Origin of the sequence: Myxococcus sp. XM-1-1-1, assembly GCF_020037095.1 — a bacterium.
Lineage (GTDB): Bacteria > Myxococcota > Myxococcia > Myxococcales > Myxococcaceae > Myxococcus > Myxococcus fulvus.
In genome coordinates this window covers 1-55941 of record NZ_JAIQDH010000038.1, presented here as the reverse complement: position 1 = coordinate 55941, position 55941 = coordinate 1, and the positions used below count along the sequence as shown (strand labels likewise).

Below are 55941 nucleotides of genomic sequence, written 5' to 3'. Positions count from 1 at the left end.
CACGGGGTGCTCGGGCACGCGCAGCTCGAAGGTGACGCCGCCCTCGCCGCGCAGCTCGAAGCGCTCCATCACCTCGCGCAGCACGGGCAGCAGGTCCACGCGCTGGCGCTCCAGCTCGAAGCGTCCGCCCTGGATGCGCGCGGTGTCGAGCAGGTCATCCACCAGCCGGGCCAGCCGCTCCGTCTGCCGCGCCATGGAGCGCAGCGCCTTGAGCAGCCGCTCGCGCTCCGGGAAGTCGCCGCTCTTCTCCAGCCGCTGGAGCGTCAGGGCCGCGAAGCCCTTGAGTGGCGTGAGGGGCGTGCGCAGCTCGTGGCTCGCCACGCTGAGGAACTCCTCGCGCGCGCGCACCGCTTCCTTCAGCTCCGCCTGCGTGGCGCCGGTGCGGTCCGCCATCTCGTTGAAGCCGCGCGCCAGCTCTCCCAGCTCGTCGTCCTCCTCCACCTCCACGCGGCGGGTGAGGTCGCCGGCGGCCAGGGCGGCGGTGGCCTCGCGCAGCGTGCCCAGCCGGCGGATGACGTCGCGCGCGACGAGCTGCGAGAGCGCCAGGGCCAGCAACACGCCCATCAGCACCAGCCCCACCACGGCCGCGCTCATGCGCGTAATCGCCGCGTACGCCACGCCCAGCTCCTGCGTCACCACGACGCTCCAGGGCGAGCCCTCCACGGGCGCCTCGGCCGCGAGCACGCGCCGGTCCGCCGCGTCGAACGCCTCCAGCACGCCGCCACCGGGCCGCGCCAGCTCCTCCTGCAGCGCCTCCGGCAGGTGCGCGGAGCCCAAGAGCTGGGCGCCCGGCGCGGTGTCCCGGAGGATCTTCTGTCCGCGCCGGTCCAGCACCTGCACGCGGAAGCGGCGCGACGCGGGCGTGGCGGCCTCGCTCAGCCGCTCCAGCGAGAGCAGCCCCACGAGCAGGCCCCGGCGCGCGCCGTGGAGGTCGAGCTGGAAGGGCAGGGCCACGGCCACGAGCGGCTTGTCGGGCGGGCGGGTGAAGGGCAGCGACAGCGGCAGCTCCCCGGGCGCGGGGGCCTCCGGGAACAGCCCCCGCATCTGGAAGCCCCAGCCCTCCAGGCCCTCGGAGGTGGCCAGCACCGTCGCGCGCTCGTCGAGCACCAGCGCGGCGTGGAAGGTGCGCTCGCGCGCGGCGAGGTTGGAGAGGTACGGCCGCAGGGACTCGCGCTCCCCGCTCATGAGCGCGGCGCGGAAACCCGGTGACTCCAGCAACAGGTACAGCGATTCGCGCGAGTCATCCAGGTAGCGCCGGGTGAAGTCCGCCTCGCCCGCCGCCGCGTAGCGCGTGTCGTCGCGCACCTGCTTCTCGATGGCCTTCTGCGCCAGGTACGCGGCCAGGCCCCCCAGCGCGAGCAGCGGCACCAGGCCCGCGAAGGCCAGCCCGCGCAAGAGCTTCCAGCCCACCGTGCGCGGCGCGCGCGGCCGCCAGCTCACCGCCTGCGCGACACACGCGAGCGCCAGCACGGTGTAGACGCTGGCGCCCAGCCACGACGCGCCCCGCGCCAGCGCGTACGCCAGCAGCGAGAAGGGCACCGCGAGCACGCCCATCAGCAGCGCGGGCACGCGCGGGTGCAGCCAGCGCGCGGGCAGGAGCAGCCCCACGCCGCCCGCCGCGAAGAGCAGGCCCACCAGCGGCCGCAGCGGGGCCAGGTGCGCGTAGACGGACAGCGGGAAGCGCTCCGGCACGGACAGCAGCGCCACGCCGAACGCGGTGCCGGTGAGGGCGGCGAGCCCCCGCAGCATGGCGCGCTGGCGCAGGGCGGGAATCCCCTCCAGGAGCAGCCCGACGAACAGCAGCGGGTACAGCACGATGCCCGTGAGGCTGCCGGGCAGCACGTTGAGCACCCACCAGTACAGCGCGATGGCCACGCCTAGGAGCAGGCGTCCGCCCACGTCCAGCCAGCGCGGCGCGCGCGGATACAGCAGGGCGCCCATCAGGGCGATGCTGCCGGTGAGGTACACGACGCCCAGCAGCCGCACGTACGGGTACAGGGGCCGGAACGCGGCCACCCGGAACTCGTAGGGCACGTACGTCATCAGCACGCCGAACAGCAGGCCGATGAGCGCCGCGGGCCAGGTCAGCGGCAGCAGGGTGGCGGAGGCGGGCGCCTGGGGCGTGCGCGCTGGGGGAGGTGGAGACATCTTCTTCCCGGATTCAGGCGTGGCCGGGCCCATGGTTCTAGTGCTCCCTCGCCGAGCGTCGGGGGCCTGACACCCCGGACGACCAGGGCGGGACACCCGGCGTCAGGCGACCTCGAGCACCGTCCACTCGCGCACCTCGCCCGCCAGCGTCACTTCGATGGTGTCTCCCGCCTTGCGGCCCATGAGCGCGCGGCCCACCGGGGATGCGGGGGTGATGACGGACAGGAAGCCGTCGCCGCCGGGGCCCGTCAGCTCCGTGCCCGCGCCCACGGGCAGCACGAAGAAGGTCCGCTCCGCGAAGCCCTCCTCGTCCTCGGTGCTGACGTCCACCAGCGCGCCCAGTCCCACCGGGCCCTGGCGCGAGAAGCGCGGCATGGGGGCCTGGCCGAAGTGCGTCAGCGCCTGGAGCTCCTCCTGCACCCGGCGGGCGCGGTTGGCCTGCCCCGTGGCCAGGCTGCCGAACTCCAACGCCGCGCGGCCGTCCTCCTTCTTCTCCGACTCGGTGGCCAGGCTGCGGGCCGCCTCGCGAGCCTCGGCCTCGGCCCTGTGGGCCAGCCGGTCGCTCTGCTGGAGGCGCTCGGCGAGCTGGAGGAGCAGTGCCTGCTTGTCGAGTGACATGATGGCACAGAACTGTAGCGCGCCTGGGCACCGGCTCCAGTTTTCCGTCGCCACCGGGTACCTGCTCGCGGCCTCGCGCCGTGTGGGCCGATGCGACATCCCGTGCACCTGGGCGTTCTTCCTCGTGGCAAGCCCGTACACGGCCCGTGCCCACACCCACCGGGAAGGACGCGACAGATGGAGAACGAGGAGCTGCGGGGGCACATCCGCGAAGTCGCCCGGGAGGTGCTGGGCGAGGCGCTCTCGCTGGGCGTCACCACCTGGCACGCGCCGCCTCGGGGCTACGTCAACGTCGACGAAGTCGACCCGGACACGGGACAGGTCGCCTTCCGCACCCTGACGTCGACGCTGGGCGAGGTGCACCTGCGGCTGTGGGCGAAGCGGCAAGGCCTGCTCGAGGAGGTCGAGACGCTGGCGAAGCGGCTCAGGGCGCTCGCCCCGCGTCCTCCGTCGGAGCAGGAGCAGTGGGAGCTGCGGGTGCTCGCGCTGGCGCAGGAGGTCCTGGAGCCCGCGGGGCACGACGCCGTGGTCGAGTGGCGGGGGGACGGCCATCTGGAGGTGGGCGTGCACACCTTCGACAGGCGCGAGTGGCGCTTCCAGCTCGAGACGCTGGCGACCACGCGCGGGGATGTCCCGGAGCCGGGATGCGCGCGGCGATTGGGGCTGGAGGCCCAGGCCCTGGCGCTGGCGGCGAAGCTGGGGGCGCTGGGATTCCAGGCGATGAGGGACCCGGAGCCCGAGGACGAGGCCGCGCGGGTGCCGGGCGTGGTGGAGGCGGTGCTCGAGCAGTTCGAGTACGGCCACCACCCGTTGAACAGCCTCTTCGACTACCTGGGCATGCCGGACTGGGATGAAATTGACGACGACCGGCTGCGGCGTCGGGTGCTGGAGCAGGTCTGCGCGCACGTGCGGGCGCGCGCCGAGGAGGAGAAGACCTGGCCGGACGTCATCCCCGCGGACCGGCTGGAGGCGGCGTTCGACGTGCTGCGCGCGCGGGGCTTCGTGGCGGAGATGTCCGCGTCCACCACGATGAGCGGCGGGTGGGAGGTGTCGCGCGAGCTGGCGGACCTGCGCCGGGAGCAGGGCGAGACGATTGTCGGCACGGTGTTCTTCGACCAGCAGGACGCGGCCTCCGCGATGGAGGGCCACCCGCTGCACCTGGCCTATGGGCTCGTCAACGACGCGGAGGACGACGCGCGCGAGGACGAGCGCACCGAGGCGGAGGACGCGAAGGTGAGCGAGGACGCGGCGGCGGTGGGGCGCACCATCGTCGAGGTGCTGCGCGAGCACGGCTTCACGCCGGAGTGGAGCGGCGACGCCAGCAGCCGAATCACCCTGAAGCCGGCCTTCGTCTGGCGGCGTCGGCGCGCGCGGGTGGACACCACCGAGACGTGGTCCTTGGGTGAAGGCAACCGAATCCTGGCGCTGCTGGTGGAGTTCCTGCCCAGGCTGCGCGCGTTCGAGTTCTTCCCCGGGGACGGCGTGGGGGTGCACGAGCTGCGCTCGGACAGCCTGCGCGAGCTCACCCTTTGCTACGACCGGGAGGAGGCCGCGAAGGACGCGCTCGCCACGGTGGTGGCCCAGGCGCGCGAGCGCTTCCCCGCGCTCCAGTCGCTCACGGTGAGGGCGGGCGGCTTCGAGGAGACGGTGGAGCTCTGAGCCGGGGGATGTGCCTTGAAGGGAACAGGACCCGCGCGACGAGCGAGCCCTGCCCCGGGCAAGTAGGGCATGCTGTCGCCCATGACGCCCCAGGAACTGTCACAGAAGGCCCGGCAGCTCGTCGCCGATGGCGCGGTGCTGCTGGACGTGCGCACCCCTCAGGAGTTCCAGCAGGGACACCCCGAGGCCGCTCGCAACATCCCCGTGCAGGAGCTGCCCCAGCGCGTCAAGGAGGTCGGCCCGCCCGGCACCCCCGTGGTGGTGTACTGCGCCGCCGGAGGCCGCAGCGCGGTGGCCACACAAATTTTGCGCGCCAATGGTTTCCCGGACGTCTTCGACCTGCGCTCGGTGAACAACTGGTGACCGCGGGGCCGTGCGAGGCCTGGGCCCCGCGCGACGCGTGACAAGGCGGGCGGCATGGAGCAGCGTGCCGTCGCTCCCGTCATGAACCGCACCGCTGGTTTCCTCATCGTGGCCCTGTCCGGTGCGTGCTTCGGCGCGCTCGGGCTCTTCGGGCGCCTGGCCTACGCGGCCGGCGCGGACGTCTCCACGCTGCTGTTCCTGCGCTTCACGCTGGCGGGCTCGGTGCTCGGCGCGGTGATGGTGGCGATGCGCCAACCGCTGCCCAAGGGGCGCCTGCTGGTGTCGCTCATCCTGCTGGGCGCGGTGGGCTACGTGAGCGAGGCGGGCGTGTACTTCGCCGCGCTCCAGCACGCGCCCGCGGGGCTGGTGGCGCTGCTCTTGTACTCGTTCCCGGCGCTGGTGGCCCTGCTCCAGGTGTTCGTCTTCCGCGAGAAGCTGGGGCGCATCAAGTGGGTGGCGGTGGTGCTGGCCCTGTGTGGCACGGGGCTCACGGCGGACCTGAGCCAGGGTGGGGTGACGCCGCTGGGGGTGACGCTGGGGCTGTTGTCCGCGCTGCTGTACGCCGTGTACGTCGTCACCAGCGCGCGCGTGGCGGGCCGCGCGGGGCCGCTGGTCTCCAGCACCGTCATCCTGATGTCCGCGGGGCTCACCTTCGGACTGGCGACGCTGGTGAAGGGGCCGTCCTTCCCCACGACGACGCTGGGCTGGGCCGCGGTGGTGGGCCTGTCGCTCATCTCCACCGTGGCCGCCGTGTTCCTCTTCTTCCTGGGCATGGCGCGCATCGGCCCGGTGAACACGTCGCTGGTGTCCAACATGGAGCCGCTGACGGCGGTGGTGCTGAGCGCGCTCTTCCTGAACGAGCGGCTCAGCCTGCGCCAGGGCCTGGGCGGGGTGCTCATCCTCACGGCCGCCGTGCTGCTCGCGCGCTCGGATGTCCCGGGGCAGAGCCTGAAGCCCGAGGGCGCGGATACCACCGCGTGAGGCACACCCGCCGGGAGTGCCTCACGCGGGCCGTCGAGGGACTACCGCGTCACGCGCTTGATGAACTGACTCACGTCGCGCACGAAGGTCCGCGGCAGCTCCGCGTGGGGCGCGTGGCCGGTGTCGGGGTAGAGGATGAAGCGCGCGTCGGGCAGCGCATTGACGAGCGCCTGCTGCTGCGCGACGGGGAAGAAGCCGTCCTGGTCTCCGCCCACCACGAGCACGGGCACGCGGATGGAGCCAAGGCGCTGGGAGTGGTCCTCCGCGATGAGCCCGTCGAGCGAGTCCTGCCACACGCGCGCGGGGACCTTCAGGCTCTCCGACACGAGCGTGTCCAGGTAGGAGGCGGGCACGGGGCGCACGAAGGTGCTCGACTGGAACTCGCGCACGAAGTCGGGGTCGACGGTGCCCACCTGCTCGTCGACGACGGACTTCAGGCCCAGGGCCACCTCGTTGCCCGCGACGGTGGGGGCCGAGCCCACCAGCACCAGCGCCTCCACGCGGCGCGGGTGGTCCAGCGCCACCTGCTGCGCGATGAAGCTGCCCATCGAGTGGCCGACGAGGATGGCGCGAGGCTCACCCACGGCGTCGAGGAAGGCCGCCACATCCGCCGCGAAGTGCTGCTGCGTGTAGCAGCACGCGGGGCGGGACGAGTCGCCGTGGCCGCGCTGGTCCAGCGCGTAGATGTGCAGGTCGCGTGAGAAGCGCGACAGGTTCAGGTCCCAGGTGTGGTGCGAGTCCGTGTAGCCGTGCAGGAAGACGACGGCGGGGCCACGCCGCGAGCCCTGCTCCACATAGCGGAGCGTCACGCCGGTGCGCAGGCGGATGGAGCGCTCGCGGGGCGCGGAGGACAGCTCGCTCGACTGCGTCAGGCTCTCGGTGTCCGCGGGAGCCGCGGCGGGCTCCGCCTCGGGCGCGGGGCCGCAGGCGAGCAGGGGAAGCGTGAGCAGGGCGGCGAGGAGCGTCTTCATGGATGCGTGCCTTGTCCAGTCCCGGCGGGGAATCCGCCGTGCACGCATCATCCTACGACTACCTCTGACATTGCCTCGGTTGTCACGACGTGTGGGGTCGTCTTCGCTCCAGGTCCGAGGTGAAACAGACCCGGTCGAGATGTCTCACGCCACTCGGAGCGGAAGGTTCTTGTCGCGGCGAAATCTGTATCAAGTCCGTGTCGCGAACCTGGCTTGACGATGCGCGAAGACGACGTCTCGAAGGGCCAGGTCCGCACGCCCATGACGTGCCGCGACGTAGGGCGGGGCCACGGTTTTCAGCGATGGGCCGCGCTGGCGCGAAGCGCTTCAGGGCTTGTCGCTGGCGGTCTTGGACTCTTCTTGCTTCGCGTCCGGAGCATCCGAGGAGCGGTCCGGTCCGTACACGGGCTCGCTGGAGGGATTCGGCGGTGGCTCCTGGAAGGTCCGGCTGCCGCCGCGGTCGCTCGGGTGGCCGACCTCGTGTCCGGGGAAGAGCGCGCGGGCGAGCCACCAGTAGTTGCTGCAGCCCGTGAAGAAGAGACTGGCGATGACGGCGACGGCGATGTTTCGCATGGCATGCTCCAGCGGCGCTGAATCCCGCACCGTAACCGGGTTCGTCGCAACCGGCGCGGGATGGAATCGCCGGTGGGAAGGGCTCACGAGGGCCTGACACCCGAGCGGCGGAAGCTGCGCAACCCGCCCCTGTCGTCGGGCCGCGACGCGTCGCGTCCCAGGGCTCAGGCGGGCACCGTCGCTTCGTCGAGGCGACCGACCGGACGTTCAGGAGGCGTCGTTGGAGGTCCGGGCGTCGGAGCCCGACGGCGAAGGGGCGGGGCCGTAGACGGGCTCATCGCTCGGGTTGGGGTCCGGCAGCTTGAACGGCTTCGCGCGCTTCGCGGCGGTGCGATTGCCGCCGTTGACCACGTCGAGGGGCGGCGCGGCCCGCTGTAACCTTTCGCCGCCCATTTTCGTGGAGTCGTCGAACGCCGGGATTTCCCCCGGCGGTGCGACGGAGGACGGACATGGAGGCGAAGAAGGTGGCGGTGGTGGGAGGAGGGCTGGGCGGCCTGGCGACGGCGGCGCTGCTGGCGCGCGGCGGCTGCGCGGTGACGCTGTACGAGCGCTCCAAGCACCTGGGCGGTCGCGCGCAGACGACGGACGTGGAGGGCTTCCGCTTCAACCTGGGGCCGCATGCGCTGTACCGGGCGGGGGCCGGCATGCGGGTGCTCGGGCGCCTGGGCGTGAAGCCGCGGGGCCGCGTCGCCGGAGAGTCGGGCGGCTCCTACGCGCTGCGCGCCGGCAGACTGCACACGCTGCCGCGCGGGCCCGTGTCACTCTTGACGACGGATGTGTTGCAGTTGAGCAGCAAGCTGGAGATGGCGCGGCTGCTCGCGAGCCTGCGCCGCGTGGACACGGAGCCGCTGACGCACGTGCCGATGCGCCAGTGGCTCGACACGCGCATGTCCCGGGAGGACGGGCGCGCCCTCGTCGCCGCGCTCGTGCGCGTGGCCACCTATGCCTCGGACCTGGACACGCTGAGCGCGGAGGCCGCGGTGACGCAGGTGCAGCTCGCCATCGAGGCCGGCGTGCTCTACCTCGATGACGGCTGGGCCGCGCTGGTGGACGCGGTGGCCGCCGTGGCGAAGGCGTCCGGCGCGACGCTGGAGCTGTCCGCGCGCGTCGAGGGCGTGGTCGTCGAGCAGGGCCAGGTGCGCGGCCTCCGGCTGTCGGATGGCTCGGTGCGCGCGGCGGACGCGGTGGTGCTCGCGGGGAGCCCCAGGGACGTGGCGTCGCTGCTGCCCGGGGACGCGGTGCTCGCGAAGGAGGCGGAAGGCGCCACGCCCATCCGGGCCGCCACGCTGGAGCTGGGCCTGTCGCGGCTGCCCAGGAGCGAGTCCCTCTTCGCGCTCGGCGTCGATGGCCCATGGTACGCCTCGGTGCACTCGGCCTATGCCCGGCTGGGGCCGGAGGGCGGCGCCATGGTGCACGTGATGAAGTACCTGTCGCCGTCCGCCCCCGAGGCGACCGAGGCGGAGCTGGAGGCGGTGATGGACGCGCTGCAGCCGGGCTGGCGCGAGGTGCTCGTCGCCCGCCGCTTCCGGCCCGCGCTGGTGGTGAGCCACTGGCTCCCGACGGCGAGCACGGGCGGCCTGTCGGGGAGGCCCGCGCCCGCGGTGCCGCACGTCGCGGGCCTGTTCCGCGTGGGAGACTGGGTCGGCGGGGAGGGGATGCTCTCGGACGCGTCCTTCGCCAGCGCGGAGTCCGTGGAGCGCGCGCTGCTCCATCACGCGGAGGTGGCGCCGCGTCGCCTGGCGGTGGGAGCCTGAGGCCATGTCGGACCTGTCACGAGGGGTGTTGGAGGAGGCGGCGCGCGAGCATGAGCGCTACCTCTGGGGCCTGTGCTACCGGATGACGGGCGTGGCGGCGGACGCGGACGAGCTGGTGCAGGAGACCTTCGCCCGCGCCCTCGCCTCACCGCCCGCGCGGCACGAGGAGCTGCGCCCCTGGCTGACGCGGGTGGCGGTGAACCTGTCGCGGGACTCGCTGCGCCGTCGCCGCCGCGAGGGCTACGTCGGCACGTGGCTGCCCTCACCCCTGGAGACGGGGGACGAGGAGGTGCCGCCCGCGGTGGAGGCGAGGCTGCCCGGAGGCGGCTCCACGGAGGGGCGCTACGAGCTGCTGGAGAGCGTCTCCTTCGCCTTCCTGCTGGCGCTGGAGGCGCTGACGCCCAAGCAGCGCGCGGTGCTGCTGCTGCGCGACGTGTTCGACTCCTCCGTGCGCGAGGTGGCCCAGGCGCTGGGCATGAGCGAGGCGCACGTGAAGGTGGTGCACCACCGCGCCCGGGCGGCCATGGCCGCGTACGAGGGCGAGCGCTGCGTGCCGACCAGGGACCTCCAGCAGCGCACGCTCGCGGCGCTGGAGGGCTTCATGGCGGCGCTGCTCGAGCGGGACGTGGCCGCGGCCGAGGCGCTCCTGTCCGTCGACGTGAAGGCGCTCTCGGACGGCCGGGGCGAGGTGCGCGCCGCGCTGGTGCCCGTGGTGGGCGCGCGCCGCGTGCTGACGTTCCTGACGAAGCTGATGGAGCTGCGCGGCTCGCCGCGAGCGGTGGAGCTGCGGTGGCTCAACGGCCTGCCCGCGCTGGTGATGATTCTCGCGCCCGCGAAGGACCCGATGCTCGCGACGCGGGCGGTGGTGCGCGTGGACCTGGGCGCGGATGGCCGCATCGCCCACATCCACTCGGTGCTCGCCGAGCGCAAGCTCGCGAACCTCCGGATGCCCGAGCCCGTGTGAAGGGGCCCGGGCGTGGGGTGGCTCAGCCCGCGCGTCGGTGCGTGGGGTGGCCCGCGTGGGAGCCCTCGCCCGGCGCGGTGGCCTGGGCGCTCGGCTCGCGGCGGCGCAAGAGGCCCCACAGGCCGTAGGCCACCAGCGCGAAGCAGCCGTACTGCGCCGGCGTCATCCCGAAGTAGCGCGCGTCCACGTAGCTCATGTCCGTGGCGCGCAGGAAGTCGAAGCCGAAGCGGCACGCCGCGTACAGAATCGCCAGCAGCGGCAACAGCCGCCCCTTCATCTTCTCCACGTCCCGCAGCGCGTACAGCAGGCCGGAGATGGCGAAGAGCGCGATGGCGTCGTACATGCCCAGGTCGTGGCGGGGCCCGTTGGGGAACGCCACCGCCAGGAAGAAGTCGGTGCGCACGCCCGGGTGGTCATGCACCGCGAAGCACCCCAGCCGCGCCACCGCCCAGCCCGGCGCCACGCCCAGCGCGAACGCATCCGCGTAGTCGTTGAAGCGCAGCTTGCGGTGCCGGAAGAAGAAGATGGCCGCGATGATGCCGCCGACGAGGCCGCCGAAGGACGACAGCCCATCCCAGACCTTCAGAATCTGGAACGGACTCTTGGACAGCTCCTCCGGGTGGTAGAAGAACAGGTGCACCCAGTGTCCCACCAGCACGCCCACGCCCACGCCCCAGGGGGCGTAGTCGGCGAGCGGCGTGGGGTCCAACCCCTGCCGCTTCGCCTGGCGGCCAAGCAGGTTGGCGGCCAGCAGGATGCCCGCGGCCACGAAGATGCCGAAGGGCTCGATGGTGAGGGGCCCCAGCTTCAGCGAGGGGGCATGCCAGTAAGGAATCACGTCGATGGCTCCAGAGGACGGACCGTCCGCCCCACTTAATCCGTCGGGGGCGACGTAGGCGAACAATTGTGGGGAGGCGAACTTCCCCCTCTGCCGCCCCTGCCGCCCGGACGGCCCGGGTCGGCTGGCGGACACCCCTCCTGTGCCGCTCCGAGCAGTCAGAGGGCCTCCTTCATACTTCCCGACGCTCCAGAAAGTCCCGCCAGGACCGAAACAGGGGGGCTCAGGCGTCTACAGCTTGTAAACCCTGCTTTAATTGTCAGGCCGGCCCTGTCCAATCTCACAATGGCTTCAGGGATTCCGGGAGGTCTCATCACGCCGGGCGGGAGGTCCCGGCAGACGCGCGCCCAGCAAGCGCGCCTTCACATCCGCCGGGCTCGCGAGGCTCCGGGCATGGCGGACGCGGTCTGGATACGGGTGGCCCTTGTCCGTCGCCATCCGCGTTGCACGGTGGTTCAAGGAGTCGACAACCCATGAAGTCCTACCTGTTGGTCCCCAAGGAGTCCATCGAAACGCAGGCCCGCGTCGGGCCTCGCGGCACGCAGCAGGGTGAGCGCGTGTTGCCGCGCACCACGGCGCTTCGCTTCACCGTCGCCAACCGCGCGCCGGACACGCTGTCGCTCCTGGGCCTGCGCTCGGCGACGCTGCCCGGTCCCCGTCCTCCCGTCAGCGGGCAGGAGGCGCGCAAGCGCGTCGCGAAGGGCTCGAAGGTGAAGCGCCCCACCACCCGTGGCGCGGACGCGACCACCCCGCCCTTGCCCGGCGCTCCTGTCTCGGAGCAGACGGGGAGCGAGGCGGGCAGCTTCCGCTTCATGCCGCTCATCGGCGCCACCATGGCCCACTTCTACTCGGACGCCACGGAGGCCGAGGCGCGCGGCGAGCTCGCCGCCGACTTCGAGTTCATCCCCGACGTGGTGCCCCTGTCGTTCCCCGGACCGGTGTCCGCCGGACAGTCCGGCCCGCGCAACCGGGGCATGAGCTCCCTGGCCGAGCGCGAGTGGCCCGAGGAGAGCGGTGTCCCCCTGGCCCACGCCCAGGGCATCCGCGGCGCGGGCGTGCTGCTCGGCGTGCTCGACACCGGCGTGGACGCCGACCACCCCGAGCACGCCGCCAGGGTCATCCAGTTCCGCTACGTGTCGCTGTTCCCCAACTCGCCGCACAATCCGGCGCGGGACATCCGCGGCTTCGACCCGGACGGCCACGGCACCCACGTGTGCGGCATCGCCGCGGGCACGCACCACGGCGTCGCCCCGGAGGTGGACCTCTACGTCGCGTCCGTCATCGAATCGGAGACCATCCGCACCAGCCTGGGCCGCGTGGCCGCCGGCATGGAGTGGCTGCTGCACCAGTTCAGCAGCCCGCAGAACGTCACCCGCCCCGCGGTGGTGAACCTGTCCCTGGGCTTCCCGCTCAAGCCGCCGCCGGGCATCTCGGAGGCCGACTACCGCCTCAACCAGCGCGCGCTGCAGACCATGATCCGTCGGCTGCTCGACAGCAACGTGCTGCCTGTTGTCGCGGCAGGTAACAGTGGACCCGACACAGTTGGTTATCCAGCCGCCTTTGACGAGTCCCTGGCCGTCGGTGCAGTCGACTTCGAGCGCAACGTGGCTCATTTCTCCGCCAGCGGTGTCGTGGAGCGCCGCGTCGTACCCGACGTCATGGGTTACGGAGTCAATGTGTACTCGAGCACCGAGCGGCGTTGTAACAACCAGGCGTTCTACGAACGAATGAGTGGCACCAGCATGGCGGCGCCTTATGTAGCCGGTATCGCGGCGCTCTATCGGTGCCGCGCCCCTGACTTGACGGCGCTCGAGGTGCGGGATTTGATTTTGGCCAATGCGGTCAAGCTTCCTCGCTCTGGTGGTCACCGAACGGGCAAGGGCCTGGCTGTCTTCAGGTGACGGTGGTGGGTCGAAACCGGGGTCGGCGCCAGTCGAGCGCCGGGCCCGGGGGAGGATGAGGCCATGAGCAGAAAGAATGGCGAACCCGGAGACGGCTTCGCGGCGGGGGTTCCCCGCGTCTCCTCGGGTGTGCGAGCCTTGCCAGGCATGGCCAGCGCGCGCACGCAGCCCGAGTGGATCGACATCACCGTGATGCCCCGGGAGACGCCCGCGCCTCCCCGCGCGCGCGCGCCCGCACGGCCCCCGCCCCTGTCACGGGCGGAGGTCCAACGGGCCGGGCTGGCGGAGAGCGCTCGCTTCCACGAGAGCTTCATGCGCTGGCTCGAGGCGCACCACCTCCTGGGCTCCGTGCGTTCGGTGAGCGAGCCGGGCTCCATGCCCATGCTCCACCTGCGCTGCGCGCCTCGCGTGCTGGACCAGCTGCGGCGCGCTCCGGAGTTCGAGGCGGGCGCGATGATGCCCGTCGACCTCTACTAGCGGTGGGTGCCCCTCGCCGTGCACCCCTGGTCTGGGCTCCCCATCCGATGTCCCGGAGGGCGGCCCGTGGTGGCTCGTTCCACCTGGCGGCGCGGAGAGCGAGTCCCGGCTTCCAATCCGGGGAACTCACGGTATCTCCGCTTGTTCCTGATTAACTTAGAAACTCGCGATTCGCCTGTCATCCCGCAATCGTCCCGGGAGGCATGTGAGCGTTGGCTTCACACCGGTGACGGCGTGGGTGTGACTTTGCAGTGGCCAGAAGCGAAGGGCGCGAGGGCGGTGGATGTTCCAGTTGAGGACCGAGGCCTTCATCGACGCGTCGCCTGACGCCGTGTGGGCGGTGTTGTGTGACTTCAAGGCCTATCCCCTGTGGAACCCGTTGATGTTGGAGGCGCACGGGAGGGTGGAGGTGGGCGCGCGGGTGGCGATGAAGGCGCGCTCGCCGGATGGCTCGGGGCGGGTGTTCGGCTTTCGCGCCACGCTGACGCGGGTGGAGCCACCCATGAGGTTGGAGTGGACGGGCGGCGTGCCGGGGCTGATGTTCGGCCGGCACGGGTTCGAGCTGCGCCCCGAGGGCTCCGGGACGCGGCTGGTGCACGGCGAGGACTTCAGCGGCGTGGTGACGTGGTTCATGGGCAAGCCCCGGCGGGACGCGTTCCGGGCCGCCTATGAGGTGATGAACCGCGCGCTCGCGGAGCGGGTGAGGGCGGCCTTGCGCCCCGCGTGACGTCGTCTCCGGAGGCACCCTGGCGCAGGCGCACCCACGTGCGCGCGAGGGGCTTCCGTTGGCTTTCTGTCAGTGACGCGCGGACACGTCGCGCGCGTGTATCGCCTGGACGACGGGTGCGCGTGTGGCGTGCGCGCAGCCCGGTCCCAACTCCGCCCGGCGTGCAAATCCTCAGCGGCCCGAAACGCGACGAGGGCATGCATGGATGGACGACGTCGGCTGCGCGCGAGTGCCATGGCGGTGTGCGTGGCGTGCGCGGGCCTGGTGGGCGGCGCGGGCTCCGCGTGGGCGCAGGCTCCCGAGGAGGGAGAGCCGGGTGAGGTGCTGTCGGAGGAGCAGCTCGAACAGCTCCTCGACACTCCCGCCGAGCAGCCCTCGGGCGCGGAGCTGTCCGTGGCGTCGTTCGGCCCGGAGCAGCTCGCGCCCTACTTCGCGGAAGGGGTTCTCGCGCGGGCGCATTCGGAGGTGCGGAGGGGACGCTTCGCGAAGGCGCGCGCGCTGCTCGCGGACCAGGAGCCCACGTTGCCGGTGCGCTTCCTGCGGGCGCAGAGCGCGCTGCTCGGCCGCGACTACTCAACTGCCGCGGAAGAGCTGTCGGCGCTGGCGGTGGACTATGTGCCGTTGAAGGACCACTGCCTGCTGTGGGCGGCGCAGGCGAACGAGAAGCTGCGCAGGTTGGAGCTGGCCGCCTCGCAGTACCGCGCGGTGAGCTCGGGCTCGCCGCTGTACGCGGAGGCGCGCTTCAGCCTGTCGCGAGTGCTGCAGCGGCAGCGGGACATCCCGGGGGCGCTGCAGGCGCTGCAGGAGCTCATCGACAGCCGGCAGGCGCGGGGGCCGGATGCGCTGCGGATGAAGGCGCTGCTGGCCATCTGTGACCTGGCGCGGGCGCAGGGGCTGTACAACGTCGAGCACCGCGCGCTGCTGGAGGTGTGGGCCACGAGCCCCCTGTCTCGCGAGGCGCAGCGCGCGAAGGAGCGGCTCAAGGGGCTGCCCTTGCCGCTCAAGTGGAAGGTGCGCCGCGGGGAGGCGCTGGTGGAGCTGCACCGGCACGGGCCCGCGACGGAGCTGCTCGCGGGGGTGATGTCCCAGGTGGACCCGCCGGATGAGCTGTCGTGTCGGGCGCACCTGGCCTTCGGGCGCGCGCTGCGCAAGGAGCGCCAGCACCGCCGTGCCATCCAGATGCTGACGCCGGTGGTGGAGAAGTGCACGTCGGCGGAGTACCGGCCGCAGGCGCTCTACGTGCTGGGCTATTCGCAGTCGGTGGTGGACCCGAGGTCGGCCATCACCACGTACGCCACGCTCGCGCGCGACTATCCCGAGCATGGGTACGCGGATGACGCGCTCTTCTTCGAGGCGTGGCTGCTGCAGCGCACGGGGCAGCTGGATGAGGCGCTCGCGCGCTACCAGGAGACGGCGGAGCGCTACCCGGCGGGCAACTTCGCGTCGGAGGCGCTCTTCCGGGCCTTCTGGCTGCACACGCGGCGCGAGGCGAAGGCGGAGGCGCTGTCGGCGCTCGAGGCGGTGGAGCGGCTGCCCGCGGCGTCGCGCACGGACGAGGCGCTGTGGCGGGCGCGGTACTGGCGCGCGCGGGTGCGCGAGCCCGTGCCCCTGACGAGCGCGACCGCGCTCGATGACTACGAGCAGCTGGCCACCGAGCGGCCCGCGACCTGGTACGGGATGCTGGCGCGCTCGCGACTGGCGATGCTGGCGCCGGAGCGGCTGGGGCGGCTGTCGCCGGTGCCTGGGGCGAGCGGGGCCGCGGAGGAGCCCGCGGACGAGGTGTGGCCGCTGCCGCCGGGGCCGCTGCGTCACGACGTGCGCTTCGCGGCGGGCGTGGAGCTGTTGCGGCTGGGGCATCCGGGCGCGGCGGACGAGCTGCTCGCGGTGAACTCGCGAGGGCTGTCGGAGGCGCCGGCGCGGCTGCTCTACCAGACGATGGTGCGCACGGGGCGCAAGCGGGCCGCGCGGCAGGTGGCGCGCGAGTCGCTGCGGCGCGAGGTGCAGGGCCCGCTCAGCCCCGAGTCACGTCCGGTGTGGGAGGCGACGTGGCCGTTGGCGTTCCGCAACGTCATCCAGCGGTACTCGAAGGCGTCCAAGGTGGACCCGGATTTGATGCAGGGGCTCATCCGCGAGGAGAGCCGCTTCCGTCCCACGGCGCGCTCGTCCACGGGGGCGCTGGGGCTGGCGCAGCTGATGCCGGCGACGGCGAAGCAGGTGGCGCAGGCGCTGAAGCTGGGGGACGTGGGTGAGTCGAACCTGCTGCAGCCGGCGCAGAACGTGCGACTGGGCTCGGCGTACCTGGGGCAGCTGTTGCACCGCTTCGGTGGCAACGTCGCGTACGCGGTGGCGGCGTACAACGCGGGGCCGCACGCGGTGGACCGCTGGCGTCAGGCGCTGCCGCAGGCGGAGCTCGACGAGTGGGTGGAGCACATCGCGTTCGACGAGACACGCGAGTACGTGAAGCACGTGCTCGGCAGCTACGGCGCCTACAAGCTGCTCTACACGGGGCAGCCGGTGATGTTGCACCCGACGAAGGTCGAGGCCGCCAGCCGGCGATAGCGGCGTGTGCGGCGCGTCTCCTCGGGGTGACGGAGACGCGCCCGCACTGCGACGGCCTTAGAAGCTCAGGCCGCCGTCGACGTCGATGGTGCGGCCGTTGAAGTAGTCACACTCGAGGATGAACTTCACGGCCAGCCAGATGTCCTCGGGCAGGCCGATGCGGCCCACGGGGATGGCGGAGACCAGCGCGTCGCGGGCCTTCTGGTTCATGCCCTGCGTCATCGGTGTCTCAATCATGCCCGGCGCCACCGCGCCCACGCGCACGCCGAACGGGCCGAACTCGCGCGACCACGTCACGGTGTTCGCCGCCAGCGCCGCCTTCGCGGACACATAGTTGGACTGACCACGGTTGCCGTGCCGGGCGATGGACGACATGTTCACCACGACGCCGGGCTTCTGGTCCGTCTCCACCATCTTCGCCACCACCTCGCGCACCATCAGCGTGGCGCCCGTGAGGTTGACGCCGACGACGGCGTTCCAGTCCGCGGTGGACAGCTTCTTCACCTCGCCCGTCGTCCGGTCCTTCTTCACCAGCAGCGCGTCGCGGAGGATGCCCGCGTTGTTGATGAGGCCGTTGAGCCCGCCCATCGCCCCGTGCGCCCAGGCCACGAACGACGTGATGTCCGCCTCCGACGACACATCCAGCTTGCGCCGGTGGATGCCCGCGGGCAGCGCCGCCAGCTTGTCCTCGGCCACGTCGCCCACCGCCACCTGCGCGCCCGCCTCCATCAGCCGCTGCGCGAAGTGCGCGCCCATGCCCTGGGCGCCGCCCGTCACAATCACCTTCAGGTCCTTGAGCTGCATGTCTGTCTCTCTCCGGTGTGTTGGGGCGGCCTGTCGAAACCCACCTGTGGGCCCGTGCCGCCGGGAAACCCGCCGCCAAGGCTACGCAACCCGGCCCGCCCTGGCCAGCACCGATGGAGTTGAAACCTGAATCGACATTCAACTTGGGCGGAAACGAAAGCGCCACGTCGGGTGTCCGACGCGGCGCGGCACGACCTCGAGGTGTCAGGGGCGCGGCTTAGAGCGCGCCGGAGATGACGCCACCCAGCCGCTTCATGCCCTCGGTGATGAGCTCGGGCGGGCGGTTGGAGTAGTTGAGGCGGATGAACTCCGAGCGCGGGTCGCTGGCGAAGAACGGGCTGCCCGGCACAAAGGCCACCTTCTGGTCGATGGCGCGCGGCAGGAGCGTGTCCCCGCTCAGGCCGGGCGGCAGCCGGGCCCACAGGAACATGCCGCCCTCCGGATGCGTCCAGCTGGTGCCCTGGGGCATGTAGGCCTTGAGCGCGTCCAGCATGGCGTTGGCGCGCTGGCCGTACACGGGCGTGAGCGCGTCCAGGTGCGCGTAGTAGTCGAAGTCCTTGAGCAGCCGGGCCACCGCGCGCTGGGCGAGGGTGGCGGTGTGCAGGTCCGTGGACTGCTTGGCGATGGTGAGGCTGCGCACGAAGTCGCGCGGACCCGCCACCCAGCCGATGCGCAGGCCGGGGGCCAGCGTCTTGGAGAACGTGCCCAGCGAGACGACGACGCCCTGGTCATCGAACGCGGCCAGGGACGGCAGGTGCTCGCCGCGGAAGCGCAGCTCGCCGTACGGGTCGTCCTCGAGGATGAGGAAGCGGTGCTGCTGCGCCAGCTCCACCAGCCTCTTGCGGCGCTCCAGCGCCAGGGTGGTGCCCTTGGGGTTCTGGAAGTTGGCGACGATGTAGAGCAGCTTGGGCTTGCACGTGGCCAGCACCCGCTCCAGGTCATCCATGCGCATGCCCTGGTCGTCGCTCTCCACGGTGGCGAACTTCGCCTCGTAGCCGCCGAAGGTCTGCAGCGCGGCCAGGTAGCTGGGGTTCTCCACGATGACCAAATCGCCCGGGTCCAGCAGCACCTTGGCGACCAGGTCGATGCCCTGCTGCGAGCCGTTGGTGATGAGGACCTGGTTGGCCTCGCAGACGCGGCCCTTCCTGCCCAGGTGGCCTGCAATCCACTCACGCAGGGGGCCGAAGCCCTCGGTGGTGCTGTACTGGAGGGCGGCGGGGCCCTCGTCGGCCATGACCTGGGCGTGCGCCTGGGCGATGGCCTGGACGGGGAACAGCTCCGGGGCGGGCAGGCCGCCGGCGAAGGACAGGATGTCCGGGCGCTCGGCCACCTTGAGGATTTCGCGCACCGCGGACGTCTTGATGCGCGACATGCGTTGGGCGAGTCGCCAGACCGGCGGCGGGGGAAGGGGTGCGCTCATGGCATCGGCGCTCATCTTTCACTCTCCTTTGGCGAGCTCGGGAGGCACGCGGACGTGCGTGTCCTCCTTGATGGACGACAGGACGATGACGGTCTGCGTGCGGGTGACGCCGGCGATGGTGCGCAGCGTCTCCACGAGGAGCGAATCGAGCGTCCGCGTGTTGGCCGACTTGACCTTCAACAGATACGAGTCCTGCCCGGCGACGCGGTGGCACTCCAGCACGTCGGGCAGCGCGAGGACCTTCTTGGCGAAGCCCTCGAAGTACTTCGGATGTTCGATGCTCACCCCGATGAAGGCGGTGATGTCCTTGCCCAGCTTCGTCGCGTCCACGCGCGCCGCGTAGCCGGTGATGACGCCCCGCTCCTCCAGCTTGCGGATGCGCTCGGCCACCGCGGGCTGCGACAGCCCCACCGCGCGCGACAGCTCCAGCTGCGTCGCGCGGCCATCGCGCTGCAGCAGGTCCACCAGGCGGAAGTCGAGCTCATCCATGGGCATCGGCGGGTCTGACCTTATTTTTATAAGTGCTTCGAGGTTTCGACAGCTAAATTAAATTTGGCGTGCAAAATAAGCAAGTGGGGTGGAAGTGCAAGGGTGAACGACGTGGGAGGTCGCCCGGCTGTCCGTTCGCTCACGGGCAGTCGGGGCCCCACGGGCTCGATTGCACGCGTGGTGCCGGGGAGCGGACAGGCGCTGGGGGTGGGGGAGGGGAAGCGCGGTCGCCACGGTGGGCGCGGGCGTGACCCGCGCGGGCGAAGCGGAGGGCCTGCGCCGTCTCAGAATGGTGCGCCGCCGGTCTGCACCTGCAGTGCCTGGCTGTTGATGGCGGTGAGGAGCCGACGCAGGGCCTCGGTGCGCTGGTCCGGCGTCATGTCGGCGAGCGCGGCGCGGAAGGCCTGGGCATCGTCGCTCGTCCAGCGCCGGACGCGGAGCGCGGCGTCGACGAGCCGTTCGCCTTCCTGCGCGGCAGCGAGGTTCTCGGCGGAGGCCGGGACGCTGGCCTCGGGGGTGAGGGCCTGGCGCGAGTCGGGTGAAGGGGCGGTCCGAGCCAGCAGCGTGTCGAGCACCGCGCGCTGGCTCGCGAGTTCACGGAGGACCCGCTCATTCACGTCCGGAGAGGGTGAGGAGGCTCGCGCCAGGAGCGTGTCGAGCACCGCGCGTTGGTTCGCGAGTTCGTGGAGGACCTGCTCGTTCGTATCCGGGGCGGTCTGGCGTCCGGCGAGGAACGCGGTGGCGCAAGCGCCCAGCAGGAGGAGGGGCTTCGACAGAGGTGTCATCGCGGAGGGCGGCCCATGAGGATGCACGCGAAGGGGGCGCGCATCCCCACGGGCCTTCGGGCTTACGGCTGCTTGGGCGCGCCATGCGACGCGTTCGTCACGTGGAGGGACGTACAGGAGGTCCACGCGTCCCAGTTGAAGACGAGGTAGGAGTCGGTCGTGATGGAGCGCGCGGTCGCCACCAGGTCCGCGTTGGTCGACGAACAGCCGCCGTAGTTGCCGGCCGAATCCATCGCGAAGCAGCCGAGGGTGGGCGCGCTCCCCACGTACGTGGTGATGGAGCAGCCGATGAACTGCCGGGTGTCCGCGCTGTTTCGCGCGTCGCCCATCGAGCCCGAGGCGTTCATCGCGGACAGGTTGACGAGGACGGTGTTGGTGCTCTTGGCGCCTGCCCAGGCCGCCGTCCCGATGAGGGCCGTGATGCCGATTCCCACGAGCTTCGCGGTGTACTTCGTCATGGATGTCTCTCCTGGAGGAAACGAGATGTCTCTCCGGGCGGCAGGATGGCGTTCACGGTCCGTGAAGGCAAACATCGCGAGACGCGGGGTTCGTGAGACACCCCGGGTCTGGATTGCGTCGCCCGCGGCTCACCGCGGGATTGCCAGGGATTGAGAGCGAAGCCGTGTCGGGTGTATCGCCGAGGACTCACGGCTCTTCCGTTTCGAGAAGATGAGGCGCGCGAGGCTCAGGACGGAGCGCCATGGGTGCGCAGCTCGAGGGTGTTGGAGTTGAGGGTGGTGACGAGTCTGCGGACGACCTCGTCTTGCTGTGATGCGGTCAGGCGGTTCAGCGTGCGGCGCAGGGCGCTGGCGTCCTCGTCTGTCCAGCGTCGGGAGGCGATGGCGTTGTCGATGACCTTGGTGACCCTCCTGGAGGGCGGCGAGCGCCTGCGCGGAGGTCTCTGTTGGAGGTGTCTTGGCCGGACTTCGGGCCGTGTCGGCGTCTGCTCCACGAGCGCCGCTCGCATCGCCTCGGCTTTTGGATGGACACCGCCGTGGAACGTCGGACTGCTTTGCTATTGCGTCCCGAATCTCGCGAAGTCATGTGCACGGGGGCTGGATGAGCGCGCATCGCTTCATCGTGTGGGTGTTGGCGCTGACCTTGATGGGCTGTTCGAGCACGCGGGTCGTCCGACTGGACTCAGGCCAGGGCGTGCCAGAGGTCCATGTGCCCTTCGAGGAAGAGGACGCGGGGCCGGTGGAGTTGGACGACGATGAGTTCGAAGAGGCCCTGGTGGTGCTCGCCCGGGACGTGAAGCCCTTCGAGCACCCGTTGAGAGAGGCCCGCGAGCGCTTCGGTGTGCCGGAGCGAAGTGGTGTGTACGAGTACCAGCCTCAGGGCCCCAGGCTCGTCCCGCGCGGGGACGCGGAGGTCGGAGGACTCCGGTTGCTGGAGACGTACGCCGATGACGCGCTGACACGGGACTACGGGCGCTGGTGCGAGCGCAAGTCGCAGCCTGGAGACTGTCTGCGCCTGCTGGAAGAGGGACCGTTGCTGGGGAGTGACGGCCGGTATTCGTTGGCGCTGGCCATCGCGATGGACGCGGTGTGGGAGGAGACGGCGGAGGCGCTGGAGGATGCGACGGACCCCCAGGCGTTGCTGGCGACAGTGACGGCGTCGGTGAGCATGTACTTGCTCTTGTGGGCGCTGCCCGAGCCCGTGTCCAAGGGTCTGGCTTCGTTGTTGACGGCGACAGCGATTGCGTACCTGGGCGTGGACACGGTGTGGCGGGTGCTGGATGGGTGGGTGGTGCTGGTGCGGCGGGTGGATGAGGCGCGAACGTTCGAGGAACTCGAGGCCGCGGGCGAGGCCTACGGCGAGGTGCTCGGGGAGAACGCGGCGCGCGTCTTCGTGATGCTCGCGACGGCGGCAATTGGGAGCACGGCGGGGTTGGCGGCGAAGGCGTCAGGGCTGCCGGGCTCGGCGCAGGCGGCGGTCGCGGTGGAGTCGCAGGCGGGCTATCGGTACATGGCGGTGGGAAGCGTGCGCTCGGTGGCGATGTCGGCCGAGGGCTTCACGGTGGCGCTGGCGCCTCATGCGGTCGCCATGGCGAGCGGGCGCACCGAGAAGCACCACCTCGCGACGAACAAGAACAGCAAGTCCGCCGCGCGCGGAGGGCCTTGGACCCCGAGGTTCGAGAGACTCTTCAAGCGGGCTGGGATGAAGCTGAAGGACCCCGAGAACATCGTGCGCGTCGATGGGCACAAGGGGCCTCATCCAGAGGCATACCACCAACGCATCCTGGATCGTTTGCGCGAGGCGCTCGGTGACTGCCGCCGGGTGGATGAGTGTCGCGCAGTGCTGACGCGCTCGCTCAAGCCACTGGGCGACGAAGTGGCGACGAAGGGGACGGAGCTCAACATCCTCGTCACTCGGGGCGGATAGCCGCTAGAAACGACGTCATGCCAAGTCGCTATTTCAGGCTGGATGAGGACGTCCGAGCTGGATACTGGTACCTGGGCGACATCGAAAGCGCCCCGGGCCAGGAGGTGGACGACCCCTGGATGTTCATGGCGGGGCAACCCATCCAGGTCCAGGGGCCTCTCTGGGTGTCCATCGATGCGCCAGGAAAGCCGCTGGACTTCTGCCTCGCGGGCGTGGGGGTTGTCCCCATCCTCCACGTGAGGCTGGCGACCCTCTTCATGGAGATGGCTCCCGACGACGTGCAGACCTTCCCCGTGAGCATCAAGGGCCAGCCGGACCAGTACGTCATCCTGGTGGCCACGAAGGTCATCCACTGCATCGACGAGCAGGCGTCCAAGGTGCAGTTCTGGGACCCCAAGCACGCGCCGCCCGGGAAGGAAGGGAAGTACTTCGCGGTGGACGACATGCGCATCGACACATCGAAGGTGGGCGACGCCAAGGTCTTCCGCACCAAGGGTTGGCGCACCGCCCTCATCGTCTCCCAGGACCTCAAGCAGGCCCTGGAGCGCCTGAAGCCCAATGGCGCGAAGTTCACCCCCGTGTAGCCCCGCCCCTCACTCCACCGCCGCATCCCTCGGCAGCTGTCGCACCGTGTGCCCCTTCTTCTGCAAGAGCGCCACGATGCCCTCCGCGCCCACCACGTGCCCCGCGCCCACCACCACCAGGTGCACGCGCGGCTCACCCAGGAGCCCCTCCAGCCGGTCCGCCATCTGCACGTTGCGCTCGAAGAACACGCGCTCGTACACCGGCCGGTAGGTCTCATCCTTCGCCCCCTCCAGCAGCAGCCCCGCCATCCCCTCCGCGTCACCCGCCTGCCACGCCGACGTGAGCGCCTCGACAATCTCCCCAGGCCCCTGCTCCCGTCGCAGCTGGTCCCTCAACATCAAGTCCTGCAGCGACTCCGGCGTGCCCGCGAGCATCCGCAGCTGCCCGTCCGCCGTCTCCAACTCCACCACCTGCTTCTGCACCCCGTGCGCCTTGTCCAGGAACGCCCGGTCCACGCCGTGCCCCTGCTTGTAGCCCGCCGCCTCGAACTCCAGGTTGTTGAGCACCAGCCCCGCCAGCCACGGCCGCAGCCGCTCCAACCCCTTCACCTCCACCCCCAGCCGCGTCGCCGCTCTCCCCAACAACTCCCGCGTCGCCGGGTCCAACCGCTGCGTCAGGCGCTGCCCCTCCGGCAACATCCCCAGCTCACGCACCAGCTTCCCCATCGCGGCCGCGTCCGTCCTCGTCGTGTCCACCTCCACCGCGAGCACCTCCGCCTTGCCGAACGCCGCGTCCATCGACGCCGGCAACGCGAGCGCCCCCGGCTTCCCCATGTGGATGGACCCCACCAGGTAAGCCGTGCCTCCTGCCGCCCCCTTCACCTCCCAGAGGAACGCCTTCCCCGTGTCGATCGGGGTGTACTTCCGCGCGGCCGGCGTGGACGCGCAGCCCGCGCCGAGCAGCACGACGAACAACAAGGACAACGACAGGGACGACGCGCGCTTCATGGTGTGGGCTTCCCCCAGATGGTCCACCCATCGAACCACCCGGGCACGCACTGCGTCGAGGAACAACGTCCCCGGGGCCTGGGGACGCCCGCGCTGCCTCGGACGGCTTCCGGAGTACGCTTCCTCACAGAAGACACGAGGTCTTCCGGTGACGCCCTGCGTCGCCCACAGTCCATGACGCGCGGAGCCATTCTCCGCGCTTTGACAACCCCATTGAGCGGGTGCTACCGCTAGGTGAAACATGAATCGGCCTTCAACTTCTCCAGACCGCTCCGGACCCGTGACACCGCGAGGTCAGCGGACGCGTGCGAAGCTGCTGAAGGCCGCCGAGTCGGTCTTCGGGGAGAAGGGCTACGAGCGCGCCTCCATCGCGGACATCACGCGCAAGGGCGGCGTGGCGCTCGGCACGTTCTACGTCTACTTCCCGGACAAGCAGTCCATCTTCGTCGAGGTGGTGGACGACCTGGGCACGCGCCTGCGCCGGCTCATCGCGGACTCCACCTCCAAGTGCGACAACCGCATCGACGTGGAGCGCGAGGGCCTGCGCACCTTCTTCCAGTTCGTGCGCCAGCACCCCAACCTCTACCGCGTGGTGCGCCAGGCCGAGTTCGTCGACGCCGACTGCTACCGCCGCTACTACGACCGCTTCGCCAAGGGCTACGTCACCGGGCTGTCGCGCGCCATGGAGGAGGGCGAGGTGCGCCGCATGGACCCGGAGGCGCTCGCCTACTGCCTGATGGGCATCGGTGACTTCCTGGGCATGCGCTGGGTGCTGTGGGAGGAGGACCCGGGCCTGGAGCGCGTGCTCGACACCGCCATGGGCCTCATCCGCCACGGCCTGGACACCCGCCCCGCGCCGCCCCCGGGCCGCAACACGCTCAAGCCCGCCAAGGCCGCGCCCTCCCGCGCCGCCCCCACCAAGACCGCCAAGAAGAACACCCTGCGTCCCGCGCGCCGTCCGGCGCGGAGCGCCCGGAGCTGACGAAAGCACATGCGATACGCGCAGATCCTCTCCACCGGTCGTTACGTCCCCGAGAAGGTCCTCACCAACGCGGACGTCGAGAAGATTCTCGGCGAGCCCGTGGACGAGTGGCTCCAGCAGAACGTGGGCATCAAGCAGCGCCACGTCATGGCGGACTCCCAGGCCACCAGTGATTTGTGCGTCGCCGCCGCCCGTCAGGCCCTGGAGCGCTCCGGGACGAAGCCCGAGGAGCTGGACCTCATCATCGTCGCCACCGACACGCCCGACTACCTGAGCCCCGCCACGTCCTCCGTGGTGCAGGCCAAGCTGGGCGCGCCCAACGCCGGCACCTACGACCTCAACTGCGCGTGCGCGGGCTGGGTGACGGCGCTGGACGTGGGCTCGAAGACGATTGCGGCGGATGACAGCTACCGGCGCATCCTCGTCGTCGGCGCGTACGGCATGACGCGCTACGTGAACTGGAAGGACAAGAAGACCTGCACCCTGTTCGCGGACGGCGCGGGCGCGGTGGTGCTGGGCGCGGGCGACAAGCCCGGCTTCATGGGCGCGAAGCTGCTCGCCAACGGCGAGTACCACGACGCGCTCGGCATCTACACTGGCGGCACGAACCGCCCCGCCACCGCGGAGACCCTGCCGCTCACCGGCGGCAAGCCCGCCGTGCAGTTCGTGCGCAAGTTCCCCTCCACCTTCAACACCGAGCGCTGGCCCATGCTGCTGGACCAGCTGCTCAAGCGGCAGGACCAGACGCTGGACGACGTGAAGCTCTTCGTCTTCACCCAGCTCAACCTGCGCACCATCGAAGCCACCATGAAGGTGCTCAACCAGCCCATGGCCAAGGCGCACTACACGATGGACAAGTGGGGCTACACGGGCTCGGCCTGCATCCCCATGACGCTGGATGACGCGGTGGTGCAGGGGAAGGTGAAGACGGGGGACCTGGTGGCCTTCTGTGCCAGCGGCGGTGGGCTCGCCATGGCCTCCGCCCTCTACCGCTGGACGGCCTGAACCTTGGAGGCGCGCATGTTCATCGGAGACTGGATGGGGCGGGGCGCCCTGTACTGGCCCGAGCACGTCGCGGTGGTGGACACGGCCAAGGGCGACGCCGGCCGCTTCACCTACCGCGCCCTGAACGCGCGCGCCGAGGCGCTCGGCGGCTGGCTGCGCGACGTCGCCGGGGTGAAGCCCGGGGACCGCGTGGGCCTGGTCGCCCACAACGGCGTCGAGTACCTGGATGCCCTCTTCGCCTGCGGCAAGCTGGGCGCCATCTTCGTCCCCTACAACTGGCGTCTGCACGCCGCCGAGCTGACCGACCTGGTCCGCTCCATCCGCCCGCGCGTGCTGCTCTTCGGCGACGACTTCCGTGACGCCGTGGCCCAGGTGCGCGAGAGCGTGGGGGACTCGCTGCGCCTGGTGGCCCTGGAGCCCCAGGGGCTGCCCGGCGCCGCCCCGTATGCGCAGGTGCTCGCGCACCGTCCCACCGCGCCCGTGCGCAACGACGCCGTGTCCGAGGAGGACACGCTGTGCCTGCTGTTCACCGGCGGGACGACGGGGCGCTCCAAGGGCGCGTGCGTCAGCTACCGCATGGTGGCGTGGAACACGCTCAACACGCTGGTGCACGAGGTGCGCCCCGGCGACGTCACGGTGACGCACACGCCCATGTTCCACACGGGCGGGCTGCTCGTGTACACGCTGCCTTTGCTCACCGCGGGCGGCACCGTGGTCATCATGCGCCGCTGGGAGCCGGAGGAGCTGCTCGCGCTGATTCCCCGCGAGAAGGTGTCGCTGTTCTTCGCGGTGCCCACGCAGTACCAGCAGCTCCTCGACTCGCCGCGCTTCGCGACGACGGACTTCTCGTCGGTGCGCTTCATGACCAGCGGCGGGGCGGCGCTGCCGGTGCCGCTCATCCAGGCGTGGCAGGCGGTGCACGCGGTGCCCTTCAAGCAGGGCTTCGGGATGACCGAGTTCGGCCCGGGAATCTTCAGCATGGGGCCCGAGTTCGCGGTGTCCAAGGCGGGCTCCATCGGCCGCCCCAACTACTTCATCGCGGCGAAGCTGGTGGACGACGACGGCCGCGAGGTGCCGACGGGCGACGTGGGCGAGCTGGTCCTGAAGGGCCCCTCCATGTGCTCGGGCTACTTCGAGGACGAGGCCGCCACGCGCGAGGCCATCGACGCCGACGGCTGGTTCCACACCGGCGACCTCGCGCGCCAGGACGCGGACGGCTTCTTCACCATCGCCGGCCGCAAGAAGGACATGTTCATCTCCGGCGGGGAGAACGTGTATCCGCTGGAGCTGGAGTCGGTGCTGTACGAGCACGCGGCCGTGCAGCAGTGCTCGGTCATCGGCGTGCCGGACGCGAAGTGGGGTGAAGTGGGGCGCGCCTTCGTGGTGCTCAAGCCCGGCGCGGACTGCACGGGCGACGCGCTGCTCGAGCACCTGCGCGGCAAGGTGGCGCGCTTCAAGGTGCCCAAGCGGGTGGTGCTGGTGGAGCGCCTGCCGGTGTCCGCGGCGGGGAAGATTCTCAAGCGCGAGCTTCGCGAGGCGGCCATCGCCGCCGACGCCGAGGGGCGATGACGCCCACCGGCTCCGACGCACCGCGCTGAAACACTGTCTGGGCGGGCATGTCTGGGGTTGGCCCTGCATGCCTGTCGTCTGTCGTGACACCCCGGCGGTGACGCCGGAACGAAGGGAGCACCACATGAAGAAGAAGCTGCTGTCCGCGGTCATGGTTTGCGCGCTGGGCTTCGTCGGCTGCGGAGATGACGACGGCGACCCCACCCCGACTCCCCAGGCCCCCAAGCTCGACAGCTCCGCCAACATCCTCGCGTTCCTCGAGGGCAAGTCGATGATCATGGAGGGGGCCAACATCCCCAGCCACCCCAACGGCTTCAGCGAAGATGTCGACTACGGCGCGGCGTCCCAGTGTTACCAGAGCGTCACCATGTCGGTGGCCGGTGGCAACTTCAAGGTCGACAGCATCCCGGGCACCATCGCCGACGGCGCCTGCAATCACGACGCGCCGAAGAACCCGCTCTCCTTCACGTCCAACACCGTCCTCATCGAGAACGTGGCGGCCGACGGGAGCTGCTTCGACGTGACGTTCTCCTTCCCGGGCGGCCTGGTGCAGGAGGGCCGCGGCGGCTTCACCGCGGACCAGAAGACGCTCAAGCTGGAGCTGTTCTTCAAGAACCAGGCGACGGGCAGCCGCTGCGCCAACGGCGCGGTGGGCACGTCCAGCTCCGTGACGCTCAACGGCCAGCCCTTCACGGGCAACGCCGTGCAGACGTACTCCATCCGCTAGCCCGCTTCACCTCGTGCCGGAGGGAGGGTGCGCTCCCGCCCTCCCTTCCGGACGGAGGTCCGGACGCGGGTGCTCTTCGCCCGCGTCCTCGGGGAGCCTGGCCGTACTTGAGCCATCGACAGTCATCGACAGTGGTGACATCCGAGCCCGGTGTACCGGGAGCGCCCCGCCGTGCGGGGCCGAGGTGGATATGACGGGAAGTGGGTTCGAGGCACGCGAGACGCTGCGGCGCAACGCGAGGATGCTCGCGGCGCTGGGCCTCGTGGGACTGGCGACGCCGGCCGCCGCGCAGAGCACCCCGGTGCCGGGGCTGTACGCCGAATGGCAGGAGGAGAAGAACCGCGAGGAGGACGCCGAGCCTCGTGAGTTCAGCCTCATCAACTACTTCTTCACCCGCGTCTCCATGACGAACCAGATTGGTGACCCGGCCGGCCTGCGTGGCGTGGCGCTGGGTCCCATCGGCTCGCGCGTGGGCAGCGCGGTGAGCACCGAGCCGAGCCGCTCGGCGTACTTCATCGAGCAGCGCTGGATTCCGGTCATCGAGTACAGCCCGTTCTTCGTCGACGGGCTGGCGTCCTTCCGCGCGCAGTTCGAGGTGGACTTCCTCTGGGGTCGCTCGGCCAACACCATCGGCCAGAACGAGGGCGGCGGCTTCAACGCCGACCAGGTGAACATCCAGACCAAGAACGTCAACGTCGCCATCTACCCGACGCGCAACCCCAGCCAGCTCACGCTGCTGGTGGGCACCCAGCCCGTCTACGACAGCGCCTATGACCCGACGCGCACGCCGCTGTCGGACCTCACGCGCACCGGCTACAAGCTGGCCTTCCTGGGCAGCGACGCGACGGGCCTGTCCATCTTCAGCGGCCTGAAGGGCAACGCGCGCCTGAGCCTGTTCCCGCTGGGCAGCGCGCAGGCGGACCGCGCCACGCGCAACGACCCGCGCCTGAAGTACATCTGGCTGGCGATGGCGGACTACGTCTACCCGGTGCGCCCCAACACCAACGTGGGCGTGTCCGCGTGGGCGCTGAACGACGACACCAAGGGTGACGCGTACGCCTTCGAGGGCCTGGTGAAGAGCGGCCCGTCGTCCACGGGCCTGCCGGGCTTCACCGGCACGGCGCGCTTCAACATCAACCGCCCCACCGGCACCGTCTTCTGGGCGGGCGCGCACTTCAACCACAACATCGACTTCCGCAACGGTCGGCTCGGGGCCTCCGGCTTCGTGATGTACAACGGCGGCAAGTACAAGAGCGACGACCCGGAGAACTCGCCCATCGACGAGCTGAGCATCTCCGGCGTGTCCGCCAACCTGGAGGTCATGTACCAGTGGGGCCGCGGCCCCGGCGACGTCGTCACGCTGGAGGGCATGTTCTCCACCGGTGACTCCAACCTGGAGGACGACAAGTACACGGGCGCCTTCACGCTGAACCAGTACGGCCTGCCGGGCGCGGTGTGGTTCAACCACAAGATGCTCATCCTGTTCCCGTTCACCAGCACGGTGAACAACTACACGGGCGCGGTGACGGACATCTCCAACCAGGGCTACGGCCTGCGCGCGGGCATCGCCTCGGCGTCGTGGGACATCGTGCCCAACAAGCTCAACCTCAAGGTGGCCACGGGCCTGGCGAACTCGGGCGCGGACCCGACGCCCTGGGTGGCCGAGGTGCGGCGCGGCCGGTTCATCGGCGCGGAGGTCAACGCGGAGCTGCGCTACCACATCCGCTACCTGATGACCGTGGGCCTCCACGGCGGCTACCTCTTCCGCGGCAGCTTCTACGACGGCTCGGCCACCGTGCGCAGCGACCCGTGGGCGGCCTTCACCACCTTCACCTGGTACGCGTTCTGACCATGAGCACCTCCCGCGCTTTCACCGCGTTGCTCCTCGCGGCGGGGTTGTCCTCCGCCGGTTGCGTGCACTCGTATGCTGGCGAGTCCGCGCTGTCCTTCCAGGACCTCGACTACTCCACGGCCGGCACCAAGCAGGCCTGGCCCGTGCACCGCGTGGCCCTGCCGGACGTCACCGCCCGGTATGGCCTGGCCAGCCCCCTCCACGTCTCGTACGTGGATTTGCCCGCGCCCTCGCCCGAGGCGAAGACGGTCATCTTCGTGCACGGCCTGGGCTCGTATCTGAAGTTCTGGCAGGCGCAGTTGGACGTGTTCCACGCGAAGGGCTACCGCGTCGTCGCGGTGGACCTGCCGGGGTACGGCAAGTCCGACAAGCCCGCCACGTTCCCGTACACCACCGAGGCCATGGCGGACGCGGTGGCGGAGCTGGCGCGGGTGCTGGGCGTGGAGAAGCCCATCCTCGCGGGGCACTCCATGGGCGGGCAGACGTCGCTGTCGTACGCGCTGCGCTACCCGGACGCGCTGGAGGCGCTGGTGCTGGTGTCTCCGGCCGGGTTCGAGAAGTTCTCCTGGAAGGAGAAGCAGTGGTTCCGCCGGGTGATGAGCTCGGACTTCATCAAGGCGGCGCCGGAGGCGGGCATCTGGGGCAGCGTGCGTCAGGGCAACTTCATGCACTGGCGGCCGGAGCTCGAATGGCTCATCCAGGACCGCGTGCGGCTGGCGAAGTCGCCGGAGTTCGACGCGTACGCGTACGCCAACGTCCGCACGGTGCGGGGCCTGGCGAACAACGACTTCGTGCGCGACAACCTGCACCGCGTCTCGGTGCCCACGCTCATCGTCTACGGCACGGATGACCGGCTGATTCCCAACCCGTTCCTGCACGGCGGCGAGGCGCGCGAAATCATGGAGTACGGCGCGTCCCGCATCCCCGGCGCAGCGCTGGCGCCGATGAAGGGCTGCGGGCACACGGTGCAGCTGGACTGCCCGGAGCCCGTCAACGAGGTGTTGCTCGCGTTCCTGGCGGACCCCGCGGCGGCGAAGCCGTTCGTGGCGCAGACGAAGCCCGAGGACAAGGCGCCCAAGCCGAGCGAGCCCGCGCCCGTGCCCGGCGCGCCGGAGACGCAGCCTTCGCCGACGCCCGCGCAGGACGATACGCCGGCGCCGTCGGACGGGCCGAGGCCGTAGGGTGAGACATGGCCTCGCGCCGAGAGGAAGACCGGCCTCGGCGCGAGGGGCGCGCATGGCGCCCTCCGGAGGATGAGACGACGCCCGCCGTGGAGACGCGCGGCGGGAGGCCCCCATCTCCTGAAGCTCGGAGGGAGTGAAGACAAGCAGCGCACGCGACCGGGTGGGCATAGGGCACCCAGGTCGTGAGCGCGCGGCAAGGCTCGAAGTGGAGAGGTGACCTCCGACTGGGAGGAGGTCCCCCGCGACGAGATGCCGCGCTCGCGCTGGAAGCGGGTGGGGCGGCCTCATCCTGAAACCTGGATGAGGCCGCCCGGGACTTCGCGCGCCTTCGCGAGGCGGCGAGCCGGCCCGTGTCCACTCCCCCACGGCGTGGACGACTGTCGACTCACACCTCTGCGGCGGGCGCGCGTTGCGCGCAGGTCCGCGCGCGATGTCCTGACTTCAAGTGACTCCCACGTCGGGCCCGTGCTCCCGGCGACGTCTCAGGTGACGACGCGCCGGGAGACGAGAGCGGGGTGTGGCTACGGGACGACGTGGTTGCGCACCATGCTGTACTGCACCGCGCCGGTCAGGTCCTTCGAGTTGTAGTGCCCGTAGGGATAGGCCGAGTACACCTTCTCACCCTGCTGCCCGGGGATGCGCGAGGTGTAGTCGCCATACACGATGCCGCCGTAGCCGATGATTTCGTCGGCCGTGGAGTAGATGCTGTAGCGGTACGCGCCCTCGTAGCCGCTCGTGGCGCGCAGGTTGTCCAGGAACGTGGAGCGCCCGTACACCACGCCGAAGTACAGGTAGCCCGGATACAGGCCGTTGGTGGAGCCGCACGTCGGCGTGGTGGGACCCGTCTGGTAGCAGGACGTCAGCCCCAGGTTCGCGCCGGCGATGCCGACGAACGTGTCGACGGAGTTCGTCAGCGGCGCGCCGACGTTGTACGCGCCCCCGTTGGCGGAGTCGTTCGCGGAGCCGCCGAGGATGGCCTTGCGTGCGAGCGTCACGCCCATCGAGTGGGAGATGATGTCCACCTTCGACGCGCCGGTGTACGCCTTCACCGCCTCGATGAAGCGGCGCACCCGCATGATGTTCGGCTTCGAGTGGTACTGCACGGCGGTCTGCATGATGTCCGCCGGGCCCCACGTCAGCGCGTACAGCTCGCTCGTCTTGTAGCCATTGGCCAGGAAGTAATCGAGCGACGCGCTCCACCCCGACTGGCCCGCGGTGCCGGTGCCCACCGCCTTGTCGGAGTTGCCGTGGATGAAGATGACGGGCGTGTTCACCACGGTGTCGGTGCTGCTGGCCCTGCCGCCGTAGCTGCCGCCGGCGAGCTCGTACCGCGCGAAGTTGTCGTCCTTGTAGCCGTTGGCCAGGAGCCACTGCTGGAAGTGCGGCGTGATGCCCGCGGTGGAGGCCGCGGACGCGGTGGAGCCGAGCTGCTCGGTGATGGGCGCTTCGGGCGTGACGGGCTCCTCGAGCCCCTCGCCGCAGCCGGTGAGGGCTCCGACGAAGAGGGGGGCCATGAGGAACAGCGAATGCCGCAATCGCATGGTGGACTCCTTCGGTTGTGGGGGATGCAAACGCGCTCGGACCGAGACATGTCTTCGAGCGCGAGACGCAGTGTAGAGACATCTCACGCGAGCGTCGTCATCCGAGTGGACGCGCGCGCACGTTGTCGCGCTGCGTCGCGTGATAGTCATCGGGACATGCGCGCACGCAAGGTGGTCATCCCGAAGGCCGGTGGTTACGAGCAGCTCCGCGTCGAAAACCTGAATCAGGTTTCACCTGGGAGCGGGGAGGTGAGGGTGGCCACCCAGGCCATCGGGGTGAACTATGCGGACTGCGTCATCCGCATGGGCCTGTACGCCTCCGCGAAGGAGTATGTGGGGTGGCCGATTACCCCCGGCTTCGAGTTCGCCGGCACGGTGGACGCGGTGGGCGAGGGCGTGACGGACCTGGCACCCGGCGACCGCGTCTTCGGCGTGACGCGGTTCGGCGGGTACGCCACGCACGTGGTGGTGCCCCGGCACCAGGTGTTCTCGCTGCCGTCGAAGCTGACGATGGAGCAGGCGGCGGGGTTTCCCGCGGTGTTCCTGACGGCGTACTACGCGCTGTTCGAGCTGGCGCACCCGAGGCCGGGAATGAATGTGCTGGTGCACTCGGCGGCGGGCGGGGTGGGCAGCGCGTTGTTGCAGCTGGGGCGCATCGCCGGGTGCCGGATGGTGGGCGTGGTGGGCGGCACGCACAAGGTGGAGGCGGCGAGGGCGCTGGGCGCGGACGTGGTCATCGACAAGAGCCGTGAGGATTTGTGGAAGGCCGCGGAGGCGGCGTCACCCAGGGGCTACGAGGTGGTGCTGGACGCGAACGGGCCGTCGACGCTGAAGGACAGCTACCGGCACCTGGCGTCGCCGGGGAAGCTGGTCATCTACGGGTTCCACTCGATGCTGCCGCGCACGGGTGGCAAGCCGAACTACGCGAAGCTCGCGTGGGATTGGCTGCGCACGCCGCGCTTCGACCCGCTGACGCTGACGAACGACAACACGAGCGTGCTCGCGTTCAACCTGTCGTACCTGTTCGAGCAGCGCTTCGTGCTGGAGGACAGCATGGCGCGGCTGCTCGCGTGGGTGGAGGAGGGGAAGGTGGTGTCGCCGAAGGTGACGACCTTCAAGCTGGATGACGTGGCCCAGGCGCACCAGGCGCTGGAGTCCGGCACGACGGTGGGCAAGCTGGTGCTGGTGCCGTGAGCGGCGGGCTTCAGTCGCCGGTGCCCTGGCTCCCGCGCTTGGGAGGGAAGGGCCCCAGGGGAAGCAGCTTCGCGGACAGGCGGGTGACGTCGCTGTCCCCCTACCCCGGGGAGGCATTGCGCCGGGCGTCTGGCGTTGTGAGGCCAAGGGTCTGGAATCGGACGGAGGTGTGAGGACCGGGATGACGCTTCTGGAATGAGGGGCATCCGGAGGGGGCGGCTCGCGTCGCTCGTAGGATGTCGGAAGCAGGCCGGCAGTCCCTCTTCGCTCGAGCCTCCTGTGTCGCCGGCCCCAACCCCGGGGGCTGACATGGTGAAGCGTATCGTGAGTGCTGTTGTCACGCTGTGGTGCGCGGGCGCGTCGACGTCGTGCCAGAGTCGGGACCACGAGGTCGTGGAGATTCCCGTGGACCTGTCACCCGGGCCCGCCATCCAGGACCGGGCGGACTGGGAGCCGGTGCCGCTGGCCGCGTGCAAGCTGAAGCCTGGGATGGAGCGGCTCCCGGCCTGTGGAACCGTGGAGTCCTTCGACCTGTCAGGCTGCGACCTCCAGAGCCTGAAGGGGCTGAAGCGCACGGGCAACTACAACATGCGCTTCCATGGCGTGGACATCGCGACGGATGACTCGTGGCAGTTCATCGGGGTCGACGACTTCTCACGCTGGGCGCCGAGCCCAGGGAACGACCATCCGCTGTACAACGTCGACCCGGATACCTTTCCAGACGGGACGCCCTACCACTTCGCCATGGTGGGCTGCACGGCGCCGACGGGGGACCACGTGACCGGCTGCATGGCGACCTGCACCGAGAGCGACGCGCCGCAGGTCTACACCTGGGAGGCCCGACGGATTCAGTGGCTCCCTGGAGAGGCGGAGTCCTCCGGAGGGCTGGAGCTCGTCGGCGAGGCGGGCGGGCACAGCGGGCGGGCCGTGGATGTCTATGTCACGAAGGAGCACGCCTATGTCGTCTCCATCGACGACTACTTCCTCGGGGCCGGCGCGCTCCAGGTCTACGACGTGAAGGACCGCAAGGCGCCTCGCCTGGTGAAGTTCATCCAGTTCCCCGAGGACTCCTACTGGAACGGTGTGTGGGCGAAAGGGGATGCGCTCTACGTCGCCAGCGGAGACCGGGGCGTGCTGGTGTTCGACATCACCGACCCAGCGAACCCACGGTTCCTGCGCGACCTGTCCGGAGGGGCGCGCGCCGACGTGCACACCCTCTTCGTGGACGGCGACCGGCTCTACTCCGTGGTGCTCAGTCCCGGTGGGGAGGTGCACATCCACGACGTGAAGAATCCGCGCGAGCCGGTGCTGCTCGGCCGCTACCGCGACTCGACCGTGAGGGTGGTCCCTGGCTCCTATCCGCATGACGCCACGTCCCTGAACCATCGCCTCTTCGTCAGTCACATGCGCGGAGGGTTGATCATCCTCGACGCCGCGGACCCGGCGAACGTGAAGCGGCTGGGCGCGTACACGTACCCACGCGCCACGAGCCATGCCTCGCGCGTGGCGTACTTCAACAACAACCTCATCGCCTTCGAGGGGGGAGAAGACTGGGGTGGCCACCTGCGTGTGCTCAACCTCAATGACCCGGCGAACCCCACGCTCATCGGCGAGTACCAGCTCCCCGGTTGGGCCTCCATCCACAACATGGAACTCAAGGGCTCACGGCTCTACCTCGCCCACTATCAGCACGGCGTGCGCGTGCTGGATGTCTCCAAGCCTCGGGCGCTCCGGCAGTTGGGCCACTTCCACACGATGCGGGAGTCGGACCCGAACCGGGGGCTGAACTTCTGGGACGGCGCCATCGGCATCCGGCTCCCGGGTGATGGCTACGTCTACGTCGTCGACACGACGCGCGGGCTGCTCATCTTCCCGGAGATTTGAGCGGGAGGGGTGCTCGGCTACCGTGCGGGCCATGCCCATCGTCCACGACTGGCTGGCCCGACGCGCGGCCCTGGACCCCGACCACCTCGCCCTCGTCGACGCCACGCAGGGCGGACGTCGCAGCTCGTATCGTGAGTGGGACGCCCGTGCCTCGCGCACGGCCGCGTACCTGCATCACGTGCTCGGTGTCCAGCGCGGCGAGCGCGTCGCGGTGCTCGCCCACAACCGCGTCGAGACGCTGGACCTGCTCTTCGCCTGCGCGAAGCTGGGCGCCATCCTCCAGCCGCTCAACTGGCGCCTCAGCGCGCCGGAGCTCTCCGGCATCCTCATCGACGGGGAGCCGGCCGTGCTCGTGTATGGCTCGGAGCTGCGGGCCCAGGCCCTCGCCGTGCGCGAGGATGCGCCCTTCGTGCGCCACTGGCTCACCTTCGACGCGCCGGGCGCGGACGAGCGGCACTTCGTTTCCGAGCGGGACGCGGCCCCCGAGTCTCCGCTGCCCGCGCTGGAACTGGAGGCCGAGGCGCCGTGGGTGCTCTGCTACACGGGCGGCAGCACCGGCGTGCCCAAGGCCGCGGTGCTCACCCATGGCTCCATCGCCGCGAACGCCGTCAACACGGTGGTGAGCTGGGGGCTCACGTCCGACGACGTGGCCGTGCTCAACGCGCCGCTGTTCCACACGGGAGGACTCAATGTCTTCACGCTGCCCCTGGTGTACGTGGGCGGCGCGTCCGTGGTGTGCAAGGGCTTCGAGGTGGAGCAGGTGTTCGACCTCATCGAGCGCCGCGAGGTGAGCCTCTTCTTCGGCGTGCCCACCATGTTCATCGAGCTGCAGCGTCACGCGCGCTTCGAGGCGATGGACTTCTCCCGCCTCAAGCTCGTCGTCAGCGGCGGCGCGCCGTGTCCGCCGCCCGTGTTCGAGCGCTTCTTCGCCAAGGGCGTGGCCTTCAAGACGGGCTACGGCCTCACGGAGGCGGGGCCCAACAACTTCTGGCTGCCGCCCGCGGACGTGCGCCGCAAGCCCGGCTTCGTCGGCGTGCCGCTGTTCCAGGTGGAGGCCCGCATCGACGGCGAGCATCAGCCCGGGGACGTGGGAGAGCTGCTGCTGCGCGGGCCTCACGTGTGCGCCGGTTACTGGCGGCGTCCCGAGGAGACCGCGCGCACCATCGTCGATGGCTGGCTGCACACCGGCGACCTGGCCCTGCGCGACGCGGAGGGCTGCTTCAGAATCGTCGGCCGCCACAAGGACCTCATCATCTCCGGCGGCGAGAACATCTACCCCGCCGAGGTGGAGAGCGTGCTCGCCGGACACCCCGACGTCGCCGAGGTCGCCGTCATTGGCGTGCCTGACGCGAAGTGGGGCGAGACACCGCGCGCGCTCGTCGTGCCTCGCGCCGGGACGACACCCACCGCCGAGTCCCTGCTGTCGTTCTGCGAGGGACGACTGGCGCGCTACAAGACACCGCGCTCCGTGCGCTTCGTCGATGCGCTGCCGCGCACCTCCGCTGGCAAGGTGGACCGTCGCGCGCTGTCCGCCTCGCATGGTCAGCCCTGAGCGAGCGCCCATCGTCTGACGCGTCTTGCCTCCGTCTCGGGCGAGCACCCATCGTCTGACGCGTCTTGCCTCCGCCTCGTGCGAGCACCCATCGTCTGACGCGTCTTGCCTCCGCCTCGGGCAGGCGCCCTCCGTCTGACGCGTCTCGCCTCCGCCTCGTGCAGGAGCCCAACCTCTGACGCGTCTTGCGTCCGCTTCGTGCGGGCGCCCACTCCATGACGCGTTTTGCCCGATGCATCCGGACCGCGGGCCTGCTCCCGAGTCGCGCGCTGGATGTGTGGGCAGACGTCTCAACGGGGCGCCGACCCTCTGAATTATTCCACTGAGTGGAGAAACATGGCCGCTCGGCAGTTCCGTCCAACCTGCGTGATGTCCTGGACTTTATTCTTTGTCCGGCAAAAGTGTCGTGATTTTCTGTAAATACTTGAATTGATTGACTCGGGTCACAAATCCCGCTTCCGATGGTCCGCGAGGCGTCGTGGACGCTGGTGTCCGCGTGCGCCGGTCCCCCGTTCAGAAAGGAAGCCCCCGATGAACCGAAGACTGCATGCGCTCCGGACCGCGACGGCGTTGTTCACCACCCTGACCCTCCCTGGCGCCGCGCTCGCGGCGAGCGAGGACGTCTCTCCCGAGGTGCTCACCGCGATGCAGCGGGACCTGGGGCTCACCGCCGAGCAGGCGCGACAACGGCTGGAGACGGAGGCGCTCACGGCGCGCGCGGAGCGGACGCTGAGGAGCGAGCTGGGCGCGTCCTTCGGCGGCGCGTGGCTGAACGAGGCGGGAGACCGGCTCGTTGTCGGCGTCACCACCGCCGCGGGAGAGCAGGCGGCGCGGCGCGCGGGCGCGGAGCCTCGCTGGGTGACGCGCACGGAGCGGGAGCTGGACGCGCTCAAGGAGGCGCTGGACCGGGGCGCGGACGTGGCCAGCAAGGACATCCATGGCTGGTACGTGGACCTGCCCACCAACAGCGTGGTGGTGCTGGCCCCGGACGCGGCGGTGGTGAACGCGGAGCGCTTCGTCGCGGAGAGCGGCGCGGCCGACAGCGCCGTGCGTGTGGTCATCTCCCAGGAGAAGCCCCGCCCCTTCTACGACCTGCGCGGCGGTGACGCGTATTACATCAACGGCAACACGCGCTGCTCCATCGGCTTCCCCGTGGCCGGAGGCTTCGTCACCGCGGGCCACTGCGGCGGGGTGAACTCCTCCACCCAGGGCCACAACGGCGCGGGCCAGGGCACGGTGCGCGGCTCCTCCTTCCCGAACAACGACTACGCCTGGGTGCAGGTCAACGGCAACTGGGCCTCGCAGCCGTGGGTCTACAACTACGCGGGCGGCAACGTCATCGTCGCGGGCTCCGCGGAGGCGGGCATCAACGCGTCCGTGTGTCGCTCCGGCTCCACCACCGGCTGGCGCTGCGGCGTCATCCAGGCGAAGAACGTCACCGTCAACTACGACGTCGGCCCCGTGTACGGGCTCACGCGCAGCAACGCGTGCGCGGCGGGCGGCGACTCGGGCGGCTCGTTCATCTCCGGCAACCAGGCGCAGGGCGTGACGTCGGGCGGCTCGGGCGACTGCTCCACCGGCGGCACCACGTACTTCCAGCCGGTGAACGAGATCCTCTCCGTCTACGGCCTGTCGCTCACCACCAACGGCGGCGGGGGCCGTGAAATCGTCGGGCTCGCGGGCAAGTGCATCGACGTGGACCACTCCAACACGGCCAACGGCACGGCCATCCAGCTGTGGGACTGCAACGGCTCCAACGCGCAGAAGTGGACCTTCCACGGCGACGGGACGCTGCGCGCCTTCGGCAAGTGCATGGACGTGACGTGGGGCTCCACGGCCAACGGCGCGCTCATCCAGCTCCACGACTGCACGGGCAACCCCGCGCAGCAGTTCGTCTTGAGCGGCGCCGGGGACCTGGTCAACCCGCAGGCCAACAAGTGCGTGGACGTGTCGGAGTGGAACACCAACAACGGCACGCGGCTGCAAATCTGGGAGTGCGCCGGCACCGCGAACCAGAAGTGGTACCTGCGCTGACCTGCGCCTCCCCGGAGCGCCGGGCCGGACGGGACGGCGGATGCCCGTCCGGCTCCTGGGCGGGCGGAGTCGTCCTGTAACAAATCGTCATCCGGGGGACGCACCCCGGACACATCCCGGTGCCACCGTTCGAAGCGTGGCCCGGGAGCTCGACTGCCCTCGCTGGACCCGGCTGGAGCCCGGCGAGCGGCGACAGACTCCTCCCGCCTGCTCCCGGGCCACCGCTCCGCTGTTACCCTCCCGGTGGGAAGGTCCGCGGAAAGGCAGGAGGCTTGGAACCCATGGAACAGCTCAGCCGTCCCTCGCTGGAGGAGGGCACCATCCAGGTCCTGCTCGTCGAGGATGACGAGCGGCTGGCGCGGCTCACCGCCCGCTACCTGCAGGAGCACGGCCTCGTGGTGACGCTGGCACACAGCGGCTCCGACGCGCTCGTCGAGTCCAACCGCCACGTGTTCGACGTCATCCTCCTGGACCTGATGCTCCCCGGCCGCGATGGCCTGGAGGTGTGCCGGGATTTGCGAGGCCGCACCGACGTCCCCATCATCATGGTCACCGCGCGCGGCGAGGAGGCCGACCGCGTGCTCGGCCTGGAGACGGGCGCGGACGACTACCTGGCCAAGCCCTACTCCTCGCGCGAGCTGCTCGCCCGCATCCGCGCCCAGGTGCGCCGCGCCCGGGGCAAGGTGGGGCCTTCCTCCCAGCCCGTGCAGGCCGGACGGCTGATGATGGACCCGCGCAGCCTGCGCGCCACGCTCGACGGCCGCGCGCTGCACCTCACCACCTACGAGTTCAGCCTGCTGCGCGTGCTGGCCGAGCGCGCCGGTCGCGTGCTCAGCCGCGAGCAGCTGCTGGATCTGGTGAAGGGCAGCGCGGACGAGGTGTTCGACCGCTCGGTGGACGTGCACATCTTCCGCCTGCGCCAGAAGCTGGAGGTGGACCCTCGCAACCCCCTGTTGCTGAAGACGGTGCGCGGCGCCGGCTACATGCTCGCGACCGGAGAGGAGTCGTGAGTCGTCGTCCGCGCACTCCCGGCCGCCTGCTGTTCCGCATCTACCTGGTGGGAATCGCCCAGCTCGTGCTCGTCGTCGCCACGCTGTTCGCGGCGCGCTCGTTCGTCGTCGACAAGCCGCTGCGGCACGGCTTCATCCGTCACGCCGCGTACAACATCCGCGAGTGGGAGGAGCTGCTCGAAGACCCGGTGGCGCTCCAGGCCTCGCTGGACCGCGCCGCGCGGCTGCTCGAGGCGAAGGTGACGCTGCGAGACGCGTCCGGTCGGCTCATCGCCACCAACACCTCCGCGCCCTCGCCCGAGCTCACCCCCGTGGAGCTGGACGAGCTGACCCTGCACGGCGAGCTTCTGTCGCGCGGCCGTCCGCCTCACTCGCTCACGCTGCCGATTCCGGAGGGGGGGCCGCTGGAGGCGTACGCCACCATCATCACCCGTCCCCCCGAGCCGCCGCCGGGGAACACCGCGCTGGTGGTGTGCGCGGTGCTGCTGTCCACGGCCATCACCTCGCTGGCCTTCGCGCGCACGCTGGCCCGGCCGCTCCAGCGGCTCGCTGAGGTGGCGCGCGCGCTGGGCGAGGGGAAGCTGGACACGCGCACCGGCATCCGGCGTCGCGACGAGCTGGGGCAGGTGGCGGAGGCCTTCGACGAGATGGCCTGTCGGCTCACCCACCTCTTGCGCTCGCAGAAGGAGCTGCTGGCCAACGTGTCGCACGAGCTGCGCACGCCGCTGGCGCGCATCCGCGTGGCCCTGGACCTGGCGGAGGAGGGCAACGCGGAGACCGCGCGCGAGATGCTCTCCGACATCACCAGCGACCTGGCCGAGCTGGAGCAGCTGGTGGATGACGTGCTCACCGCGGCGCGGCTGGACCTGGCCACGGGGAACGCGGGCGTGGGCGCGCCGCCGCTGCGCCAGGAGCAGGTGGAGGTCCAGAGCCTGGTGGACAAGGCCGCCTCACGCTTCCGCACCGCGCGGCCGGGCCGGGTGCTGGATGTGAGCGTGGAGGGCTCGCTGCCGCCCGTGGAGGTGGACCCGGTGCTGCTGCGCCGCGCGCTGGACAACCTGCTCGACAACGCGGGCAAGTACTCGGAGCCGAAGAGCCCGGTGCGGCTGCGAGCCCAGGCCGCGGGGACGCCGGACACGCTCTCGCTGGAGGTGGCGGACGAGGGCATCGGCATCGAGTCGGAGGACCTGCTGCGCGTGGGCACCCCCTTCTTCCGCACGGACCGCAGCCGCGCCCGGCGCACCGGTGGCATCGGCATGGGCCTGGCGCTGGCCCGACGCATCGTCGATGCACACGGCGGCACGCTGACGCTGGAGAGCCAGCCGGGCGTGGGCACCACGGCGCGCATCCTGTTGCCCCTGCCTCCGTCGGAGCTGACTACAGGCCGACGTGAAACGTCGTCACCGCCCGCGCATCGTCGTGGCGCGTGAGCGTCACCCGGGCCGTGGGCGCGCCGCTGTGCTGGAAGGCGAACGTGAGCAGGCCCCGCATGAAGTGCGGCGGGTCCGCCCGGCGGCGGGGGTGGTCGAGGAACTCCCGCACCGGGTACAGGCTCAGCTCCCAGCCCCCGTCGTCACCCGTCGGCGTCACCGACGCGTCGAGGAAGTTGTTGATGGAGCGCAGCGAGCGCGCGAGCCGCAGCAACATCTTCTCCGGGCCCACCACCTGGGCGAAGTCCTGCAGCGCCGTGCCCAGCCGCGCCTGGATGAACGCCTGCCCGAAGCGCAGGCCCAGCTCGTACTCGGCCTCCTCGCGCTCCAGGTGGGGCAGGGTGGTGGCGGCCAGCAACTGGATGCTCTGCGGCCACACCGCGCAGGGGTAGGCCGTGTGCAGGGGCCGCAGCGCGAAGATGCCCTGCCGCTCCAGCGCCTTCTGCGTGAGCTCCGTCAGAGGGGCCGCCGCCGACAGCAGCGTCTCCAGCGCGTATCCGAACACCACGGGCTCGCGCCCGGGGGCCCGCGTCAATGCCAGCGCCATGTCTGCTACCTCCATGTGGGGATGAAGGACGTCCATCCAGGTTGGAGCAGCAGACTGCCCGGCGCGGCTGTCCCGGGCGTTGCGCGGGTGTGAAGAAAGGTTAACGCCCGGAGCTAAGGGGGCCCGCCCAGGGTGAAGCGGGAGGCCAGCTCCTGGAGCCGTCCCGCCCGGGCCCGCAGGTCCTCCACCGAGCGGGCGATGCGCTCCACGCCCGACACGGACTCGGCCGAGCGCTCCGACAGCGCCTGGATGCGCTCGGCGATGGCCTCACCGGAGGAGGACTGACGCGCGTTCTGCTCCGCCAGCGCCTCCACGCGCTCGCCCAGCTCCTTCACGCCGGACAACAGCCGCGCCAGCGCCTGCGCCGCGGCGGACGACAGGCCCATGCCCTCGTCCACCTTCGACGTGCCCCGGCGCATCAGCTCCACCGCCGCGGTGGTGTCCGCCTCGTGCTTCGTCAGGAGCACCTGCACCTGGTCCGCCGCCTCGTGCGTGCGCTCCGCCAGCTTGCGCACCTCGCCGGCGACCACCGAGAAGCCCTTGCCGTGCTGGCCCGCGCGCACCGCCTCGATGGCGGTGTTCACCGCGAGCATGCGCGTCTCGTCCGCCACCGCCTGGATGAGCTGGAGCATCCGCGACGTCGCGCGGCCGGAGGCCTGCAGCTCCTCCACCGTGCGCGCCGAGCGCTCCACCACGTCGACAATCTCCACCATCTTCCGCGACGCCTGGTCCACCGCGGCGCCGCCCTCGCGCGCCACCTGCCCGTGGCTCGACGCCGAGCGCGCCGCCACCCGCGCGTCCGCCGCGCCCAGCGAGACATGACGGCTCATCTCCTGGACGGCGCTGGCCGCGCGCTCCAGGGACTCCGCCTGCTCGCGCGTCGTGCGCGACAGCCCGTCCGCCGAGACACGGATGCGCTCCGCGTCCGCCGCCGTGTCACCCGCCGCCCGCGTCAGCGCGCCCACCACCTCGCCCAGCCCCGCCACCATGGTGTTGAACGCGCCGGTGAGCTGGCCCACCTCGTCCTCCGTCCGCGCCTCCACGCGCACGGACAGGTCTCCGCGCGCCACCTGGTGCGCCGCCAGCGCGAGCGCGCGCACGGGCCTCACCACGCGCCGCGAGACGTACACCCCCGCCAGCGCCGCCAGCACCAGCGCCCCGCCCACGGCGATGAGGATGCGCTGGCGCACCGCCGCCACCTCCCGGTCGATGTCCTCCACGTACACGCCCGTGCCCAGCACCCAGCCCCACGGCTCGAAGAGCTTCACGTAGCTCTCCTTCGGGATGGGGTCCGGCGAGCCCGGCCGCGTCGCCTCGTAGCCCAGCGCGCCCTCGCCCCGCGCGCGCACCAGCGCGACGATGTCCGAGAACACCGCCCGCCCGCGCACGTCGCGGTAGCCCTTCATGTCCTGCCCCACCATCTTCGGCAGGTGCGGGTGCATGACCAGCCGCGTGTCCAGGTCGTTGACCCAGAAGTACTCCACCTGCGAGTAGCGCAGCGTCGACAGCAGCACGGACGCCTGCCGCTGGGCCTCGTCGCGCGTCAGCGTGCCCTCGCGCTCGCGCGCCTCGTACATCCGGAGGATTCCGTACGCCGTCTCCACCGCCTGCCGCAGGCCGCGCACCCGGTCCGCGTGCAGCTGCGCGCGCAGCTGGGGCAACACGTAGCCCAGGATGGCGACGAGCAGCGGCAGGGCGACCACGCCCATCGCCACACAGAGCTTCACCAGCAGGTTGCGCCGTCCGAGCGCCATCGGCGCGCAAGACTAGTCCTCCCGCCCTCGGCGCGCGCGACTCCCACGGTCGTCCCCCCGTCGATTGCCACCGGTGGTCCCAGGTCTCATCGTCCCCGGCGCACGCCGTGTGTGGCAGGGCGAGCGTCGCGGCCCGCCTGCCTGCCCCGGTCCGCCGCCACACGCGGGCGATGACGGGGCGACGCGTCCGACAGGGGATACAACCTTGCGGGGTGGCCCTGGCGGCAGGACTCCCAGGCACCGTAGGAAAATCGACGCCCGACGTCTCAGGTCGTCCCCTCCCAGGGCCTCTCCCCCCGACTTCGGGGTGCCGGGTTGAGCGTGGAAGACAGCTCTTCCGTCGAGAGAAAGGGGCGGGTATCGAGGTACTCGGAACCCCGAAAGTCTCCCTCTACAGCGGTGACCCGCTGGGTGAACAACCTGAGGCTGACCCGACAAGTTCTGTCTGTCTGCCTCTATACGTCCTATGCCAGCGGCCAAACGTTTCGGGTCGGTAAGGCATGGACAAGAAACTGGCAACCACCATCGGAGCGGGAGCAAGAGCCGCGCGGTCCCGGCTGGAGCTCACCCAGGCTGACGTGGCCGAGCGCATCGACGTGGCCACGGAGGTGTATGGGCGACTGGAGCGCGGCGGCATGCTTCCCAGCGTGCAGACGCTGCTGAAGCTGTGTCACGAGCTGCATGTCTCCGCGGACGAGCTGTTGGGGCTCGCGTCGCAGGGCGTGCAGCCCTCGCGCGTCAGCGAGTCGTCGTCGTCCCCACCCGAGCGGCCCGAGGTGCGCCGCCTGCTTCGCACCGTGCGTCAGCTCGAGGCCCCCCACGTGAAGCTCCTGGGGCTGGTGGCCAACGCCCTGGGCCGGCGCTGAAGCGCCCCGCCCGAAGCAGTGAAGGGCGCCGGCCCGCGCCCACCCCCGCCTCCCTCACAGATTGGACAGCAGGCGATCCAGCTCGTCGGGCTTCACCGGCTTGACGATGTGCAGGTCGAACCCCGCCTCGAGCGCGCGGTCATGTCCCTCCGGCCCGCCGTAGCCGGTAATCGCCACCAGGCGGATGTCGCGGCCGATGCGCATGCGCAGCTCCCGCGCCACCCGGTAGCCGTCCAGCCCCGGCAGGCCGATGTCCACCAGCGCCAGCTCCGGCGGCTTCCTCACCGCCAGCTCCACGCCCTGCAGGCCGTCCGGCGCCACCTCGACGTCGTGGCCCCACAGCTCCAACAGCTCGCGCATGGCCTGGCGCGCGTCCGGGTTGTCCTCCACCAGCAGGATGCGCCGGCCCCCGCGCGACACCGTGTTGACGGGCGGCGCCAGCGACACCTCGTGCACGTGCAGGAGCGGCAGCCGCACCACGAACTCGGCGCCCAGGCCGGGGCCGGGGCTCACCGCCTGCACCTGTCCGCCGTGCAGGTGCACCAGCTGGCGCACCAGCGTGAGGCCGATGCCCAGGCCCCCGCGCGTGCGCTCCAGCGAGGTGTCCGCCTGCGCGAACAAATCGAAGATGCGCGGCAGCACGTCCGGAGGGATGCCGATGCCCGTGTCGCGCACGCGCACCACCGCCTGCGCCGTGCCGTCCACGCCCTCCTTCTCCACGCGCAGCGAGATGTGCCCGCTGTCGGTGTACTTGGCCGCGTTGTCGAGCAGGTTGGTGAAGACCTGCTCCAGACGCGTGGCGTCGCCGCTGATGAGCAGCGGCCCCTCCGGCAGCGACACCTCCAGCCCCAGCCCGCGCGCCTCGGTGATGGGGCGGATGACCTGCACCACCTGCAAGAGCACCGCGCGCAAATCCAGCCGGCCCGAGCGCAGCTCCACCTTGCCTCGGGTGATCCGGCTCACGTCCAGGAGGTCATCCACCAGCCGCGCCAGGTGGTTCGTCTGGCGGTGGATGATGCCGCGCATCCGCGCTTCCTTCGTGTCGTCCGTCGGCTTGCGCTCCAGGATGCCGATGGCCGTCATGATGGCGGCGAGCGGGTTGCGCAGCTCGTGCGCGAGCATGGCCAGGAACTCGTCCTTGCGCCGGTCCATCTCCGCCAGCTCGTCCGCGCGCCGGCGCGCCGCCTGCTCCGCGTGCCGCAGCCGCAAGAGCGAGCGCACCGTGGCGATGAGCTCCGAGGACTCGAAGGGCTGGGTGAGGTACGCGTCCGCGCCGCCGTCCAGGCCGCGGGCCTTCTTGTCGGACGTGACGAAGGTGGCGGACGTGTGCATCACCGCGATGGCGGCGGTGTCCGGGTTGGCGCGCAGCCGCGCGCAGACCTCGTAGCCGCTGATGTCCGGCAGCTTCACGTCGAGGACGACGACGTCCGGGCGGTGCTGCTCGGCCATGAGCAGCGCGGACATGCCGGTGGCCGCCTCGATGACGTGGTAGCCCGCCATCTCGAGGATGCGGTTGACCAGGTATCGGTTGGCGTCGTCGTCGTTGACGTTGAGGACGGTGGCCAGTCGAGGTTCAACCACGGCGCCCCTCCTGTGGGATGTGAGAGCCCAGCCCCGCCTTGGCCAGCGCGTCGCGGATGCGACCGATGGCCACCTCGCGGCTGAGCGTGTGCTTGGAGAGGATGGCCGCCGTCTCGTTCGCCAGCCGCACCCGCTCGTCCTCGCGCAGCTCGTGCGAGGTGTGGAGGATGACCGGAATCTCCCGCGTGCGCGGGTCCCCCTTCAGCTCGTCCAGCACGTCGAAGGCGGTGATGTCCGGCAGCACGAAGTCCAGGAAGATGAGCTGCGGCACCTGCTCGCGCGCCAGCCGCACGCCGTCCTTGCCGCCCGCGGCCTCCAGCAGCACGTAGGGCGTGTCCTTGAGCAGCTGCTTGAGCAGGTAGCGGTGCACGTCGTCGTCGTCGATGATGAGCACCCGCTCCACCGGCCCGCTGCGCGCCAGCTCCTGGAGCTTCTTCTGCAGGCGGACCTCGTCCACCGGCTTGAGCCAGAACTCGTCCGCGCCCAGGGCGCGCGCCTTCTGCTCGCGGTCCGTCACCGTCACCACGAGGATGGGGATGTCACGGGTGGCCTCGCCGTTCTTCATCTCCGCCAGGAAGTTCCAGCTCGTCTCGCCCTCCAGCATCACGTCCAGCACCATGGCGGCGGGCCGCACGCGCTGGAGCACCCGGCGCGCGTCGTCCGTGCTGCGCACCGGCAGCACCTGGAAGCCCGAGCGGGCCAGGTACTTCTCGTAGAGGAACAGGGTCTGCCGGTCGTCCTCCAGCACCAGCACCGGCGCGCGGCTGGTGTCCAGGTGCTGGCTGCGCTCGGACAGCCCCGCCATCTCCGACACTTCCATGTGCACGCGCGGCAGGGTGATGGTGAAGGTGGAGCCCTCGCCGGGCGCGCTCTGCAGCGTGAGCGTGCCGCCCAAGAGCTCCACCAGCCGGCGCGCCAGCGGCAGGCCCAGGCCCGTGCCCTTCACCTTGCGCTGCAGGTGGCTGTCGAGCTGGGTGAACTCCTCGAAGATGCGCTCGTGGTCCTCCGGCGCGATGCCGATGCCCGTGTCCTTCACGGTGAAGACCACCGTGTCGCGCGGGCCCGGCGCCGCGCTCACCGTGACGTGGCCGGCCTCGGTGAACTTCAGCGCGTTGGACACCAGGTTGCGCAAGACCTGGCTCAGCCGCGTCTCGTCCGTCTCCAGCTCCAGCGGCGTCTGGGGCTCCACCAGGCGCAGGTCCACGGGCGAGCCCGGCGGCAGCATGGGCTTCATCATGCCGCGCAGCGCGCTGAGCAGGTCGTGCACCACGAAGCGGCTGTGGCGCAGCGTCGTCTTGCCCGCCTCCACCTTGGACAAATCGAGCAGGTCGTTGACCAGCTCGAAGAGCGACTCGGCGGAGTTGCGGATGAACTGGACCTGCTTCTCCTGCTCCGAGGACAGCGGCCCGTTGATGGGGTTGAGCAGCACCTTGGACAGGCCGAGGATGGAGTGCAGCGGCGTGCGGAACTCGTGGCTGACGTTGGCGACGACGCGGCTCTTGATTTCGGCGGCGCGGTGCAGCCCCTCCGCCTTCTCGTCCAGGGCCGCGTGCAGGCTCCTCACGCCGCGGTTGGACTCCTCCAGCTCGCGGTTGAGCCGCATCAGTTCGTCCGCGCGGCGCTTGAGCTCGCGGCGCTGGGTCTCCGCCTCGCGATGCAGCGCGGACAGCTCGCTCATCGTCGTGCTCACCTGCTCCAGCGCGTTGCCGTAGTCCTCCGGCACCAGGCTGCCCACCAGCAGCACGCCGCCCTCGTGCGGGCGCGCGCGGAAGGCGAACGTGGTGGGCGTCTGGCCGCGGCACAGGATGAGCTCCCAGCCCTCAACGCGCTCGTCGCGCGCTTGGATCAACAGCCGGTCCACCTTGTCCTCGGTGCCCTGGGCCGCCAGGGCCCGCAGCGTCTTGCCCGGGACGGCCTCCAGCACGCCCTGGGCGCGCGCGTCCACCCAGGTGAGCACGCCCTCCGCGTCGCACATCATCGCGACCTCGCGGCTCAGCTCGTCCACGGGGGGGCTCTTGTCGGGAGCGGAGAGTCTCATGAGCGGGTCTCCTCCCACGAAACACCCGCGGTGGCGAGCAGCGCGCGCGCCTGCGGATGCCGGCCTCCCAGCACCGCCTTCAACATCCCCAGCACGGTGGGGAAGGCGAGCAGGCCGAAGCCCCGCCGGGGCCAGAAGCCCACGTACCAGCGCACGTGGTCCGCCATCAGCTCGGGCTTGTCCGCGTCCAGCGCGTCCGCCAGATATGAAAGCTGGAGTCTCAGCTCTTCCTCCAATCGGGGGCGGTCCTCCTGGGTGAGGTAGAGGGCCAGCCGGGCAGTGGCGGCACGGGATAGTTCCGCCGCGTCGTCTTGCAGGGTGCGTGAGGGACCTTCCGGGTAGCGCAAGGCTTCCCGGGCGGCGCGCACATGCTCGTACGGCTCGGTGCCGGGGCCCCACCCCTCGGCCTCCAGCGCGGAGGCCAGCCCGGCGAAGTTCGCGTCGAGATGGAAGGTGGACATTCCCCGCGACACCAGCAAGGTGCGCAGCCAGCGCGCATAGCCCTCCATCACCGAGGGGCGCTGCTCGTCGAGGGATTGCACAAGGTAGCGCACATGGAAGCGCGCATCCTCGTCGCCGAAGCGGCGCGCGCGCTCGGGGCCGTAGCGCGCTTCCCAGAAGGGGTCTTGATACATCGGTTCGACGGAGGCCTGGGCGATGGCGTCAGCGCGCGCAGCCAACTGGCGACTGGGTTTCTCCATGCGTTTTCCTCAAACTCCCAGCGTGCGGCACGCGGACGAGACGAGCTCGCGCGCGTCCTTGCCGTGGAAGGTCACGTCGAGCTCCTTCTCCAGGCCGGGGGCCCATCGGAAGGCGTGTCCGCCGACGGCGATGGGAAGGTGGGGGGCGACTTCTCTGGCGGCTTCCACCGCGCGGCGCAGCGCGGGCAGGTGGTACGACATCGTGACGGACAAGGCGAGCAGGTGCGGCGTCTGCTCGCGCAGCATGCGCGCCAGGTGCTCGGGCGGGACGTTGGCGCCCAGGAAGCGCACGTCGAAGCCCGCCATCTCCAGGAAGTCACTGGCCATGCGCGCGCCGACTTCGTGCAGCTCCCCCTCCACGCACGACACCATGACGACCTTGCCGTTGGGCGGGTCGCGGGGCAGGTGGCGGTAGAGGTGGGCCAGGGCGAGCTGGGAGACGGCGGTGGCCAGGTGCTCCTGGGCCACGGAGATGACGTTCTCCTGCCACATCCGGCCAATCTCGTACTGGGCCTGCTGGATGACCTCCAGGTGGATGAGCTGCAGGGGGATGCCCCGCAGCAGACCGTCATCCACCAGCAGGCGCAGGGCTTCCTGTCGGTTGCCCGCGAGCTGCGCCGCCAGGTAGCGCGTCCTGAGCTGGGTGAGGGCGTCTTCGGTCACAGGGGGCGCGAGCTGCCGGGGGCGTCGAGTTTCGGAAAGTAGTGACGGGAACCTGCCTCGATACAGTCGAGTACACGCGGGCGGGGGTGTTTTCATCGACAACCTGACACTGAACGCTCGGGAAGACGAGCGCTCGTGAAGCCGCCCGCCCTGTAGATTTTGCAGGTGGCGCGGGCCCATCGGGCTTCGCCGGCGGGGGGAATCGGGATAGGGAAACCGGAGCGCGAAGAGGCCGGTGACACTTTCGCAAGGCACTGGTGTTCCCTTTCGCGGAACGAGGGAGGCGCGACGCCGGTGTCTATCGATGTGGAGGCCTACTACCGCCGCTACGGCCCCCAGGTGCTCCGGCGCTGCCGCTTCCTCCTGCGTGACGAGGAGAAGGCCGTGGACGCCATGCACGACGTGTTCGTGCAGCTCTTGCGCTACCAGGGGGCGCTGAAGGACGCCGCTCCCTCCAGCCTGCTGCACCGCATCTCCACCACCGTGTGCCTCAACCGCCTGCGCGGCGCCCGGCGCCGCCCGGAGGACCGCGAGGACGAGCTGGTGCTGCAGATCGCCTCCGCGGACGACACCGAGTCGCGCGCGAGCGCGCGGGGCATGCTGGACCGGCTGTTCGGACGGGTGCCCGCGTCCAGCCGCGACATCGCGGTGCTGCACCTGGTGGATGGGATGACGCTGGAGGAGACGGCGCGCGAGGTGGGCCTGTCCGTGTCCGGTGTGCGCAAGCGCCTGCGCGCGCTGACGTCCGTGTTGCAGGAGCTCGAGCTGGAGGCCGCATGACTTCCCCCCAACGCACCCCGGACTGGCTGCTGGAGCGAATCCTGCTGGGCGAGCTCCCCCCGGAGGAGCTGGCCGCCGCGCGCGCGCGGCTGGAGTCGGAGCCGGAGGGCCTGGCGCGCCTGGCCGCGCTGGAGGCCGACACGCGCGCCACTTTGGAGCGGCTGCCCGCCGAGCGCGTGACCCGCGAGGTGGATGCGCGATTTCGCCGGGGCGCCGGGCGTCGTGCGACTCGTCCCGCGTGGCTGACGCCCGCGATGGGGCTGGTGCCGGTGCTGGCGGCGCTCGCGCTGTTCATGGTGGTGAAGCCCGCGTCCCGGCCCTCGGACGGCGTGGAGGCACCGGTGGCGGGGTGGGACACGGAGACCACGCGCTCCAAGGGCCTGAAGCCGAAGCTGGAGGTGCACCGCCAGCGGGGGCAGGCGGACGAGGCGCTCCAGGACGGCGCGCGCGCGTCGCCGGGAGACGTGGTGCAGCTGGCGTACGTGGCGGCGGGCCGGGCGCACGGCGTCATCCTCTCCGTGGACGGGCGGGGCGCCGTCACGCTGCACGCGCCGGAGCACGGGGCCCGGGCCGCGGCGTTGTCCCCCTCTGGCACACAGCGGCTGCCGGGGGCCTACGAGCTGGATGACGCGCCGGGCTTCGAGCGCTTCTTCCTGGTGACGTCCGACGCGCCCTTCGAGGTGGAACCCGTGGTGGAGGCGGCCCGGCGACTGGCGGCGTCGGCCGGGGCCGACACCGCGTCGCTCATGTTGCCCGAGGGCTTGACGCAGGTGTCCTTCACCCTTCAAAAGAAGGAGTGATGAAACCCCGAGCCCTTCTCGCACTGTGGCTGTGGGCGGGGGCGGCGGTCGCCGATGTCAGGGCGGCGCGCCCCCTCGCGATGGAGGAGGGTGAAGGTGCGTTCGCGCAGTCGGCGGACCCGGGCCCCGAGCCCGAGCGTCGCGGGCTGCGCAAGGGCAACGTCCACATGGAGCTGTGGTCGAGCGACATCCAGCTCGCCAACCTCGCGGTGAAGCTGGGCGGTGGCCCCTTCTACCTGACGCTGCTGGCGGGCATCGAGCCGGGCAGCCGCGACGAGGCCCGCTTCAACTTCGGCCTGGGCGTGGGCGGGCACATCGTGCTGTCGCACCGCTTCTGGCTGGACCTGGACGTGACGGGCGGCGCGGTGCAGCCGGTGCAGAAGCCGCTCGAGGGCGACGGCGGCAACGTGCTGGGCCAGCTGCGCCTGATGCTGGGCGTCCAGGTGATGCCGCGCTTCGCGGTGTTCGTCGGCCCCACGTACAACGCGTGGCTCGTGTGGGGACAGCCGGACTTCGCGTCGGTGACGCGCATGTCCGTGCGCGAGAGCCACCCGAAGGCCGACAAGCGCTTGCAGCACTGGCCCGGCCTCCAGCTGGGACTGCACTTCTAGTCGGGCTACTCCACCTTGCTGGCGCGCAGCACCGTGGCGTCGCCCGCGGGGCCCGCCTTGGCGCGCGTCTCCAGCGTGGCGCGGATGCGCAGCCCGCCGCTGGTGGTCTGCTGCATGAGCGACTCCATCTGCTGCTCGTTGCCGCCCGTCACCGCCGTCAGGTCCAGCTCGTGGACGGGAATCGCGTCCATGCCCGGCTTGTCCGCCAGCACCGCGTTGTACGAGGGGCACGGCGGCGCGATGCACCGGATGCCGCTGTCCGTGACGATGTAGACGGCGCTCTCACCCGGCTTGGCCTCGCCGCCGTTGGCGTTGGAGGGGGGCGGGGCGATAGGGGTGCCGCTGCGGTCATTGTCGGGGGCGGCGTTCTCCGCGGCCGGGCGGGGGGCGCCCGGGGTGGGCGTACCCGGCTCGCCCGTGGCCGACGACGAGGAGGCGGACGGCTTGCTGCAGCCGGCGGCGAAGCCCAGCGCGAGGGCGGCGAGCAACAGCGGGCGGACGTTCATGGGAAGGCTCCGGAAGGCGGGAAGGCACCCAGTGTCCATCGCCCCCGGCGATTGGGCCAGTCTCCCGTTCACCCGGCTGACTGGCGGTCAATTGGACTGCCCGTGGCTGAATGCCCGTACAGGGCGGGTAGGGTGGCTGATGTGCTTCAGTTGACGTCCTGGCGCTCGTGTCCAGAGTGCTTCTGGCGCGTTGACCCGCCTGGACTCACGGGCTACATCGACCGCCTGATCGGCCCCTCCGGGGGCCGGGATTCAAGGACGACCTCCGATGGAATTCCGCATCGCCGCCGACGAGCTGAAGAAGGCCCTCTACCGCGCCCAGGGCATCGTGGAGCGCAAGACGACGATGCCCATCCTGGCCAACGTGCTCGTCAACGCGACGAAGGGCGGCATCACCGTCACCGCGTTCGACCTGGACATCGGCATCGTGTCCGAGCACCCCGCCGAGGTCATCAAGACGGGCGCCGTCACGCTGAGCGCCAAGTACGTCTTCGACATCGTGCAGAACCTGCCGGACGCGCAGGTGACGCTCAAGAAGCTGGCGAACAACTACGTGGACATCGCCAGCGGCTCCGCCCACTTCAAGATTGTCGGCATGGCGGCGGAGGAGTACCCGAAGCTGCCCAAGGAGGAGAACGCCCCGCTGGTGCAGGTGGGCGGCAACACCCTCCTGGAGATGATCAAGAAGACCCAGTTCGCCATCTCCAGCGACGAGACGCGCTACATCCTGAACGGCGTCTTCTTCGAGCCGCAGGCCAGCGGCAAGGTCCGCATGGTGGCCACGGACGGCCACCGGCTGTCGCTCATCGAGCGGGAGCTGACGGGGGACTTCAAGCTCAAGAGCGGCGTCATCATCCCGCGCAAGGGGTTGATGGAGCTGAAGCGCCTGTTGGACGAGGCGCCGGACGCGGAGTGCCACCTGGGGTTCGCGGAGAACTCGGCGCTCTTCAAGAAGCCGGGCCTGACGATGGTGATGCGGCTCATCGACGGGCAGTTCCCGGAGTACCAGCGGGTGATTCCGAAGGAGGGGGAGAAGGTCGTCCTCGTTCCCAAGGTGCGGCTCCTGGAGGGGCTCAAGCGCATCGCGCTGTTGTCCGCGGACAAGAGCAACGCGGTGCGAATCGGGCTGGCGGAGAACAAGCTCATCATCACCGCGAGCAACCCGGACCTGGGCGAGGCGCGCGACGAGGTGGAGCTGGCGTACCAGGGCAAGGACATCACGGTGGGCTTCAACGCGCGCTACCTGATGGACGTGCTCGCGGTGACGGACACGGACGAGGTGAGCTTCGAGCTGGGTGACGAGCACAGCCCGGGCGTGCTGCACGCGCCGGGGGACCGCACGTTCACCGCGGTGGTCATGCCGATGCGCGTCTGAGTCGGCCACGGCCGGCGTCTCGCCGTGCGAGCCCATGCGTGCTCCGCCTTCGGGGTGGGGTCGCATGGGCTTTTTCGTGGGCGCGAGGGCGGGGTGCTCGCGCGGAGGTGCGTGCGGGTTCGAGCCGCGCTCGTCCGGCGTGAGAGGACGCGGACTGCTCCGCGCTTGCTTGGGCGAGGAGTCCGAGATCGAGAGCGGCTCGTCCGGCGTGGTGCGCGACGAGAGGGCGTGCTCCACACGCGCACTTGGGCGGGAGGCCTCGCCCGAGCGCGGCGCGCCGGATGCCTCATTCTGGACGGGGAACGCGCGGGGCGCGCACTCGGGAGGGCGGGGCGCGGTCCCGGGTGACACATCGTGCACGCTCTTCCGAGGAGAGAGGGGCCGGGGGGCCTGCGAGATGAGGGCCGCGCTTTTATAGTGAGGCCGTGGCCACGCACCCGGACGACCTGCGCGCACGACTGGAGGACCGCGCGGACCTCCTGGAGGCCACGCGCCTGCGCTACGTCGCCCTGCGCGGTATGTTGGATGCCTTCTTCTGGAAGGACCGGGTGCGCGCGCACTTCGAGCTGCTGCGCGAGGTGGCGCAGGTGCAGCCCGAGGTGGACGCCACGCTCGCCGCGCTCCAGCGTCGCGCCGCCGCCGAGAGCTGGCCGCGCGACGCCGCGCCCATGAAGTTGATGGCGGAGGTGACACGGCTGCGGGACGCCGTGCGGCAGGTGGCCCGGAAGCGGCTGCCGGAGGCGGAGCGCTCGTCGTCCCTGGGCGAGATGTTGCTGCGGCTCGAGGAGGTGGTGCTGGAGGCGGGGCCGCTGCTGGGCCGACGCACGTGGGCGCGGGCCATCGAGTTGTTGCCCCGGAACCTCCCGGAGCTGCGCGCCGCGTGCGCCGCGGCCGAGGTGTTCGAGCGCGTGTTCAAGCGGCCCACGCGGCCGGGGGCCCTGCCGTTCAGTGAGGCGGAGGCGGATGAGCTGCGCCGTGCCCTGCCGCTCGCGGAGTCCGCGCTGGGGGCGCTGTGGGCGCGGCTGGAGCACTTCGACACGAGCGGGCGGGTGAAGGAGTTCCTGTCGCGCCGGGCCTCGCGCACGCCGCTGCATGCGCCTCGGAGCGGGCCGGAGCTGGTGCTGCATGCGGCGTTCTGGCACGGCGTGGCGCGAGCGAGGTTGCGCGCGTTGCTGGAGGAGCGACTGGCGCCGGTGTCCCCGCTGGAGACGGAGGTGCCCGCGCTGCTGCCGTGGATTGCAGCGCGCGAGGCCGCGTCGGGCGGCGAGGCGAAGCTCAGCGCCGGTGAATCCTTCGACGAGGGACGCGCGGGCCTGTTCGAGCTGGCCGCTGAGCTGGCGTCGCTGTCGCACGAGCGCCCCACGGGCGCGTGGAACGAGGAGGCCGCGTGGACGCGGCTGTGGAGCGCGGCGCAGCGAGCACGTGACGAGGGCGGCGCGGACGTGGAGCGACTGCGCGATGCCCTGCGCCTGTTCGTCATCCTGCGCGGCACGGAGCAGACACCGGCCCGACTGTTCTCTCCGTCCCGCGCGTCGCCGCGTGCCTCGGAGGAGCCGGGGCGCGATGTGCGGGACATGAAGGACCTGCCCGCGCTCGTCCAGGCCGCGAGGCACGCAGCCACTCGGCGCGGCTGAGTGTCGAGCCTGGATGAGGACGAGCGTGCGCCGTGGTGCTCGTCGATGCGGGCGCCACGTCGCGATGTGCTCGCTACGCCAAGATGTACTCGTCGATGCGCGCCACGTCGCGATGTGCTCGTCGGTGCGCGCCACGTCGCGATGTGCTCGTCGGTGCGCGCCACGTCGCGATG

The 55941-nt window shown here is 70.7% G+C and carries 49 protein-coding genes (1 of these 49 only partly in view); 29 read left to right on the top strand and 20 right to left on the bottom strand.

Annotated features, from left to right (window positions below):
• Positions 1-2148, bottom strand: partial view of a sensor histidine kinase gene (locus K8640_RS40620; RefSeq protein ID WP_223751981.1) — the 5' portion only. It extends 384 nt beyond the left edge of the window; 2148 of the gene's 2532 nt are visible here — the first part of the coding sequence; its start codon is at positions 2146-2148; the stop codon falls past the left edge of the window.
• A gap of 102 nt (positions 2149-2250) precedes the next feature.
• The gene (locus K8640_RS40615; RefSeq protein WP_141330071.1) at positions 2251-2766 is read right to left on the bottom strand and encodes a GreA/GreB family elongation factor; all 516 of its coding nucleotides are present in this window, start codon (positions 2764-2766) and stop codon (positions 2251-2253) included.
• 177 nt (positions 2767-2943) lie between these two features.
• Between K8640_RS40615 and K8640_RS40610 the strand changes: the two genes are divergently transcribed.
• The 3 genes from K8640_RS40610 (at position 2944) to K8640_RS40600 (ending at position 5769) form a co-directional block, all read left to right on the top strand.
• On the top strand, positions 2944-4425 hold the full coding sequence (locus K8640_RS40610; protein ID WP_223751980.1) for a DUF6891 domain-containing protein: 1482 nt from the start codon (positions 2944-2946) through the stop codon (positions 4423-4425).
• Between the two features lie 81 nt (positions 4426-4506).
• The gene (locus K8640_RS40605; RefSeq protein ID WP_141330090.1) at positions 4507-4788 is read left to right on the top strand and encodes a rhodanese-like domain-containing protein; all 282 of its coding nucleotides are present in this window, start codon (positions 4507-4509) and stop codon (positions 4786-4788) included.
• A 54-nt stretch (positions 4789-4842) separates the two neighbouring features.
• Positions 4843-5769 (top strand): DMT family transporter, encoded by a 927-nt coding sequence (locus K8640_RS40600; RefSeq protein WP_223751979.1) that lies wholly within the window; start codon positions 4843-4845, stop codon positions 5767-5769.
• A gap of 41 nt (positions 5770-5810) precedes the next feature.
• Here K8640_RS40600 and K8640_RS40595 read toward each other — a convergent pair whose 3' ends face one another.
• The 3 genes from K8640_RS40595 to K8640_RS40585 form a co-directional block, all read right to left on the bottom strand.
• Positions 5811-6740: an alpha/beta fold hydrolase gene (locus K8640_RS40595; RefSeq protein ID WP_223751978.1), complete on the bottom strand. Its 930-nt coding sequence runs from the start codon at positions 6738-6740 to the stop codon at positions 5811-5813.
• A 327-nt stretch (positions 6741-7067) separates the two neighbouring features.
• Positions 7068-7313, bottom strand: a complete 246-nt coding sequence (locus K8640_RS40590; protein ID WP_223751977.1) for a hypothetical protein — start codon at positions 7311-7313, stop codon at positions 7068-7070.
• Positions 7314-7520: 207 nt separating this feature from the next.
• Entirely contained in the window at positions 7521-7706 is a 186-nt protein-coding gene (locus K8640_RS40585; RefSeq protein WP_223751976.1) for a hypothetical protein, read from the bottom strand.
• Between the two features lie 56 nt (positions 7707-7762).
• Here K8640_RS40585 and K8640_RS40580 point away from each other — a divergent pair, with 56 nt between their 5' ends.
• Together K8640_RS40580 and K8640_RS40575 are read left to right on the top strand one after the other, a co-directional pair.
• Entirely contained in the window at positions 7763-9067 is a 1305-nt protein-coding gene (locus K8640_RS40580; RefSeq protein WP_223751975.1) for an NAD(P)/FAD-dependent oxidoreductase, read from the top strand.
• A 4-nt stretch (positions 9068-9071) separates the two neighbouring features.
• On the top strand, positions 9072-10031 hold the full coding sequence (locus K8640_RS40575) for a sigma-70 family RNA polymerase sigma factor (protein WP_223751974.1): 960 nt from the start codon (positions 9072-9074) through the stop codon (positions 10029-10031).
• Between the two features lie 22 nt (positions 10032-10053).
• Here the strand turns inward: K8640_RS40575 and K8640_RS40570 are convergent, their stop codons facing one another.
• Positions 10054-10869: a prolipoprotein diacylglyceryl transferase family protein gene (locus K8640_RS40570; RefSeq protein ID WP_223751973.1), complete on the bottom strand. Its 816-nt coding sequence runs from the start codon at positions 10867-10869 to the stop codon at positions 10054-10056.
• 473 nt (positions 10870-11342) lie between these two features.
• On the opposite strand from K8640_RS40570, the gene K8640_RS40565 reads away from it, so the two are divergent.
• The 4 genes from K8640_RS40565 to K8640_RS40550 all read left to right on the top strand — a co-directional run bounded on the left by K8640_RS40565 (position 11343) and on the right by K8640_RS40550 (position 16533).
• Positions 11343-12770 carry a S8 family serine peptidase gene (locus tag K8640_RS40565; protein WP_141330969.1) on the top strand — a complete coding sequence of 476 codons (1428 nt, stop codon included), beginning with the start codon at positions 11343-11345 and terminating at the stop codon, positions 12768-12770.
• A gap of 63 nt (positions 12771-12833) precedes the next feature.
• The gene (locus K8640_RS40560; protein WP_046710407.1) at positions 12834-13247 is read left to right on the top strand and encodes a hypothetical protein; all 414 of its coding nucleotides are present in this window, start codon (positions 12834-12836) and stop codon (positions 13245-13247) included.
• Between the two features lie 283 nt (positions 13248-13530).
• Positions 13531-13974 carry an SRPBCC domain-containing protein gene (locus tag K8640_RS40555; protein WP_223751972.1) on the top strand — a complete coding sequence of 148 codons (444 nt, stop codon included), beginning with the start codon at positions 13531-13533 and terminating at the stop codon, positions 13972-13974.
• A gap of 201 nt (positions 13975-14175) precedes the next feature.
• Positions 14176-16533, top strand: a complete 2358-nt coding sequence (locus K8640_RS40550; protein WP_223751971.1) for a transglycosylase SLT domain-containing protein — start codon at positions 14176-14178, stop codon at positions 16531-16533.
• Positions 16534-16590: 57 nt separating this feature from the next.
• Here K8640_RS40550 and K8640_RS40545 read toward each other — a convergent pair whose 3' ends face one another.
• The 5 genes from K8640_RS40545 to K8640_RS40525 all read right to left on the bottom strand — a co-directional run bounded on the left by K8640_RS40545 (position 16591) and on the right by K8640_RS40525 (position 20489).
• Positions 16591-17337: an SDR family oxidoreductase gene (locus K8640_RS40545; protein WP_223751970.1), complete on the bottom strand. Its 747-nt coding sequence runs from the start codon at positions 17335-17337 to the stop codon at positions 16591-16593.
• A gap of 217 nt (positions 17338-17554) precedes the next feature.
• Entirely contained in the window at positions 17555-18772 is a 1218-nt protein-coding gene (locus tag K8640_RS40540) for a PLP-dependent aminotransferase family protein (RefSeq protein ID WP_223751969.1), read from the bottom strand.
• A gap of 3 nt (positions 18773-18775) precedes the next feature.
• On the bottom strand, positions 18776-19252 hold the full coding sequence (locus K8640_RS40535; protein WP_082164907.1) for an Lrp/AsnC family transcriptional regulator: 477 nt from the start codon (positions 19250-19252) through the stop codon (positions 18776-18778).
• 278 nt (positions 19253-19530) lie between these two features.
• Positions 19531-20031, bottom strand: coding sequence for a hypothetical protein (locus K8640_RS40530; RefSeq protein WP_223751968.1), 501 nt, complete (start codon positions 20029-20031; stop codon positions 19531-19533).
• Positions 20032-20093: 62 nt separating this feature from the next.
• Complete coding sequence (locus K8640_RS40525) at positions 20094-20489, bottom strand: hypothetical protein (RefSeq protein ID WP_223751967.1); 396 nt, start codon at positions 20487-20489, stop codon at positions 20094-20096.
• Between the two features lie 601 nt (positions 20490-21090).
• On the opposite strand from K8640_RS40525, the gene K8640_RS40520 reads away from it, so the two are divergent.
• Positions 21091-22416, top strand: coding sequence for an AHH domain-containing protein (locus K8640_RS40520; protein ID WP_223751966.1), 1326 nt, complete (start codon positions 21091-21093; stop codon positions 22414-22416).
• A gap of 17 nt (positions 22417-22433) precedes the next feature.
• Positions 22434-23000: an imm11 family protein gene (locus K8640_RS40515; RefSeq protein WP_141330985.1), complete on the top strand. Its 567-nt coding sequence runs from the start codon at positions 22434-22436 to the stop codon at positions 22998-23000.
• 9 nt (positions 23001-23009) lie between these two features.
• Here the strand turns inward: K8640_RS40515 and K8640_RS40510 are convergent, their stop codons facing one another.
• The gene (locus K8640_RS40510; protein ID WP_305070720.1) at positions 23010-23948 is read right to left on the bottom strand and encodes a TraB/GumN family protein; all 939 of its coding nucleotides are present in this window, start codon (positions 23946-23948) and stop codon (positions 23010-23012) included.
• Positions 23949-24189: 241 nt separating this feature from the next.
• On the opposite strand from K8640_RS40510, the gene K8640_RS40505 reads away from it, so the two are divergent.
• From K8640_RS40505 to K8640_RS40480, 6 genes are all read left to right on the top strand, one after another.
• Positions 24190-24930 carry a TetR/AcrR family transcriptional regulator gene (locus K8640_RS40505; RefSeq protein WP_223751965.1) on the top strand — a complete coding sequence of 247 codons (741 nt, stop codon included), beginning with the start codon at positions 24190-24192 and terminating at the stop codon, positions 24928-24930.
• Positions 24931-24939: 9 nt separating this feature from the next.
• Positions 24940-25935, top strand: coding sequence for a 3-oxoacyl-ACP synthase III family protein (locus K8640_RS40500; RefSeq protein ID WP_223751964.1), 996 nt, complete (start codon positions 24940-24942; stop codon positions 25933-25935).
• A gap of 15 nt (positions 25936-25950) precedes the next feature.
• A complete protein-coding gene (locus tag K8640_RS40495; RefSeq protein ID WP_223751963.1) occupies positions 25951-27504 on the top strand; it encodes a long-chain fatty acid--CoA ligase in 1554 nt (517 codons plus the stop codon).
• Between the two features lie 124 nt (positions 27505-27628).
• Positions 27629-28231: a hypothetical protein gene (locus tag K8640_RS40490; RefSeq protein WP_223751962.1), complete on the top strand. Its 603-nt coding sequence runs from the start codon at positions 27629-27631 to the stop codon at positions 28229-28231.
• A gap of 190 nt (positions 28232-28421) precedes the next feature.
• Positions 28422-30080 (top strand): hypothetical protein, encoded by a 1659-nt coding sequence (locus K8640_RS40485; RefSeq protein ID WP_223751961.1) that lies wholly within the window; start codon positions 28422-28424, stop codon positions 30078-30080.
• A 2-nt stretch (positions 30081-30082) separates the two neighbouring features.
• Positions 30083-31264: an alpha/beta fold hydrolase gene (locus K8640_RS40480; protein ID WP_223751960.1), complete on the top strand. Its 1182-nt coding sequence runs from the start codon at positions 30083-30085 to the stop codon at positions 31262-31264.
• Between the two features lie 524 nt (positions 31265-31788).
• Here the strand turns inward: K8640_RS40480 and K8640_RS40475 are convergent.
• On the bottom strand, positions 31789-32808 hold the full coding sequence (locus K8640_RS40475) for a lipase (RefSeq protein ID WP_223751959.1): 1020 nt from the start codon (positions 32806-32808) through the stop codon (positions 31789-31791).
• 156 nt (positions 32809-32964) lie between these two features.
• On the opposite strand from K8640_RS40475, the gene K8640_RS40470 reads away from it, so the two are divergent.
• The 6 genes from K8640_RS40470 (at position 32965) to K8640_RS40445 (ending at position 41912) form a co-directional block, all read left to right on the top strand.
• Complete coding sequence (locus K8640_RS40470; protein ID WP_223751958.1) at positions 32965-34002, top strand: medium chain dehydrogenase/reductase family protein; 1038 nt, start codon at positions 32965-32967, stop codon at positions 34000-34002.
• A gap of 309 nt (positions 34003-34311) precedes the next feature.
• Positions 34312-35886 (top strand): LVIVD repeat-containing protein, encoded by a 1575-nt coding sequence (locus K8640_RS40465; RefSeq protein ID WP_223751957.1) that lies wholly within the window; start codon positions 34312-34314, stop codon positions 35884-35886.
• A 31-nt stretch (positions 35887-35917) separates the two neighbouring features.
• Positions 35918-37438 (top strand): long-chain fatty acid--CoA ligase, encoded by a 1521-nt coding sequence (locus tag K8640_RS40460; protein ID WP_223751956.1) that lies wholly within the window; start codon positions 35918-35920, stop codon positions 37436-37438.
• 531 nt (positions 37439-37969) lie between these two features.
• Positions 37970-39472 (top strand): ricin-type beta-trefoil lectin domain protein, encoded by a 1503-nt coding sequence (locus K8640_RS40455; protein WP_223751955.1) that lies wholly within the window; start codon positions 37970-37972, stop codon positions 39470-39472.
• 281 nt (positions 39473-39753) lie between these two features.
• A complete protein-coding gene (locus K8640_RS40450; protein ID WP_223751954.1) occupies positions 39754-40482 on the top strand; it encodes a response regulator transcription factor in 729 nt (242 codons plus the stop codon).
• Positions 40479-41912 carry a HAMP domain-containing sensor histidine kinase gene (locus tag K8640_RS40445; protein ID WP_223751953.1) on the top strand — a complete coding sequence of 478 codons (1434 nt, stop codon included), beginning with the start codon at positions 40479-40481 and terminating at the stop codon, positions 41910-41912. The genes K8640_RS40450 and K8640_RS40445 overlap by 4 nt, the downstream gene beginning before the upstream one ends.
• On the opposite strand, the gene K8640_RS40440 is transcribed toward K8640_RS40445, so the two are convergent.
• On the bottom strand, positions 41860-42459 hold the full coding sequence (locus tag K8640_RS40440; protein ID WP_223751952.1) for a DUF2378 family protein: 600 nt from the start codon (positions 42457-42459) through the stop codon (positions 41860-41862). The two genes, K8640_RS40445 and K8640_RS40440, sit on opposite strands and share 53 nt — an antisense overlap.
• 113 nt (positions 42460-42572) lie before the next feature.
• Positions 42573-44213, bottom strand: coding sequence for a methyl-accepting chemotaxis protein (locus K8640_RS40435; protein ID WP_223751951.1), 1641 nt, complete (start codon positions 44211-44213; stop codon positions 42573-42575).
• 500 nt (positions 44214-44713) lie between these two features.
• On the opposite strand from K8640_RS40435, the gene K8640_RS40430 reads away from it, so the two are divergent.
• Complete coding sequence (locus K8640_RS40430) at positions 44714-45079, top strand: helix-turn-helix transcriptional regulator (protein ID WP_223751950.1); 366 nt, start codon at positions 44714-44716, stop codon at positions 45077-45079.
• A 54-nt stretch (positions 45080-45133) separates the two neighbouring features.
• Here K8640_RS40430 and K8640_RS40425 read toward each other — a convergent pair whose 3' ends face one another.
• From K8640_RS40425 to K8640_RS40410, 4 genes are read right to left on the bottom strand one after another with little or no spacing between them, the layout of a single operon-like run.
• Complete coding sequence (locus tag K8640_RS40425; protein ID WP_223751949.1) at positions 45134-46660, bottom strand: response regulator; 1527 nt, start codon at positions 46658-46660, stop codon at positions 45134-45136.
• Positions 46653-48698, bottom strand: coding sequence for a hybrid sensor histidine kinase/response regulator (locus tag K8640_RS40420; RefSeq protein WP_223751948.1), 2046 nt, complete (start codon positions 48696-48698; stop codon positions 46653-46655). The genes K8640_RS40425 and K8640_RS40420 overlap by 8 nt, the downstream gene beginning before the upstream one ends.
• The gene (locus tag K8640_RS40415) at positions 48695-49399 is read right to left on the bottom strand and encodes a hypothetical protein (protein WP_141327985.1); all 705 of its coding nucleotides are present in this window, start codon (positions 49397-49399) and stop codon (positions 48695-48697) included. Before K8640_RS40415 ends, K8640_RS40420 begins: the two co-directional genes overlap by 4 nt.
• Before the next feature lie 9 nt (positions 49400-49408).
• Positions 49409-50062 (bottom strand): B12-binding domain-containing protein, encoded by a 654-nt coding sequence (locus tag K8640_RS40410; RefSeq protein WP_223751947.1) that lies wholly within the window; start codon positions 50060-50062, stop codon positions 49409-49411.
• Positions 50063-50356: 294 nt separating this feature from the next.
• Here K8640_RS40410 and K8640_RS40405 point away from each other — a divergent pair, with 294 nt between their 5' ends.
• The 3 genes from K8640_RS40405 to K8640_RS40395 are packed head-to-tail and all read left to right on the top strand — an operon-like array spanning position 50357 to position 52253.
• A complete protein-coding gene (locus K8640_RS40405; RefSeq protein WP_046710437.1) occupies positions 50357-50842 on the top strand; it encodes an RNA polymerase sigma factor in 486 nt (161 codons plus the stop codon).
• Complete coding sequence (locus tag K8640_RS40400) at positions 50839-51642, top strand: ActD-like protein (RefSeq protein ID WP_223751946.1); 804 nt, start codon at positions 50839-50841, stop codon at positions 51640-51642. The genes K8640_RS40405 and K8640_RS40400 overlap by 4 nt, the downstream gene beginning before the upstream one ends.
• The gene (locus K8640_RS40395; protein ID WP_223751945.1) at positions 51642-52253 is read left to right on the top strand and encodes a peptidase; all 612 of its coding nucleotides are present in this window, start codon (positions 51642-51644) and stop codon (positions 52251-52253) included. Before K8640_RS40400 ends, K8640_RS40395 begins: the two co-directional genes overlap by 1 nt.
• A gap of 5 nt (positions 52254-52258) precedes the next feature.
• Here K8640_RS40395 and K8640_RS40390 read toward each other — a convergent pair whose 3' ends face one another.
• Positions 52259-52759: a DUF6748 domain-containing protein gene (locus K8640_RS40390; RefSeq protein WP_223751944.1), complete on the bottom strand. Its 501-nt coding sequence runs from the start codon at positions 52757-52759 to the stop codon at positions 52259-52261.
• 268 nt (positions 52760-53027) lie between these two features.
• On the opposite strand from K8640_RS40390, the gene dnaN reads away from it, so the two are divergent.
• Both dnaN and K8640_RS40380 read left to right on the top strand, forming a co-directional pair.
• Positions 53028-54134: a DNA polymerase III subunit beta gene (dnaN, locus tag K8640_RS40385; RefSeq protein ID WP_074948321.1), complete on the top strand. Its 1107-nt coding sequence runs from the start codon at positions 53028-53030 to the stop codon at positions 54132-54134.
• A gap of 425 nt (positions 54135-54559) precedes the next feature.
• Positions 54560-55768, top strand: coding sequence for a hypothetical protein (locus K8640_RS40380; protein WP_223751943.1), 1209 nt, complete (start codon positions 54560-54562; stop codon positions 55766-55768).
• Positions 55769-55941: the final 173 nt, after the last annotated feature.

What these genes read in the sequence shown, in the direction of transcription:
- K8640_RS40615 (WP_141330071.1), bottom strand. Translation starts at nt 2,766, where the DNA reads ATGTCACTCGACAAGCAGGCACTGCTCCTCCAGCTCGCCGAGCGCCTC.
- K8640_RS40610 (WP_223751980.1), top strand. Translation starts at nt 2,944, where the DNA reads ATGGAGAACGAGGAGCTGCGGGGGCACATCCGCGAAGTCGCCCGGGAG.
- K8640_RS40605 (WP_141330090.1), top strand. Translation starts at nt 4,507, where the DNA reads ATGACGCCCCAGGAACTGTCACAGAAGGCCCGGCAGCTCGTCGCCGAT.
- K8640_RS40600 (WP_223751979.1), top strand. Translation starts at nt 4,843, where the DNA reads ATGGAGCAGCGTGCCGTCGCTCCCGTCATGAACCGCACCGCTGGTTTC.
- K8640_RS40595 (WP_223751978.1), bottom strand. Translation starts at nt 6,740, where the DNA reads ATGAAGACGCTCCTCGCCGCCCTGCTCACGCTTCCCCTGCTCGCCTGC.
- K8640_RS40590 (WP_223751977.1), bottom strand. Translation starts at nt 7,313, where the DNA reads ATGCGAAACATCGCCGTCGCCGTCATCGCCAGTCTCTTCTTCACGGGC.
- K8640_RS40585 (WP_223751976.1), bottom strand. Translation starts at nt 7,706, where the DNA reads ATGGGCGGCGAAAGGTTACAGCGGGCCGCGCCGCCCCTCGACGTGGTC.
- K8640_RS40580 (WP_223751975.1), top strand. Translation starts at nt 7,763, where the DNA reads ATGGAGGCGAAGAAGGTGGCGGTGGTGGGAGGAGGGCTGGGCGGCCTG.
- K8640_RS40575 (WP_223751974.1), top strand. Translation starts at nt 9,072, where the DNA reads ATGTCGGACCTGTCACGAGGGGTGTTGGAGGAGGCGGCGCGCGAGCAT.
- K8640_RS40565 (WP_141330969.1), top strand. Translation starts at nt 11,343, where the DNA reads ATGAAGTCCTACCTGTTGGTCCCCAAGGAGTCCATCGAAACGCAGGCC.
- K8640_RS40560 (WP_046710407.1), top strand. Translation starts at nt 12,834, where the DNA reads ATGAGCAGAAAGAATGGCGAACCCGGAGACGGCTTCGCGGCGGGGGTT.
- K8640_RS40555 (WP_223751972.1), top strand. Translation starts at nt 13,531, where the DNA reads ATGTTCCAGTTGAGGACCGAGGCCTTCATCGACGCGTCGCCTGACGCC.
- K8640_RS40550 (WP_223751971.1), top strand. Translation starts at nt 14,176, where the DNA reads ATGGATGGACGACGTCGGCTGCGCGCGAGTGCCATGGCGGTGTGCGTG.
- K8640_RS40545 (WP_223751970.1), bottom strand. Translation starts at nt 17,337, where the DNA reads ATGCAGCTCAAGGACCTGAAGGTGATTGTGACGGGCGGCGCCCAGGGC.
- K8640_RS40540 (WP_223751969.1), bottom strand. Translation starts at nt 18,772, where the DNA reads ATGAGCGCCGATGCCATGAGCGCACCCCTTCCCCCGCCGCCGGTCTGG.
- K8640_RS40535 (WP_082164907.1), bottom strand. Translation starts at nt 19,252, where the DNA reads ATGCCCATGGATGAGCTCGACTTCCGCCTGGTGGACCTGCTGCAGCGC.
- K8640_RS40530 (WP_223751968.1), bottom strand. Translation starts at nt 20,031, where the DNA reads ATGACACCTCTGTCGAAGCCCCTCCTCCTGCTGGGCGCTTGCGCCACC.
- K8640_RS40525 (WP_223751967.1), bottom strand. Translation starts at nt 20,489, where the DNA reads ATGACGAAGTACACCGCGAAGCTCGTGGGAATCGGCATCACGGCCCTC.
- K8640_RS40520 (WP_223751966.1), top strand. Translation starts at nt 21,091, where the DNA reads ATGAGCGCGCATCGCTTCATCGTGTGGGTGTTGGCGCTGACCTTGATG.
- K8640_RS40515 (WP_141330985.1), top strand. Translation starts at nt 22,434, where the DNA reads ATGCCAAGTCGCTATTTCAGGCTGGATGAGGACGTCCGAGCTGGATAC.
- K8640_RS40510 (WP_305070720.1), bottom strand. Translation starts at nt 23,948, where the DNA reads ATGAAGCGCGCGTCGTCCCTGTCGTTGTCCTTGTTGTTCGTCGTGCTG.
- K8640_RS40505 (WP_223751965.1), top strand. Translation starts at nt 24,190, where the DNA reads ATGAATCGGCCTTCAACTTCTCCAGACCGCTCCGGACCCGTGACACCG.
- K8640_RS40500 (WP_223751964.1), top strand. Translation starts at nt 24,940, where the DNA reads ATGCGATACGCGCAGATCCTCTCCACCGGTCGTTACGTCCCCGAGAAG.
- K8640_RS40495 (WP_223751963.1), top strand. Translation starts at nt 25,951, where the DNA reads ATGTTCATCGGAGACTGGATGGGGCGGGGCGCCCTGTACTGGCCCGAG.
- K8640_RS40490 (WP_223751962.1), top strand. Translation starts at nt 27,629, where the DNA reads ATGAAGAAGAAGCTGCTGTCCGCGGTCATGGTTTGCGCGCTGGGCTTC.
- K8640_RS40485 (WP_223751961.1), top strand. Translation starts at nt 28,422, where the DNA reads ATGACGGGAAGTGGGTTCGAGGCACGCGAGACGCTGCGGCGCAACGCG.
- K8640_RS40480 (WP_223751960.1), top strand. Translation starts at nt 30,083, where the DNA reads ATGAGCACCTCCCGCGCTTTCACCGCGTTGCTCCTCGCGGCGGGGTTG.
- K8640_RS40475 (WP_223751959.1), bottom strand. Translation starts at nt 32,808, where the DNA reads ATGCGATTGCGGCATTCGCTGTTCCTCATGGCCCCCCTCTTCGTCGGA.
- K8640_RS40470 (WP_223751958.1), top strand. Translation starts at nt 32,965, where the DNA reads ATGCGCGCACGCAAGGTGGTCATCCCGAAGGCCGGTGGTTACGAGCAG.
- K8640_RS40465 (WP_223751957.1), top strand. Translation starts at nt 34,312, where the DNA reads ATGGTGAAGCGTATCGTGAGTGCTGTTGTCACGCTGTGGTGCGCGGGC.
- K8640_RS40460 (WP_223751956.1), top strand. Translation starts at nt 35,918, where the DNA reads ATGCCCATCGTCCACGACTGGCTGGCCCGACGCGCGGCCCTGGACCCC.
- K8640_RS40455 (WP_223751955.1), top strand. Translation starts at nt 37,970, where the DNA reads ATGAACCGAAGACTGCATGCGCTCCGGACCGCGACGGCGTTGTTCACC.
- K8640_RS40450 (WP_223751954.1), top strand. Translation starts at nt 39,754, where the DNA reads ATGGAACAGCTCAGCCGTCCCTCGCTGGAGGAGGGCACCATCCAGGTC.
- K8640_RS40440 (WP_223751952.1), bottom strand. Translation starts at nt 42,459, where the DNA reads ATGGCGCTGGCATTGACGCGGGCCCCCGGGCGCGAGCCCGTGGTGTTC.
- K8640_RS40435 (WP_223751951.1), bottom strand. Translation starts at nt 44,213, where the DNA reads ATGGCGCTCGGACGGCGCAACCTGCTGGTGAAGCTCTGTGTGGCGATG.
- K8640_RS40430 (WP_223751950.1), top strand. Translation starts at nt 44,714, where the DNA reads ATGGACAAGAAACTGGCAACCACCATCGGAGCGGGAGCAAGAGCCGCG.
- K8640_RS40420 (WP_223751948.1), bottom strand. Translation starts at nt 48,698, where the DNA reads ATGAGACTCTCCGCTCCCGACAAGAGCCCCCCCGTGGACGAGCTGAGC.
- K8640_RS40415 (WP_141327985.1), bottom strand. Translation starts at nt 49,399, where the DNA reads ATGGAGAAACCCAGTCGCCAGTTGGCTGCGCGCGCTGACGCCATCGCC.
- K8640_RS40400 (WP_223751946.1), top strand. Translation starts at nt 50,839, where the DNA reads ATGACTTCCCCCCAACGCACCCCGGACTGGCTGCTGGAGCGAATCCTG.
- K8640_RS40395 (WP_223751945.1), top strand. Translation starts at nt 51,642, where the DNA reads ATGAAACCCCGAGCCCTTCTCGCACTGTGGCTGTGGGCGGGGGCGGCG.
- K8640_RS40390 (WP_223751944.1), bottom strand. Translation starts at nt 52,759, where the DNA reads ATGAACGTCCGCCCGCTGTTGCTCGCCGCCCTCGCGCTGGGCTTCGCC.
- dnaN (WP_074948321.1), top strand. Translation starts at nt 53,028, where the DNA reads ATGGAATTCCGCATCGCCGCCGACGAGCTGAAGAAGGCCCTCTACCGC.